Source organism: Amycolatopsis sp. NPDC058340 (genome assembly GCF_042723975.1).
Lineage (GTDB): Bacteria > Actinomycetota > Actinomycetes > Mycobacteriales > Pseudonocardiaceae > Amycolatopsis.
This window is the reverse complement of sequence record NZ_JBHXIB010000052.1, coordinates 1-52,372: the sequence shown is the minus strand read 5'-3', so window position 1 is coordinate 52,372 and position 52,372 is coordinate 1. Positions and strand designations below refer to the sequence as shown.

General features: G+C 69.6%; 45 protein-coding genes. 20 read left to right on the top strand and 25 right to left on the bottom strand.

Features of this window, described 5'->3' with window-relative positions:
• Positions 1-50: 50 nt before the first annotated feature.
• Together ACFWIW_RS35190 and ACFWIW_RS35185 are read right to left on the bottom strand one after the other, a co-directional pair.
• Positions 51-2,921, bottom strand: a complete 2,871-nt coding sequence (locus ACFWIW_RS35190) for a S8 family serine peptidase (protein ID WP_378372424.1) — start codon at positions 2,919-2,921, stop codon at positions 51-53.
• Positions 2,922-3,134: 213 nt separating this feature from the next.
• Positions 3,135-4,697, bottom strand: a complete 1,563-nt coding sequence (locus ACFWIW_RS35185) for a deoxyguanosinetriphosphate triphosphohydrolase family protein (RefSeq protein WP_378372421.1) — start codon at positions 4,695-4,697, stop codon at positions 3,135-3,137.
• Positions 4,698-4,740: 43 nt separating this feature from the next.
• Here ACFWIW_RS35185 and ACFWIW_RS35180 point away from each other — a divergent pair, with 43 nt between their 5' ends.
• Both ACFWIW_RS35180 and ACFWIW_RS35175 read left to right on the top strand, forming a co-directional pair.
• Positions 4,741-5,868 (top strand): lycopene cyclase family protein, encoded by a 1,128-nt coding sequence (locus ACFWIW_RS35180; protein ID WP_378372420.1) that lies wholly within the window; start codon positions 4,741-4,743, stop codon positions 5,866-5,868.
• A 72-nt stretch (positions 5,869-5,940) separates the two neighbouring features.
• A complete protein-coding gene (locus ACFWIW_RS35175; protein WP_378372419.1) occupies positions 5,941-7,623 on the top strand; it encodes an EAL domain-containing protein in 1,683 nt (560 codons plus the stop codon).
• A 76-nt stretch (positions 7,624-7,699) separates the two neighbouring features.
• Here the strand turns inward: ACFWIW_RS35175 and ACFWIW_RS35170 are convergent, their stop codons facing one another.
• From ACFWIW_RS35170 to ACFWIW_RS35160, 3 genes are read right to left on the bottom strand one after another with little or no spacing between them, the layout of a single operon-like run.
• The gene (locus ACFWIW_RS35170; protein WP_378372418.1) at positions 7,700-8,860 is read right to left on the bottom strand and encodes a sulfotransferase family protein; all 1,161 of its coding nucleotides are present in this window, start codon (positions 8,858-8,860) and stop codon (positions 7,700-7,702) included.
• Between the two features lie 10 nt (positions 8,861-8,870).
• Positions 8,871-9,653, bottom strand: coding sequence for an SDR family oxidoreductase (locus ACFWIW_RS35165; RefSeq protein ID WP_378372417.1), 783 nt, complete (start codon positions 9,651-9,653; stop codon positions 8,871-8,873).
• Positions 9,650-10,819 (bottom strand): hypothetical protein, encoded by a 1,170-nt coding sequence (locus ACFWIW_RS35160; protein ID WP_378372416.1) that lies wholly within the window; start codon positions 10,817-10,819, stop codon positions 9,650-9,652. Before ACFWIW_RS35160 ends, ACFWIW_RS35165 begins: the two co-directional genes overlap by 4 nt.
• A gap of 87 nt (positions 10,820-10,906) precedes the next feature.
• On the opposite strand from ACFWIW_RS35160, the gene ACFWIW_RS35155 reads away from it, so the two are divergent.
• Complete coding sequence (locus ACFWIW_RS35155; RefSeq protein ID WP_378372415.1) at positions 10,907-11,785, top strand: helix-turn-helix domain-containing protein; 879 nt, start codon at positions 10,907-10,909, stop codon at positions 11,783-11,785.
• Positions 11,786-11,842: 57 nt separating this feature from the next.
• On the opposite strand, the gene ACFWIW_RS35150 is transcribed toward ACFWIW_RS35155, so the two are convergent.
• Positions 11,843-12,310, bottom strand: a complete 468-nt coding sequence (locus ACFWIW_RS35150; RefSeq protein ID WP_240597382.1) for a nuclear transport factor 2 family protein — start codon at positions 12,308-12,310, stop codon at positions 11,843-11,845.
• A gap of 77 nt (positions 12,311-12,387) precedes the next feature.
• On the opposite strand from ACFWIW_RS35150, the gene cysD reads away from it, so the two are divergent.
• Positions 12,388-13,296: a sulfate adenylyltransferase subunit CysD gene (gene cysD / locus ACFWIW_RS35145; protein WP_378372414.1), complete on the top strand. Its 909-nt coding sequence runs from the start codon at positions 12,388-12,390 to the stop codon at positions 13,294-13,296.
• Positions 13,296-15,122, top strand: coding sequence for an adenylyl-sulfate kinase (gene cysC / locus ACFWIW_RS35140; RefSeq protein WP_378372413.1), 1,827 nt, complete (start codon positions 13,296-13,298; stop codon positions 15,120-15,122). The genes cysD and cysC overlap by 1 nt, the downstream gene beginning before the upstream one ends.
• A 73-nt stretch (positions 15,123-15,195) precedes the next feature.
• Here the strand turns inward: cysC and ACFWIW_RS35135 are convergent, their stop codons facing one another.
• Genes ACFWIW_RS35135 through ACFWIW_RS35120 form a run of 4 tightly spaced genes read right to left on the bottom strand, consistent with a single transcriptional unit; the run spans position 15,196 to position 18,710 of the window.
• A complete protein-coding gene (locus ACFWIW_RS35135; RefSeq protein WP_378372412.1) occupies positions 15,196-16,233 on the bottom strand; it encodes a serine hydrolase in 1,038 nt (345 codons plus the stop codon).
• 18 nt (positions 16,234-16,251) lie between these two features.
• A complete protein-coding gene (locus tag ACFWIW_RS35130) occupies positions 16,252-16,905 on the bottom strand; it encodes a response regulator (RefSeq protein ID WP_378372411.1) in 654 nt (217 codons plus the stop codon).
• Positions 16,902-18,131 (bottom strand): sensor histidine kinase, encoded by a 1,230-nt coding sequence (locus ACFWIW_RS35125; protein WP_378372410.1) that lies wholly within the window; start codon positions 18,129-18,131, stop codon positions 16,902-16,904. Before ACFWIW_RS35125 ends, ACFWIW_RS35130 begins: the two co-directional genes overlap by 4 nt.
• Positions 18,132-18,140: 9 nt before the next feature.
• Positions 18,141-18,710 carry a TetR/AcrR family transcriptional regulator gene (locus tag ACFWIW_RS35120; RefSeq protein ID WP_378372409.1) on the bottom strand — a complete coding sequence of 190 codons (570 nt, stop codon included), beginning with the start codon at positions 18,708-18,710 and terminating at the stop codon, positions 18,141-18,143.
• 89 nt (positions 18,711-18,799) lie between these two features.
• Here ACFWIW_RS35120 and ACFWIW_RS35115 point away from each other — a divergent pair, with 89 nt between their 5' ends.
• Both ACFWIW_RS35115 and ACFWIW_RS35110 read left to right on the top strand, forming a co-directional pair.
• The gene (locus tag ACFWIW_RS35115; protein WP_378372408.1) at positions 18,800-20,017 is read left to right on the top strand and encodes an MFS transporter; all 1,218 of its coding nucleotides are present in this window, start codon (positions 18,800-18,802) and stop codon (positions 20,015-20,017) included.
• Between the two features lie 13 nt (positions 20,018-20,030).
• Positions 20,031-21,995, top strand: a complete 1,965-nt coding sequence (locus tag ACFWIW_RS35110; RefSeq protein ID WP_378372407.1) for an ABC1 kinase family protein — start codon at positions 20,031-20,033, stop codon at positions 21,993-21,995.
• Here the strand turns inward: ACFWIW_RS35110 and lepB are convergent.
• The 9 genes from lepB to ACFWIW_RS35065 all read right to left on the bottom strand — a co-directional run bounded on the left by lepB (position 21,919) and on the right by ACFWIW_RS35065 (position 29,874).
• Positions 21,919-22,629 carry a signal peptidase I gene (gene lepB / locus ACFWIW_RS35105; RefSeq protein ID WP_378372423.1) on the bottom strand — a complete coding sequence of 237 codons (711 nt, stop codon included), beginning with the start codon at positions 22,627-22,629 and terminating at the stop codon, positions 21,919-21,921. The genes ACFWIW_RS35110 and lepB overlap by 77 nt on opposite strands.
• A 94-nt stretch (positions 22,630-22,723) precedes the next feature.
• Positions 22,724-23,053, bottom strand: a complete 330-nt coding sequence (locus ACFWIW_RS35100) for a YnfA family protein (protein ID WP_072027814.1) — start codon at positions 23,051-23,053, stop codon at positions 22,724-22,726.
• A gap of 360 nt (positions 23,054-23,413) precedes the next feature.
• Entirely contained in the window at positions 23,414-23,821 is a 408-nt protein-coding gene (locus ACFWIW_RS35095; RefSeq protein ID WP_034311811.1) for a metal-sulfur cluster assembly factor, read from the bottom strand.
• Entirely contained in the window at positions 23,818-24,267 is a 450-nt protein-coding gene (gene sufU / locus ACFWIW_RS35090) for a Fe-S cluster assembly sulfur transfer protein SufU (RefSeq protein ID WP_007029705.1), read from the bottom strand. Before sufU ends, ACFWIW_RS35095 begins: the two co-directional genes overlap by 4 nt.
• Entirely contained in the window at positions 24,264-25,607 is a 1,344-nt protein-coding gene (locus ACFWIW_RS35085; protein WP_378372406.1) for a cysteine desulfurase, read from the bottom strand. The genes sufU and ACFWIW_RS35085 overlap by 4 nt, the downstream gene beginning before the upstream one ends.
• A 39-nt stretch (positions 25,608-25,646) precedes the next feature.
• The gene (sufC, locus tag ACFWIW_RS35080) at positions 25,647-26,417 is read right to left on the bottom strand and encodes a Fe-S cluster assembly ATPase SufC (protein WP_378372405.1); all 771 of its coding nucleotides are present in this window, start codon (positions 26,415-26,417) and stop codon (positions 25,647-25,649) included.
• 36 nt (positions 26,418-26,453) lie between these two features.
• Positions 26,454-27,626, bottom strand: a complete 1,173-nt coding sequence (gene sufD, locus ACFWIW_RS35075) for a Fe-S cluster assembly protein SufD (RefSeq protein WP_378372404.1) — start codon at positions 27,624-27,626, stop codon at positions 26,454-26,456.
• A 2-nt stretch (positions 27,627-27,628) separates the two neighbouring features.
• Positions 27,629-29,077, bottom strand: a complete 1,449-nt coding sequence (gene sufB, locus ACFWIW_RS35070; protein WP_038515497.1) for a Fe-S cluster assembly protein SufB — start codon at positions 29,075-29,077, stop codon at positions 27,629-27,631.
• Complete coding sequence (locus ACFWIW_RS35065; RefSeq protein ID WP_378372403.1) at positions 29,074-29,874, bottom strand: helix-turn-helix transcriptional regulator; 801 nt, start codon at positions 29,872-29,874, stop codon at positions 29,074-29,076. Before ACFWIW_RS35065 ends, sufB begins: the two co-directional genes overlap by 4 nt.
• A gap of 280 nt (positions 29,875-30,154) precedes the next feature.
• On the opposite strand from ACFWIW_RS35065, the gene mptB reads away from it, so the two are divergent.
• The 5 genes from mptB (at position 30,155) to ACFWIW_RS35040 (ending at position 35,568) form a co-directional block, all read left to right on the top strand.
• A complete protein-coding gene (gene mptB / locus ACFWIW_RS35060; protein WP_360096328.1) occupies positions 30,155-31,741 on the top strand; it encodes a polyprenol phosphomannose-dependent alpha 1,6 mannosyltransferase MptB in 1,587 nt (528 codons plus the stop codon).
• A gap of 19 nt (positions 31,742-31,760) precedes the next feature.
• Positions 31,761-32,687: an ABC transporter ATP-binding protein gene (locus ACFWIW_RS35055; protein ID WP_378372402.1), complete on the top strand. Its 927-nt coding sequence runs from the start codon at positions 31,761-31,763 to the stop codon at positions 32,685-32,687.
• Positions 32,684-33,484 (top strand): ABC transporter permease, encoded by an 801-nt coding sequence (locus ACFWIW_RS35050; protein WP_378372401.1) that lies wholly within the window; start codon positions 32,684-32,686, stop codon positions 33,482-33,484. Before ACFWIW_RS35055 ends, ACFWIW_RS35050 begins: the two co-directional genes overlap by 4 nt.
• A gap of 64 nt (positions 33,485-33,548) precedes the next feature.
• Positions 33,549-34,517 (top strand): heme A synthase, encoded by a 969-nt coding sequence (locus ACFWIW_RS35045; RefSeq protein ID WP_378372400.1) that lies wholly within the window; start codon positions 33,549-33,551, stop codon positions 34,515-34,517.
• A 103-nt stretch (positions 34,518-34,620) separates the two neighbouring features.
• Positions 34,621-35,568 carry an acyl-CoA desaturase gene (locus ACFWIW_RS35040; RefSeq protein ID WP_378372399.1) on the top strand — a complete coding sequence of 316 codons (948 nt, stop codon included), beginning with the start codon at positions 34,621-34,623 and terminating at the stop codon, positions 35,566-35,568.
• Positions 35,569-35,644: 76 nt separating this feature from the next.
• Here the strand turns inward: ACFWIW_RS35040 and ACFWIW_RS35035 are convergent, their stop codons facing one another.
• Complete coding sequence (locus ACFWIW_RS35035) at positions 35,645-36,511, bottom strand: RimK family alpha-L-glutamate ligase (protein ID WP_378372398.1); 867 nt, start codon at positions 36,509-36,511, stop codon at positions 35,645-35,647.
• The gene (locus tag ACFWIW_RS35030) at positions 36,508-36,816 is read right to left on the bottom strand and encodes a hypothetical protein (protein WP_378372397.1); all 309 of its coding nucleotides are present in this window, start codon (positions 36,814-36,816) and stop codon (positions 36,508-36,510) included. Before ACFWIW_RS35030 ends, ACFWIW_RS35035 begins: the two co-directional genes overlap by 4 nt.
• 95 nt (positions 36,817-36,911) lie before the next feature.
• Here ACFWIW_RS35030 and ACFWIW_RS35025 point away from each other — a divergent pair, with 95 nt between their 5' ends.
• Positions 36,912-37,883: a quinone oxidoreductase family protein gene (locus tag ACFWIW_RS35025; RefSeq protein ID WP_378372396.1), complete on the top strand. Its 972-nt coding sequence runs from the start codon at positions 36,912-36,914 to the stop codon at positions 37,881-37,883.
• Positions 37,880-38,407 carry a GNAT family N-acetyltransferase gene (locus ACFWIW_RS35020; protein WP_378372395.1) on the top strand — a complete coding sequence of 176 codons (528 nt, stop codon included), beginning with the start codon at positions 37,880-37,882 and terminating at the stop codon, positions 38,405-38,407. The genes ACFWIW_RS35025 and ACFWIW_RS35020 overlap by 4 nt, the downstream gene beginning before the upstream one ends.
• Positions 38,408-38,456: 49 nt before the next feature.
• Here the strand turns inward: ACFWIW_RS35020 and ACFWIW_RS35015 are convergent, their stop codons facing one another.
• From ACFWIW_RS35015 to ACFWIW_RS35000, 4 genes are all read right to left on the bottom strand, one after another.
• On the bottom strand, positions 38,457-39,029 hold the full coding sequence (locus ACFWIW_RS35015; RefSeq protein WP_240597401.1) for an FKBP-type peptidyl-prolyl cis-trans isomerase: 573 nt from the start codon (positions 39,027-39,029) through the stop codon (positions 38,457-38,459).
• 10 nt (positions 39,030-39,039) lie between these two features.
• Positions 39,040-41,295, bottom strand: coding sequence for a HelD family protein (locus tag ACFWIW_RS35010; RefSeq protein ID WP_378372422.1), 2,256 nt, complete (start codon positions 41,293-41,295; stop codon positions 39,040-39,042).
• A 70-nt stretch (positions 41,296-41,365) separates the two neighbouring features.
• Complete coding sequence (locus ACFWIW_RS35005; protein WP_378372394.1) at positions 41,366-42,547, bottom strand: MFS transporter; 1,182 nt, start codon at positions 42,545-42,547, stop codon at positions 41,366-41,368.
• Between the two features lie 289 nt (positions 42,548-42,836).
• The gene (locus ACFWIW_RS35000; protein ID WP_378372393.1) at positions 42,837-43,817 is read right to left on the bottom strand and encodes a heme o synthase; all 981 of its coding nucleotides are present in this window, start codon (positions 43,815-43,817) and stop codon (positions 42,837-42,839) included.
• Positions 43,818-44,115: 298 nt separating this feature from the next.
• On the opposite strand from ACFWIW_RS35000, the gene tkt reads away from it, so the two are divergent.
• Genes tkt through pgl form a run of 6 tightly spaced genes read left to right on the top strand, consistent with a single transcriptional unit; the run spans position 44,116 to position 52,253 of the window.
• Positions 44,116-46,218, top strand: a complete 2,103-nt coding sequence (gene tkt, locus ACFWIW_RS34995) for a transketolase (protein WP_378372392.1) — start codon at positions 44,116-44,118, stop codon at positions 46,216-46,218.
• A gap of 18 nt (positions 46,219-46,236) precedes the next feature.
• Positions 46,237-47,349: a transaldolase gene (tal, locus tag ACFWIW_RS34990; RefSeq protein WP_378372391.1), complete on the top strand. Its 1,113-nt coding sequence runs from the start codon at positions 46,237-46,239 to the stop codon at positions 47,347-47,349.
• 8 nt (positions 47,350-47,357) lie between these two features.
• A complete protein-coding gene (locus tag ACFWIW_RS34985) occupies positions 47,358-48,977 on the top strand; it encodes a glucose-6-phosphate isomerase (RefSeq protein WP_378372390.1) in 1,620 nt (539 codons plus the stop codon).
• Positions 48,974-50,503 (top strand): glucose-6-phosphate dehydrogenase, encoded by a 1,530-nt coding sequence (gene zwf, locus ACFWIW_RS34980; RefSeq protein WP_240597406.1) that lies wholly within the window; start codon positions 48,974-48,976, stop codon positions 50,501-50,503. Before ACFWIW_RS34985 ends, zwf begins: the two co-directional genes overlap by 4 nt.
• On the top strand, positions 50,500-51,501 hold the full coding sequence (gene opcA / locus ACFWIW_RS34975) for a glucose-6-phosphate dehydrogenase assembly protein OpcA (RefSeq protein ID WP_378372389.1): 1,002 nt from the start codon (positions 50,500-50,502) through the stop codon (positions 51,499-51,501). Before zwf ends, opcA begins: the two co-directional genes overlap by 4 nt.
• Positions 51,498-52,253 carry a 6-phosphogluconolactonase gene (gene pgl, locus ACFWIW_RS34970; protein ID WP_378372388.1) on the top strand — a complete coding sequence of 252 codons (756 nt, stop codon included), beginning with the start codon at positions 51,498-51,500 and terminating at the stop codon, positions 52,251-52,253. Before opcA ends, pgl begins: the two co-directional genes overlap by 4 nt.
• Positions 52,254-52,372 lie beyond the last annotated feature (119 nt).

The following is a 52,372-nucleotide window of genomic DNA, read 5'->3' as shown; positions in this document are numbered from 1 at the left end:
TCCCTCGGCTGAGCCGAGGGAAGGGGGCCTTCACGCGCAAAACCAGAGGATTAGACCGGCTTCACCGGCCCCTTCCCCACCGACTTCCCGACGCTCGCCGGCCGCTCAGCCACACCGGGCTGCACGAAACCGTTGATGTGCAACGAGATCGAGCGGATCGACCCGGTGTCGCCACCGGCGACGTCGACCGCGGTGAACTTCCACGTGCCGTCGGCCGCCGCACCGGCCAGGCCGCCGAGCGCCTGCGCCGGCTTGTAGGTGCCGGTGAACGGGGCGTTCGCCGCGCTCACCGAGCTGAACGCGGCGGCCGCGTTGTCGGCGAAGACGACTTGGCACAGGTTGTTGCCCGAGCCGCCGCTTCGCTGGAACACGGTCGCCTTCGCACCCGAAGGCGAGGTCAGCGTGCCGACCAGGTCACCGGCGTATGAGTGGTTGATGCCCACCGTCGTCGAGGTCTGGTCGGTGCTGCAGGTCGCGCCGTCCACCGAGAACGTCAGCTTCGACGCGCGCCCGACGCCGCTCACCGTGATCGGCACGGTCACGCCGGTCGGATCGCTGTCCGGGATCGCCACCGCGTCACCGGCGTAGGCGAAGTTCTGCGTCACCGGCGACGGGGTGCCGACCGGCAGCGAGAACGTGGACGTCGTCGGCGAGTACGAACCCGCGAACGTCACGCGCGCGTTCAGCACCACCGGCACCCCGAGTTCCTGCGTGGCGGGAACGGTGATGGTGAAGTCGTTCACGCCGGTCTGCCCGGGGCTGATCGTGCCGTACGACTTCGACCGCGGCGCCACCGTGACCCCGGGGGTCGGGCTGGAGAGCACGACGCTGGTGGACGTCGCGGTGCCGTCGCCTCGGTTGGTCACCGGCAGGGTCACCTTGGCGGTGTCGCCCGGGTCGAGCGCGGAGCCGCCGTCGGCCGGGGTGACCGTCGGCTGGCCGGCGGACGCGAGCGGCTGCGGGCTGGCGCCGGTGTAGGCGAGCACCTTGTCGGCGAGGATGACGCCGGCGCCGCTGGAGTCGTCACGGCCGGGGGTCAGGATGTCGACGGCGGTGTTGATCAGCGCCTCGCGTACCTCGGCCGGGGGCAGCCCCGGGTTGCCCGAGAGCACCAGGCCCGCGATCGCGGCGGCGTGCGGCGCGGCGGCCGACGTGCCGTAGAACGTGGTGAAGCCGGTGACGCTGGTGGAGACGCCGTCGGCCGCGGTGATGTCCGGCTTGGCGCGGACCTCACCACCGGTCCCGGACACGTTGCCCGGGGTGATCGGGGTGCCGTCGGCCTGGTAGAACATCCGCCGCGGACCGTCCGAAGTGAACCGTTCGACCTTCGACGTCGCGCCGAACGCGCCCGGGAACGGGCCCGCCGGGTTGGCCGGGTCGCCCGGTTCGAGGGCACGGGGGAACGCCTTGGCGGCCGGTGCCGCCGCGACGCTGAACGCGTCCCGCGCGGCCGAGTGGCCCACGGTCACGCCGGGTTTGGTGTAGGCCTTGAGGCCGTCGGCCGAATCGGTGAACCGGCCGCGCAGCGCGGACAGCGAAAGGTAGCGGCCCTCACCGGAGAACTTGACGATCGCCAGCCGCAGTCCGGCGACACCCGTGGTGTCCACCCGTTCGTAGGCGTCCTGGGTGCCGGTCTGGACGTCCTGGCTGAAGTCGACGACGTTGCCCGCCGCGTTCAGCAGGTACAGGTCGTAGTCGTTGTTCGAGCGGCCCAGCGGGTCCGACCAGAACAGCGTGACCGGCACCCGGCCCGTCGCGCTCGAGAGCGGCTGGAAGACCTGGTTGCCCTCGGCACCGGCGAAGTTGTGCGCGGTACCGGCGTACTTGCCGATGCTCTTGCCGGAGTCGACGAAGTCGCCTTCCCAGTGGCCCGAAGTGCCGTCGGCGACGTTGCCCTCGTTACCGGCCGAGGAGAAGTACAGCGCGCCGTTCGCGGTCACGTCGTTCACGGCCTGGGCGATGATCCAGTCCTGGAACGGGGATTCCTTGAAGTACAGGACATCGTCGACGATGACGTCGCAGTGCGCGTCGAAGCGCAGCTTGCGGATGTTGTCGGCGAAACTGGCGTCGGAGTTGAACGCGCTGGCGAAACCGAGTTCCGCGTTCGGCGCGAGATCGTGGATGATCTCGAGCATCGCGGTGCCCTCGTCACCGTCGCCTTCCTGGCCGGGGATCACGTCGACGACCGCCGGGAGCTCGCCGCGCGCCTGCGAGGTCGCGAGCGAGTCGATCCCGTCGGACAGCGCGCAGATCTTCGTGCCCACGCCGGTGACACCGAACTGCTGGCGCGCGGTGTCGGCGTTGTGCGCGCGGTCGCCTTCGCTGTTGACCGGCCCGGCCGCGATACCCGCCTGCCCCTTGGCTTCGACAGCCTTCTTCAGCTCGTCCGCGATCCGGGCGGCCTTCTCTTCCTTGCTCTCCCGCTTGCCCGCGGTGGCGGGCTCGGCGAGCTGGCGGGCGGTGAACGCCTCGTTGGCTGTCTCGACCTTCTTGACGTCGGCGCGGGCCGCGATCGCCGGGACCGCGTTCAGCGGCACCTCGGCGCGGACACTGCCGTACCGCTCGGAGACCGCGCGGATCCCCGCACCGGATTCACGCAGTCCCTTGAGGAGTTCTTCCGAGACCTGGCCCCGGATGTCCACGAGTACGGTGCCGGCCGCGGAGACATTCGCCCCAGACCCCAGTGCGGGAACCGCGGAAGCCGACATCCGCTGCGCGCGGAGCTTCTGTTCGACGAGCAGTCGGCTGTCCATTTTGGACTCACCGGCGCTCTGGCTCTTCTTGATCGACTGCAGCGCTTCGATCTGCCGGACGGTGTTCGCCGAGAACGCGTCCGGGGACTGCGTGGTCTCCGCCATCGCGACGGGCGGGCTCACCAGGCCGAGCGCGGTGACGAGGGCCGCGGTGCCCGCGGTCAGGATCGTTCTTCTTCTCCTGCTAGAACGGGTTGGACGCACGTGCGCCTCCGATTCCTAGGCGCGTGCCCCGACTCACGCTGACCGACGCCGGCGATCACCGGCTGGATCAAGCTAAGTACCGGGCGTGCACCGGCGGCAGGAGCCGTTCGGGTGACGTCTGATGGAGAATTTCCGGATTCGGCCGCAGGTCGTGGGCCGTTCAGGGTAATCGCGCGATCACAGGACGAAGGAGTCCGACCAAGGCTGCGAAGCACGGCCCGACAAGCCGTCCAAAAGGGTCACCGCCTGTTTGTCCGTCAACGAGGCCACGAAGTCGACGACCGCCCGCCCTCGCGCCAGTCCTCGTACGGCGTCGGCACCGGTGACCGGTTCCCCGGTGGCGCCGACGAGCAGTTCCGGCGACGTCCGCGCCAGCGCGGAGAACTCGGACCGCGCCAGCTCCACCAGATCGTGCAGCCGTCGCGGGAGGCGGTAGAACTCGTCGCGGTCGAGCAGCCACGCGTCGAGCGCGTCGACCAAGGTGGTCACCAGGCTCGCCTGCCCGCGCTGGTGCAGCGCGAGTTCCGGGCGCAGCAGGACGAATTGCCGGTGCACGAATTTCAGCACCTGCACCTCGTGCCACTGTGCGGGACGCAGCGTGAGATGTCCCGTCCGGGTGGAGGGCGACGACACCACCTGGACACCGTCGACGAGCCGCGCGGTCCATTTCGCGGAGAAGGCGGCGGTGGCCTGTTCGGCCTCGATGGACCCGTCGAACCCGGTGGCGAGCAGACCGTCGACGAGTTCGGCGCGGACACGGACGACGGCGCTGGTGAAGGCGTCGTCGTCGACGATCCACCCGTCCTTGGCGTGCATCCGGCGGCGCAGCCGTTCCAGGGAGTGGCCGGGCAGCCGCCGTTCGGCGGTCAAGGTCGCGTCGTCCAGCGCGGCCAGTTCGGCCGCGTGGTCGACCCAGCCGGTGAACTCGGCGGCGACGGGAGCGTGCTGCAGGACACCGATCCGGTGGAAGTCCTGGAGATCGTGGATGGCGTACGCGATGTCGTCGGCGGTGTCCATCACGGACGCTTCGACGGTCTGCTGCCAGGGTTCGATCCGGCCCTCGAACGGGGCCCGCGCCTGGGTGAAGTCGTCGAGTTCGGTGCTGTAGGCGGAGAACTTGCTCGCGCCGGTGCCGGGGGCGTCGGCCGGTTCGGCCGCGCCGCGTGGCTGGACCGGCATCGACGTCGGATGCGGATCGGGCACGTGCAGCCGCGCCCACGGGTACTTCAGCACCGCGGCACGCACCGCCGTCGTGAGGTCCAGACCGGAGGCGGACGGGCCGCGGACGTCGGTGGTCGTGATGATCCGGAACGACTGCGCGTTGCCTTCGAAACCGTCGGCCAGACCGAACCGGTGCCGGGCGATCCGGTCCAGTGTCTGCTCGCCGAGGTGCCCGAACGGCGGATGCCCCAGATCGTGCGCGAGCGAGGCGGCCTCGGCGACGTCCGGGTCGCAGCCGCCCAGTTTCGCGGCGAGCTCGGCGGAATCGCTGGCGGAATTGATCCGCTCGGCGATCGCGCGGGCGACCTGCGCGACCTTGAGGCTGTGGGTGAGCCGGTTGTGCAGGAGCCCGGAACCGCCGGCGCTGACCACCTGCGTCACGCCGCCGAGCCGCGCGAAGAAGGGCGAGGCGGCAATCCGGTCGCGGTCGATCCGGAACGGGCTCGTGGCGAGGTCGGTGAACCCGGCGCTCTCGCTCGCCGGATCGCGCCGCCACGTCCTCGGGTCCGTCTGTTCCATGCGCAACACCGTATCCGTCGTGGCGGCGTGATGAGATACGAAGGTGGCGGACGTGGTGATCGCGGGCGGCGGCCCGGCGGGCCGGGCGCTCGCGCGTGCCTGCGCCCGGCGCGGACTGGCGACGGTCGTGATCGACCCGGCGCCGGGCAGACACTGGCGGGCGACCTACGGGCTCTGGGCCGACGAGCTGCCCGCGCTGCCGCGGGGCGCCGTCGCGTGCGCGCCTTCGGCCACGATCGCCTTCGGGACCCGACGGCACGTCCTTGACCGCCAGTACCTGGTGGTGGACAACGACGGCCTGCGCCGATGGCTGGACGAGGACTACGACGTCGTCGCCGGCACGGTGTCCGGCGTGGACCACGGCGGCCAAGGCTCGTCGGTACGCCTCGGCGACGGCCGTGTCCTCGCGACAGGGCTGTACGTGGACGCTTCCGGTGTCCGGCCGCGGGGGAACCGGTACGAACAGACGGCGTTCGGCGTCGTTCTCCCCGCCGAGGACGCGCTGCGGCTGGCCGACGGCCCGGACACCGCCGTGTTCATGGACTGGCGGAACACGGAGTCCGGATTCCTCTACGTGCTGCCGCTCGGCGACGGCACCGTCCTGGTCGAGGAAACCTCGCTCGCCCGCAAACCCGGACTGCCCCTCGACGTCCTGGCGGCGCGGCTGCACGCCCGGCTACGGACCGTCGGCCTGACGTCACGCGGACGCGAGGAGCGGGTGCGGATCGTGCTCGATCCGCCCGTGCCCCGGCGTGGCCGGACGGTGCCGTTCGGAGCCGCCGGAGCGCTGGTGCATCCGGCGACCGGGTACAGCGTCGCGACGTCGGTGCGGCTCGCGGAGCCGGTCGCCGACGCGGTCGTCCGGGCTTGGGATCGTGGCCCCGCCGCGGTGGCGTCGGCCGCGCACCGGGCGTTGTGGCCGTCCTCGGCACGCACCGTGCACGGATTGCGACGGCACGGATTGCGCGCGTTGTGCGGGATGCCGCCCGAACTGGCCCCGGTGTTCTTCGATCTGTTCTTCACGTTGCCCACGCCGCTCCAGCGCGCATTCACCAGTGGTCGCGAAGATGTTTCAGGTACGACCGAAGCAATGTCGGCACTTTTCCGAATGTCACCGTGGCAAGTGAGAAAACACCTGATCGGGTGGCGTGCGTTACGCCGTTCTAGGTAACCCAGGTGCCTGCACGATGAACATCAGTTGACACGTATTTCGTTTCGTGCCGCCACCGGCGAACATTCGCTTGTGACGTTGCAGATCGCTGTCCGCTTCGCTTACCAGCCGTTGTACAGCCTGCACACCGGCGGCGTCGTCGCGTTCGAAGCCTTGGCGCGGCCGGGCCGGGGTACCGCCCACGAGCTGCTCGCCGACGCCCGGCGCAACGGCAGGCTGGCCGAGGTCGACGTCGGGCTGGCCGCCGAGGCCGTCCGGCAGCTGCGCGAACCGCAGGCCGCCCTCCCCCTGCACCTGAACCTGTCCGCGCGCACGGTGGCCGCGCCGCCGTCACAGTTCGACCCGCTGACCGACGCGCTCAGCCTGATCGGCCGCCGGACCAGGGACGTGGTGCTCGAGATCGGGCCGCCGTTCACCCAGATCCCCGCCGACCTCCTGCTGACCGGAATGCGGCGGCTCACCGACCTCGGCTTCCGGCTCGCGCTCGACGGCCTCGGCCGCGGCGACCTCCCGCTGACGCTGCTCGCTTCGGCACCCGTGGACCTGGTGAAACTGGACCGCAGTGTGCTGCGGGGCCTGCCGCACGACCCGGCCGCCGTCGCGGTGGTCGAAGCGGTGCTGCACTTCGCGTCGCGCACCGACAACCGCCTGGTCGCGACCGGGCTCGAGACCACGGAGCAGCTGGAGTCCGCCCGGCGGCTCGGGGTGCGGATCGCACAGGGCAACCTGCTCGCCCCGCCGGACGGCGACCACGCGCCGCTGCCCGCGCCGGACGCGCCGGGGCCCTTCATCCCCGGCACCGCCCGCGCCCGCCGCGTCGGCGACTTCCTCCGGCCCGCGACCACGCTGCCGGAAGACGCGACCTGCGACGACGTGCGCGAGGTACTGGCCGCCGCCGACGGCCCGAGCGGCATCGTCGGCATCGACGACCGTCACCGTCCACAGTGGTCGATCGACCGGACCCGGTTCCTGGTCGCGGTCACCGGGTTGTACGGCCACGCCCTGCACGCCAAACGGCCGGCGTCGCGGCTCGCCGACCGGCCGCACACGATCCACGCCGACGCGAGCGCGCTCGAATTCCTGGAGCTGGTCACCGACGCGGACTGGGGCCGGACCGGCGACGACGTCGTCGTGGTCGACGACCGCGGCCGGTGTGTCGGCGTGGTGCTGGTGAACGAGGTCGTCCGCGGGGTCGCGGAGGCGAAGGTCGAGGAGGCGGTCTCGCTGAGCCCGCTGACCCGCCTGCCCGGCAGCGACGCGGTCGCGAGGGACGTCGACCGCCGCATCAACGCCCGGGAGCCGTTCGTCGCGGCCTGGCTGGACGTCGACTCGTTCAAGACGGTCAACGACACCGCCGGATTCGCCGCCGGCGACGACCTGATCCGCACGCTCGGCCGGACACTCACCGATCTGGAGGCCCGGCTGCGCCGGATGCGCGTCAGCCATGTGGGCGGGGACGACTTCCTGATCGCCTGCGACGTCGACGAGATCGGCACGGTCGCCGCCGCGCTGCTGGACACGCCGTGGTCGGCCGACGGGCTCCCGGTGACGGTCTCGCTGGCGACCCTGGTGTGCGGGAACGGCGCCATCCGGTCCTACAAGGACGCTTCCCGGCTCCTGGCTCCGTTGAAGAAGCAGGCCAAGGAGGTCCCCGGGTCGAGCTGGGTGCTCGGGCGGCCGGGCTCGGACCGCGTCGAGGTGCTGCGCGGGATCACGACCCGAGGCCTGCCCTCCCAACGCGTCGCCGGCTTCTGACCCCTTCCGCGTTTCGTCCTCTGAATGCGTTCCTTGCGCGTGCAACTACCGCATTCAGAGGACGAAATGCGGAAGGTCAGAGGTCGTAGGCGGCGCGGTAGGCCGAGAAGCGCTCGTCGACCTCGCCGGCGGTGAGCCCGAAGTCCGCGAGGTCGTACCGGTGCACGGGTTTCCTTTCGCCGGAACGGCTTTCGGCGTGCACCACGGTCATCGCGTCCCGCGCGGCGTCGCTCAGCGGGAGGCCGAAATGCCGGTAGACGCCTTCGACCGTGCCGATGGGGTCGGCGACGAAATCCTCGTACCGCACATCGCAGAACTGTGCCGGATCATGCCGTTTCCGCGCCTCCAGCGACTTTTCCGCACCTCGCGCCCAGAGATCCAGCTGGCTTCGGCCGATCACGTCGCCGCGGAAGACGTCGGACCAGCCCTCCGAAGCCTTCTCGTTCAGGCTGCACACCGACGCGACGATCGTGCTCGGCGCGCGATGGGTCTGGACGATCAGCGCGTCCGGATACACCTCCAGCAGCGCGTCGAGCGCGAAAAGATGGCTCGGGTTTTTGAGCACCCAGCGGCGGCCGGCGTCGGGCAGACCGATGAGCTGCAGGTTGCGCCGGTGCCTGCGATAGGCGTCGGTCCAGCTCTGCCCGTCCAGCCAGCGCGAATACGACGGCACGTGCGCGAGGCATTCGTAGGACACCGATTTCAGGGATTGCCGCAGGAGCTGCCAGCATTCCTCGACCTGGCCGGCGGACATGTGGTGCAACCCCATGAACTCGGGATGCTCGACGTGATGCTTCTCGTAACCCGCCTGGATCCCTTGGAACACCGGGTTTTCCGCCCACGTCTCGCGCGGCGGGCGCGGTTGCGGCACCTCGGTCAGCCAGACCTCCAGCCCTTGATGCGCCGGATCCTCGGTGAGCAGCCGGTGCAGCGCCGTGGTCCCGGTGCGCGGCAGACCGGTGACGAAAATGGGCCGCTCGATGGGAACCTCTGCGTACTCCGGGTTCTGCTTCCACGAGGCCTCGCTCAGCGACCGCGCCACCAGTGCCCCACGCAGGAACGCGCGATGGATCTTGTTGCCGTACGGCGTCAAACCCGCCTCGCCTGCGTACGAATCGAGCAGCACGCCGAGACCTTCGAGATGGTCTTCGCCGCCGAAGTCGTCCAACCCGGTGAGCTTCGCCGCCGACGCGTGCAGATCCTCGACCGTGCCGACGTTTTCCCGCCCAGGCAGCATGTTCTCCCCTTCAGTGGTGGTATTCGCCGGCGTTGACGTCGAGACATTGACCGGTGACGCACCGGGCGAGCGACGAGGCGAGGAACACGACGGTGTCGGCGATCTCGTCCGGCTCCGGCAGGCGGCGCAGGTCGATCGTCTCCGCCGTCTCGGCGTACACCTGCTCCGGCGGCACCCCGCGTTCTTTGGCCAGATAAGCGAAATACCATTTCAGCGAGTCCGCCCAGATGTAGCCGGGTGCGACGGAATTGACCCGGATCCCGCGCGGCCCGAGCTCCGAGGCGAGGCTCTGCGCGAGCGCGAGCAGGCTCGCCTTCGCCATCTTGTACGCGCCGAACGTCCGCCGGGAATGCCGCAGCACGGCCGAATTGATCATCACGACCGAACCGCCGCTCTCGGCTAGCGAAGCGGTGAACAGCCGTGTGAGCCGCAGGGCGGCGAGTACGTTGGTCTCGAAACCCGCGCGCACGTCGGCCAGGTCGACGTCGGCGAGATCCATGATCGGCGGGATGGCGAAAGCGTTGTTCACCAAGGCGTCCACCCGGCCGAACGCATTCAAGGCGGCCTCGGCGAGATTCGTGGCCGAAGCGTCGTCGGTGATGTCGGTGGGCACGGTGACCGCGCGGCGGCCGAGCGCGTCGACCTCCTTCGCGACCTCGGCGAGCCGCGTTTCGGTGCGGGCGGCGAGGACGACGTCGGCGCCCGCCGCGGCACAGCGCGTGGCGATGGACCGGCCGAGCCCAGGACCGACACCGGAGACCACGACCACCTTGTCCCGCAACAGATCCGTCATCCCAGCATCCTCGCCGCGACGGCGGTCTGACGGGCCGAGATCCGGGCCACCCATTCCTCCGGGGTCACCCGCGCCTCGTCGTGGAAAGGCAACCGGTCGGCGAGTTCGCCGAACTTCACCACCTCGACTTCGGGACCGTCGGCTTCACCCAGCGCACGGGAGAGGCGCTGCCAGCGGATCTGGACGTACCCGCGGTCGTGCCCGGTGCGTTCGAGCCAGTTGGCCAGCCCCGGGTCGCGTTCGCTGATCACGAAGCGGATCTTGCCGTCCGGGTCGACCCGCGCCTGGTCGGCGGTGAGGCTCGTCTGATGGTTGATGTAGTCGAGCGAGAGGTACCAGACGCTGCCGAGCTGGATGCCCTGATAGGGCGCGTCCGAACGCGGCACCGTCACGATCATGACCTCTTCGTCGCCGAGTTCGTAATGCCCGGCCGACGAATACTGCGTGGTCAGCCCGCCAGGGGTGGGGCGCGGCTCGGTCATCGTGTTCACCGGCAGGTTCAGGTAGAACCACTTCGGGAAGGCGAGGAAGGTGCGCAGCCTGCTCAGCAGGATCTTGCCGGTGACGCCGTACCGTTTGGCCAGACCGTCTCGGGTGAGCGGCGCGGGTGCGCCGCCAGCGGTGTCGGCGCACTGGATCTGGATCGTGCCGCGGCGTTCGGTGGCCCAATCGCTGTAGACCTCGCGCACCACGAGCATCGACGAACCCGGGCCGAGGACGAAATAGTTGGGGCCCGGGTCGGGTTTGGCCGGTCCGAAGCGGAGCTCGAAAGAGCCGTCTTCGGCGATCTCGATCTGACGGTCGTCGAAGGCGGCGAGGCTGTCCGGCACCTCGACGGGTGAATAGTCGCCATTGAGGACCTGGAAACTGACGTCGGCGGTGCTCCCCCGCGTCCCGGTGACGACGTACTCGCGGTCCTCGCGGATGTTCGCGTTGAAGTACAGCGTGTCCGGGTTGTCCAGGCCCATCTTCGTGTACGGCCCGGTGGATTGGGTGAAGAACGGATAGTCGCGTTCGTAGGCCCACGCCATCTGCAGGGAGGCGCGGATGCTGCCGGCGAGGTAGTCGTACCCCTCGATCAGATCCTGTTCGGTGCGGATATGCGGCGCCTCCGCGATGACCTTCTCGGCTTCGGCGATCGCGTCCGCCAACGGTTGAGTGAGCACCGGCGACTCCTCATACTGGTACAAATACGTACCGGCTTGGTACGTTCTTCGCATCATCAGACTAGAACGCGTTCTAAGGATGGGTCAATGGCCCGGCATTCCCCGCCCACCGAGCGAGTCGTGAAGCTGCTCGACTTCTTCGCCGCGCACCCCGGCCGCCGCTTCGGCCTTTCGGAGCTCGCCCGCGAGCTGGACCTGGCGAAACCGACCTGTCTCGGCATCCTGACCGAGCTGACGACGGGCGGCTACCTGGTCCGAGACCCTCAACCGGTCACCTATCGGCTGGGGCCCGCGATGGTCGCCGCCGGCCGCGTCGCGAGCGAGGGTTTCGGCGCGAGCGAGGTGGCGCGACGGCATCTGGAGGAGCTGAGCAGGCGCTACGGCGCCACCTGCACGGCGTCGGCCGTGGTCGGCGACCGGATCCTGATGCTGCAGAGCGCCGGGCCGGGCCGGGTCAAACTCGGCGAGACGTATCCGTTCGCGCCGCCGGTCGGCCTGATGTACGTGCTGTGGGATTCCGACACGGCGTTCGACGCGTGGCTCGCCAAACCCCCGGCGGTGCCGGTGCGGCTGGACGAGGCGCACCTTCGCCGCGTCGTCGCCGAATGCCGGGAGCACGGTTATCTGGTGGAGAGCCTGACTTCCGCGGGGCGGCGGCTCTACGCGCTGATGGCGGGCGTCGGCGCGGAGGAACTGCCGCCCGAAGTGCGTGGCCTGGTGGGAGAACTCGTCTCGAGCCTCGGCGAACGCGTCTACCTCGGCGCCGATCTGGAGCCGCGCCGCAAACACGCGGTGAGCCTGCTGGCCGCCCCGACGTTCGACGCTTCGGGGCGACAGGAACTGGTGCTCACGCTGTCGGTCGGCGAGCCGATCACCGGCGCCGAGATCGCGCGGCGGGGCGCCGCGCTGGTCGCCGCCGCCGACGCCGTCACGGCCGAATCCGGCGGCCGCCACCCCCGCGTTTAGTCCTCTGGATGCGGTAGTTGCGCGCGCAAGGACCGCACTCAGAGGACTAAACGCGGGTCAGGAGGACCACCGGTTCGCGGTGAGCTTCAGGCTCGGCACGTCGTCCATCGACATCATCGTTTCGTACAGCCGGTCGTACTGGGTGGACGCGGTCAGCCACACGCCGTCCACCCGCCGGTAGGTGTCCTCGTAGTACGCCGCGCCCTCGATGATCACCCGGTGCTCGGGCACGATCACCTTGTCCCGCATCAGCCAGGTGCCCGTCGCGGTGTCGCCGTCGACGTCGATCTCCGGCTGCCCGGCGAAGTGCACCGTGGTGACGCCGGGGCCGACAGCGTTCCGGAAGAACTCGACGATCGCTTCGCGGCCTTCGAAGGTCAGCGGTTTGCCGTACGACGGCGTTCCGTACCGCGCGTGCACGTCGGCGGTCAGTGTCCCGGCCATCTCGTCCCACAGCTTGAGGTCGAGGCAGCGGAGGTAGCGGGCTTTGAGGCGTCGGATGTCTTCGAGCGCGACCAGGTCCATGCCGACAGCGTCCTCCTCCCCTTGACCAAGCACAAGAACTTGTTCTACTTTTCTGGTCTCGAACGACGGAGGTCACGATGGCGTCCCCGGCATACGAGCTCACCCATCTCGAAGCACTCGAAGCCGAAGCCGTGCACATCTTCCGCGAGGTCGCGGCGACCTTCGAACGGCCCGTGCTGCTGTTCTCCGGCGGCAAGGACTCGATGGTGATGCTCCACGTGGCGGCCAAGGCCTTCTGGCCGTCGCCGCCCCCGTTCCCGGTGATGCACGTCGACACCGGGCACAACTTCGACGAGGTCATCGAATTCCGGGACCGCACGGTCCGCGCGTACGGGCTCCGGCTCGTCGTCTCCAGCGTCCAGGACGACATCGACGCGGGCCGGGTCGTCGAAGACCCGAAGGCGGGCCGCAACCGTCTCCAGACCACCGCCCTGCTGCGCGGGATCCGCGAGCATTCCTTCGACGCGGTCTTCGGCGGCGCCCGGCGCGACGAGGAGAAAGCCCGCGCGAAGGAACGAGTGTTCAGCTTCCGCGACGAGTTCGGCCAGTGGGATCCGCGCAATCAGCGGCCGGAACTGTGGGATCTGTACAACGGCAGGCATCGCAAGGGCGAGCACATCCGCGTCTTCCCGTTGTCGAACTGGACCGAGCTCGACATCTGGCAGTACATCGAAGCGGAGAACGTCGACCTGCCGTCGATCTACTACTCGCACCGGCGTCCGGTCGTCCAGCGGGACGGCATGCTGCTCGCGCACACCCGCTTCCTCACCTTGGACGAAGACGAAAGTCCTTACGAGGCAACGGTTCGCTTCCGCACCGTCGGCGACGCGACCTGCACCGGCTGCGTCGAGTCGGCGGCGGCGTCACCCGGCGAGGTGGTCGCCGAAGTGGCGGCCAGCAGGCTCACCGAACGCGGCGCCACCCGCGCCGACGACCGGATCTCCGAGGCGGGTATGGAAGACCGGAAGAAGGAAGGCTACTTCTGATGGGCGCTTCATTGGTCCGCCTCGCGACCGCGGGCAGCGTCGACGACGGGAAATCGACGCTGATCGGCCGCCTGCTGTTCGATTCGAAGACGGTGTTCACCGACCAGCTCGAAGCCATCGAACGTACCAGCCGCGACCGCGGCGAGGCTTATCCGAACCTCGCGCTGCTGACCGACGGCCTGCGCGCCGAACGCGAACAAGGCATCACGATCGACGTCGCCCATCGCTATTTCGCCACGCCACGGCGGAAGTTCATCATCGCCGACACGCCGGGGCACGTGCAGTACACCCGGAACATGGTCACCGGCGCGTCCACGGCGGATCTCGCGCTGATCCTGATCGACGCCCGCAAAGGCGTGCTCGAACAGTCGCGGCGGCACGCGTTCCTGGCCGGCTTGCTGGGAATCCCGCATCTGGTGCTGTGCGTCAACAAGATGGACCTCGTCGGCTGGTCGCAGGAACGCTTCGAGGAGATCCGTGAGGACTTCCGCCGCTTCGCCATGAAACTCCAGGTGCACGACCTCACCTTCGTGCCGATGTCGGCACTGCACGGCGACAACGTCGTGCACCGGGGCGCCAGTATGCCTTGGTACGAGGGGACTTCCCTGCTGCATCACCTCGAACAGGTGCACGTGGCCTCGGATCGCAACCTCATCGACGCGCGATTCCCCGTGCAGTACGTGATCCGCGAGCACAGCCGCGACTTCCGCGGTTACGCGGGCACGGTCGCCGGCGGGGTGTTCAAACCCGGCGACGAGGTCACCGTCCTGCCGTCCGGCTTCACCACCACGGTGCGTGCGATCTGGGGCCCGGGCGGCACCACGATCGCCGAGGCCTTCGCCTCGCAGGCCGTCACGATCGAACTCGAAGACGACCTGGACCTCGGCCGCGGCGACCTGATCTGCCGCCCCGGCAACCGTCCCCACACGAGCCGGGACGTCGATGCGATGGTGTGCTGGTTCTCCGAACAGGGAGCGTTGAAAGCAGGGAACACCTTCCTCGTGCGGCACACCACCCGCGAGACCAAGGCCGAGATCCGCGACCTGGACTACCGGCTCGACGTCACCACCCTGCACCGCGACGAGACGGCGAAGTCGTTGTCGCTCAACGAAATCGGCCGGATCCGGCTGCACGCGAGGCAGCCGCTGCTGTTCGATTCCTACCGCCGCAACCGCTCCACCGGAGGTTTCCTGCTCGTCGACGAGCATTCCGGGGCGACGGTCGCCGCGGGCATGATCACCGGGCCGAGCGTGACGGCGTCGAACGTCGTCTGGCACACCGCCGCGGTCACCAGGGCGGAACGGGCGACGCGCGGGCTCACCGTCTGGCTCACCGGGCTTTCCGCGTCCGGGAAGTCGAGTGTGGCCGTGGAACTGGAGCGGCGGCTGGTGGCGTCGGGCAGGCCCGCGTACCTGCTGGACGGTGACAACCTGCGTCACGGGCTGAACGGGAACCTCGGCTTCAGCCCCGCCGATCGCGCCGAGAACGTGCGCCGGGTCGCCGAGGTCGCGAAGCTGTTCGCCGACGCCGGTGTGGTGTCGGTGGTCTCCCTGATCAGCCCGTACCGGGCCGACCGCGAACTCGCCCGCGCCACGCACGAGGCCGCCGGGCTGCCGTTCCTCGAGATCTTCGTCGACACCCCGCTGGAGGTCTGCGAAGACCGCGACCCCAAGGGGATGTACGCGAAGGCGAGAGCGGGCGAGATCAGCGGGTTCACCGGGGTGGACGCCCCGTACGAGCAGCCCGAGAGCCCGGATCTGGTGCTGCGCCCGGAAAACGGGGACCCCGCCGCGATGGCCGCGCTGATCCTCGCCGCCCTGGAGTAGCCGAAGGACGCTTTCGTCGCATCAGATGCGACGAAAGCGTCCTTCGCCGCGTCCTATGCGGCGAAAGCGTCCTTCAGCCGCCGTTGGCCGCCCGGTACGGAGCGGTCGCGTAGGTGCGGGCAGTGGTGGCCGTCAGCTTCTCGACCGAACGGAACATCGTCTTCCCGAGCTTCGCCCGCGCACGCAACGCGGGATGCGTCGCGGCGTAGTCGTCCTTGTTCACCGCCGGATCGCCGGCGAAGGCACCGGACGCGAACAGCGAATAGGTGAGGATCGGCTTGCCGTCCGCGCTGAACATCACGCCGGCCTCGTTGCGGCCGTCGTTGAACCAGCCCGCCTTCGTCGCGACCCGCAGCCGCTCGGCCGAGGTCAGGCCCAGCCGCACGCCGTCGGTGAACGCGCTCAGCGACCGCAGGATGTTCAGCAGGTACTCGGTGGACTTCGCCGAAAGCAGTGTCCCGCCGACCAGTTTCCGCAGCAGTGTATGCGTCTCGGCCGGGGTCGTCTTGCCGAGGAAGAAGCGGTTCGGGTTCGCCACCGGCACCACCTGGGTGTGCACGAAACCCTTGCCGCGCAGAATCTCGTTGAGTTCCGCGGCGGGACAGACCAGGCCGCACAGGCGGACGGCGGTGTTGTCGGACAGCGTCAGCAGCGCGGCCATCGCGTGCCCGAGCGTCACCGAACTCGGGTACGCGCCGTCGAGGGCGAAGATGCCGTCGGTGTCCTTGATGACGATGTCGGCGGTGACGTCGACACGCTGGTCCAAAGTGAGCAGTCCGCGGTCGATCTTGTCGAGTACCGCGGTCGCGACGGCGATCTTGTTGACGCTGTAGGCCTCGACCACCTCGTCGGCCCGCTCGGAGACGGCGGGCACCAGGTTCCCGGCGGAATCCGCGACACTGACGTAGGACGACCAGGTGCCGCCCGCGTTCGCGGTTTCCCGGGCGTAGACCTGGGAAATCCGGCGCGCGGCGGCCGAAGCGTCGGCGGCGGGAGTGTCTGATTCGGACTCTTCGGCGGCCTGGGCGACCTGCGCCGTCCCGAGCACCGCGCCCGCGGCGGCGACCGTGCCCAGCCCCAGCAGGCGACGACGATTGACGTTGGTATCCACGCCGGAACCCTACCGCGTTCAGCCGGCCGGCGTGACGAATCCGGTGTCGTAGGCCTTGATCACCGCTTGCGTCCGGTCCCGCGCGCCGAGTTTCGCGAGCACGTTCCCGACGTGCGTCTTGACCGTCTGCACGCCGAGGTACAGTTCGCCCGCGATCTCCACATTGGACAGTCCGCCCGCCATCAGCCGCAGCACCTCGCTTTCGCGTTCGGTGAGCCCGGCACCGGCGAGACCGTCCAGCGGCCCCCGGTTCGCCTGCTGCGCGGCCAGCCGCCGGATCGCCGCCGGGAACAACAGCGACTCCCCCGCCGCCACGGTGCGGATCGCCGCGACGATCTCCTCGGGGCGGGCCCGTTTCAGCAGGAAGCCGCTCGCCCCGGCGAGCAAGGCGTCGTAGACGTAGTCGTCGTTCTCGAAGGTGGTCACCACGATCACCTTCGGCGGACTGTCCATGGTGGACATGAGATGCGTGGTCGCGCGGATCCCGTCGACCGAAGGCATCCGGACGTCCATCAGCACGACGTCGGGCCGGAACCGCGACACCAGCCCGGGCACCTCGGCGCCGTCGGACGCTTCGCCAACGACCTCCAGGTCGGGTTCGGTGGCGACGATCGCCCGCAGCCCCGCCCGGATGAGCTGTTCGTCGTCGACCAGCAGCACCCTGATGCTCATCGCCGCTTCCCCCATGGCACCGCCACCTCGACCTTCCAGCATCCGTCCGCCCGGCCCGCGGTGATCGTGCCCCCGAGCACTTCCACCCGTTCCGTCATTCCCCGCAGCCCCCGGCCGCCCCCGTCGCGTGACGGCTCCGCGGCGCCGAGCGGATTGGCCACCCGCAGGCGCAGCAGCTCCGTTCCGGCGTCGACGAGGACCGTCACCGGAACCTTACCGGCGTGCCGCAGCGCGTTCGTCAGGCATTCCTGCAAGATCCGGTACGCCTCGCGGGAGACGACCGGCGGCACCGACGACGGCTCACCTCGTACCTCGGCCGAAACCTCGGCACCCGCCAGCCGCGTCGCCTCGACCAAGGCGGGCAGCTCCGCCAGCCCCGATTGCGGCGTCCGCGAAGACGCCTCGTCGCGCAGCAGGCCGAGCACGTGGTCGAGATCGTCCAGCGCGGCGCGGGCCGAGTCCTCGATCGCGGTGAGCGCCTGCTCGGTGAAGTCCGGGTCGGATCTGAGAGTGCGCCGCGCCGCGCCGGCCTGGATGGTCACGACACTGAGCGCGTGCCCGACCGAGTCGTGCAGTTCACGCGCGAGCCGGTTGCGTTCGGCGAGCTGTTCGGTGCGCTTCTCCAGCTGGGCGATCCGTTCCGCGACCGAGATCCCCAGCAGGCTCTTGGCGCAGCGCGTCAGCACCGCGCCGGCGCCCCACACGACGTAGGCCAGCACGACGACGCCGAGCAGGCACGCCACCGGGATCCACGCGCTCGCCCAGCCCTTCGGCACGTCGATCGCGCTCTCGGCGGTCAGCGCGATCCGGCCGCTGAACGGGGCCGCGATCGTGAAACCGAACGCGACCGGGACGAACAGGCTCACCAGGCTGACGACGCAACCGGTGATCACGTGCAGCAGGAACATCGCGCTCGAGCGCAGCCGGACGGGCCAGTTCCCCGCGGGCCCGAACACGACGCCGGGCACGGGATCGTCCAGTAGTTCGCGTACGGCCGCGCCTTCCAGCACGCGGACGGCGGGGATGAACGACGACGCGACCATCACCAGGACGACGGTGATCAGCCCGATGACCGCCCCGCGTTCCATCGTCACGACGAGGGGCAGCAGCGACGGCACCATGATGGCGGCGAAGAGCACATACGGCACGCTCAGTGCGCCACCGAGGATGAAGTAGACCCATCGGCGATAGGTCGCCCGATCCAGGAGCGGGCCGAAAAGTCGCATGCGCTCTTTCTAGCGTGCGCCGGCGCCGCGCGTATCCCTCACGAGTATCTCCGCGATCTCCCTCGCGAGCGTGACCCGGTGCGCGTCCCCGTCGATGCCCGTATGCGCGACGGCGCCTTCGAGCAGGAGGAAGAGCTGCTCCGCGAGCCGCTCCGGGTCGGCGGCGCCCGGGGCGTCCTCACGGAGGAGTTCGGCGAACTTCGCCCGCACCGCCGCCTTGTGCCGCCGGATCACGTCGAGCCCGGGATGGCCCGCGGGCAGTTCGGCGGCCGCGTTGAGGAACGCGCACCCCCGGTCGCTCCCGAGCTTGGGGTGATCGACGTAGGCGTCGAAGACCGTCAGCGCCCGGGGCGCTTCGGCCTCCGCCAACCGCTCTTCGAGGTACGCCCACCAGACGTCGTGACGGCTTCGCAGGTACGCGATCGTGAGCTCCGTCTTCGATCCGAAGGACGCGTACAGCGTCTTCTTCGTGACGCCCGCGGCCTCGGCGATGGCCGCGACGCCCACGGCGTTCAGGCCCTCCCGGTAGAAGAGCTCGCTCGCGGCGCTCAGGACGCGCTCGCCGGCCGGTGTCAGCATGCTTCGACTATACCGACCGGTTGACCCGAGCGCCAAATGCGGGAACACTCCACAAGTATACCGCTCGGTATACCTCTGAAGGAGATCTGATGGTTTCTTCGTACAAACGCGAGCTGACGCTCACCGCGGCCGGGTTGTCACTGATCGCGGTCTCCTACGGACTCGCGAGGTACGCGTACGGCCTCTTCGCGCCGACGCTCCGTACGGAGTTCGACCTCGATGGCGGCACGCTCGGCGCCATCGCGGCGGGCAGCTACGTCGCGTACTGCCTCGCGGTCGTCGCGTCGACCGCCGTGACGGCCCGCTGGGGCGCGCGGGCGGGTGCGCTCGCCGCCGGAACGACCGCCACCGCGGGGACCGCCCTGATCGCGGCCGCGCCGAACACGGGCGTCCTCGCGCTCGGCGTCGTCCTCGCCGGAGCCAGTACAGGCCTGGCTTCCCCCTCACTCGCCGACGCGGTCTCCCGCGTCGTCCGCGCGACCCGCCGGGACCGTGCCCAGTCCGTGGTGAACGCCGGGACCGGACTCGGCGTGCTGATCTCTGGCCCGGTCTCGTTGCTCGCGGTCGGCGACTGGCGAATGGCGTGGTGGGCCTTCGCCGGGGCCTCGGCCTTGGTGACCCTCTGGATCGCCCGTGTCGTGCCGCCGGTGAAGGACGACCGCGCGCGGGGGCTGCCGTCGCCGCTGTTCCCGCCCGCCACCGGACGGCTGCTGCCCGCCGCCGCGGCACTCGGCCTGGCCAGCGCGGCGATCTGGACGTTCGGCCGGGACATCGCCGTGAGCGTCGGCGGGCTCGACGAGACCGCCTCGACGGCGGTGTGGATCGTACTCGGCGCGGTCGGCCTGGCTGGCGCGTTCACCGCCGAACTGACCTCCCGGGCCGGACTGCGCCGCGCCTGGTCGGCGGGAATGGTCCTGTTCGCCGCCGCCACGGCCCTCTTCGCCCTCGCCACCCGCTCGCTCCCGGCGCTCGTCGTCGCGGCGGCGCTCTTCGGGGCCGTCTACATCGGACTGACCGGTGTGCTGATCCTCTGGGGTACCAGGGCTTACCCGGCGGCGCCCGCGTTCGGTGTCGGTGTGGCCTTCCTGATGCTGGCACTCGGACAGGCCGCCGGAGCTCCGCTCATCGGTCTCCTCGGCGATCTCCTCGGTCTTCGCGCCGGCTTCCTCGCGGCGGCGGCGATCGCCGTCCTCGGTGTCCTGTTCGCGCCCAGGGAGGCGGCCACCACCTACAACTTCGGGGTCCGCTCCCTCTCAGGGGTGAGCACCGTCCCGCCGGAGCGGGAATCCCGCGCGGGCCGCGCGTGATGTCCTCTTCCGCATGAACCTGCTGCTCGGCCTGCTCACCTTGCCCGTTTACGCGCTCATGCTGTGGCCGCTCGTGGTCGGCGCCCGCCGCGTACTCGGGGTGCGGATCGGACTGGTCCGCGCAGGCTGCGCCGCCGGTTTCGGCTGGCTCGTCGCGGGCGGCATCCTCAGTGCGTTCCCACGGGCGATGTACGCGGGCAACGCCTTCGCCGGGCTGGTCATCCCGGTGGCGGGCGGCGCCTTCCTGGCGACGCTGATCTTCCTGTTCGTCGCGGAACTCGCGCTGCCCTCCGGCTCGGGTCTCGGGCTGATCGGCAGGATCCGGTCGATGCGCCGCCGCGCGGCCCGCACCCGGCGTTACTCGCAGATCACCCGGATCGCGATCAAGCACGGCCTCGGCCGCTACCTCACCGGCCGCCGCGAACCCGGCCTCGCCCAGGTCCGGCACGCCAAACTGGCGCGCTCGCTGCGGCGCGCGCTGGAGGAGGGCGGCGTGACGTTCGTGAAACTCGGCCAGCTGCTCTCGACCCGGTCCGATCTCCTCCCCCCGGTTTTCGTCGACGAACTCAGCAAGCTCCAGGACCAGGTCGCCTTCGCCGACGCCGACGAGGTCGCGACGGTGCTGCGCGAGGAACTGGGCGGGGACCCGGACGAGATCTTCGCCGAATTCGACCCGGCGCCGATCGCGGCCGCGTCGATCGCGCAGGTCTACCGGGCGAAGCTGCGGGGCGGGCAGGACGTGGTCGTCAAGGTGCAGCGGCCCGGCGTGCAGGCCTTGGTCGAGCGGGATCTCGACATCGTCCGCCGGGTGGCGGCCGCGCTGGACCTGCGCGCGGGCTGGGCACGCTCGCTCGGCGTCGTCGACCTCGCCGAAGGCTTCGCCGACGCGCTGGTCGAGGAGCTCGATTTCCGCACCGAGGCCAGGAACATCGAGGCGGTCACCGCCGCCTCCCCCGGCACCGAGGTCGCGCTTCCGACCGTCCACAAAGAACTGTCCACCGAACGTGTCCTGGTGATGCGGCGCCTCGACGGCAAACCGCTAGCCGCTGCCAAGGAACAGGTGCCGGTCGCGGAACGGGCGAAGCTCGCGCGGTCGATGCTGAGGTGTGTACTCGGGCAGGTGATGGGCAGCGGCGTCTTCCACGCCGACCCGCATCCCGGCAACGTCCTGCTGCTCGCCGACGGCAGGCTGGGCCTGCTCGACTTCGGCTCCGTCGGCCGCCTCGACGCGGGTCTGCGCGGCGGGCTGCAGAACCTGATCCTCGCACTGGACCGCGGCGACCCGGCCGCGTTGCGCGACGGCCTGCTGGAGATCGTCGACCGGCCGGACGAGATCGAGGAACGGCGGCTGGAGCGGGCGCTGGGTGCCTTGGTGGCCAAGCATTTCAACCACGGCCAGGCCCCGGATCTGGACATGTTCACCGACCTGTTCCGGGTGATCGCCGACTTCCGGCTCAGCGTGCCCCCGCCGATCGCCGCGGTGTTCCGCGCCTTGGCCACCTTGGAGGGAACACTGGCCGCGCTGGCGCCGGGATTCAACATCGTCGTCGAATCCCGCGCCTACGCCGCCGAGCAGGTCGGCGCCGGATTGCGCCCGGAATCGCTGCGGGCCACGGCGACCAACGAGCTGATGGCGCTCCTGCCGGTACTGCGACGGCTGCCCCGCCGCGTCGACCGGATCGGCGACGCGCTGGAGCAGGGCAGGCTTTCGGTCAACGTCCGGCTGTTCTCCGACGAACGCGACCGCGACGTGGTCACCGGGCTGGTGCACGAGATCCTGCTGGCGTTCGTCGGTGTGGCGACCGGCCTGATGGCCGTGCTGCTGCTGGGCAGCGCAACCGGCCCGGAGGTGCTGACCGGGGTCACACTGCACCAGATGTTCGGCTACAACCTGCTGGTGGTCAGCGCGCTGGTGGGATTGCGGCTGCTCTTCGTCGTTTTCCGGCGGAGCGGACAACGCTCACGACCGCCCCGATGACACCGATCGCAACGAGGCCGATCCCGGCGAGCATGAAGTAGCGCGCGGCGAGAAATCCGGTGTCGGACACCGGCTCCCCTGGCAGACCTGCGTCGACGAAAGCCGTTGTCTGCGGAAAGGGTTCCGCGTTGATACTCCTGCCGATGCCGACGATGACCCCGTGCACCTTGTCCAGCGGAACGGCGCCGTCACCCGGTGTCCCCGCGTAAATCTGCGAGTCGCGGGAATTGTTCCGCTGGTCGCCCGCGAGGAACACGGTGCCCGGTGGGACCTTGACGTCGAAGCTCCTCCCGCCGGCGCCCTCGTAATCGACGTAGGTCTCCTTGACGGCTTTCCCGTTGACAGTGATCAGGCCGTCCTTCGTGCAGCAGACGACCTGATCATCACCGACGGCGATCACCCGCTGGATGGCAAGGCCCTCGCTGGGACTCGCGTCCGGATACGCGCTGAGATCCATGAGAACCACAGCGCCACGCGGAATGTCGCCGACACCGGACCACCGGTAGGTCACGATGGTGCCGGGTTTCAGCGTGGGACTCATCGCCGGGCTGGCTACGGTCTTCATCCCGTAGTCCGACAAGCTCCAGAAGCCGTAGCCGCCGGCGCCCACGCCGACGACCGCCAGCAGGATCATCACGAACAGGAGCGGGGAGAATCTTCGCTTCGGCCCGGCCTTTTCGGGCGGCGGGGCGGGAAAGTCCATTTCGGTCACAGCGCAGATTAGCGTCTCAACCTCGGGGCGCGTACATGATTACCCCGACCCCCGCCAGGCAGATCAGCGCGCCGATGACGTCGTAGCGATCCGGCCGGTAGCCGTCGGCGACCATGCCCCACGCCAGCGATCCCGCGACGAACACTCCCCCGTACGCGGCGAGGATACGGCCGAAGTTCGCGTCGGGCTGCAAGGTCGCGACGAAGCCGTAGAGGCCGAGCGCGACGACGCCCGCGCCGATCCAGAGGTAACCGCGGTGCTCCCGGACGCCTTGCCAGATCAGCCAGGCGCCGCCGATCTCCAGCAGGGCGGCGAGCGCGAAGAGCGCGATGGACCGGATGATCATCGGTGCAGCCTATTGCGGCCGGGCCGTGAAGGCCTCCTTGAGGGACCCCGAGTCCCTCAAGGAGGCCTTCACGGACTTCGCCGTTATACGCCCAGATTTCCCGCCGCGTCGAGGTGGTCGTGAGTGTTTGGGTCGTTCCGACGGACCGGTATTTGCTTACGTGCCGGGCCTGCTTTTGCTTTCACAATGTCGGCGAGGGGGAGGATTTCGGACGTTCAGCGTCCGGAATCCTCCCCACTCGGGCATGTCCTTGGTCAGGTTGCCTCGCGTCCGGCATCCGACGATGTAGGAATCGGGACACTCAACGCCCCAATTCCCACATCGTCGGCGACAGTGACCTTCACGCCCCAAAAGCAGGAATCAGACGGTGAAGCCGAGCGCCCGCAGCTGTTCGCGGCCGTCGTCGGTGATCTTCTCCGGGCCCCACGGCGGCATCCAGACCCAGTTGATCCGGAAGTCCTTGACCAGTCCCGTTCCCCCGCCGACGAGCGCGGCACCGGTCTGGTCCTCGATGACGTCGGTCAGCGGGCAGGCCGCCGAGGTCAGGGTCATGTCGATGGTGGCGGTGTTGTCCGCCTCGACGCGGATGTCGTAGACCAGCCCGAGGTCGACGACGTTGATGCCGAGTTCGGGGTCGACGACGTCGCGCATCGCCTCTTCGACGTCCTCGACCTTCGCCACGTCGGCGGCGTCCGGGGCGGCGGCGGTCTCGGCGTCGAGGTCGGCGGCCGTGCGCCCCTCGCGGGTTTCGGTCTGCTGTTCGGTCATGCCGTCTCAACTCCGTTGGTCGTGCGGGCGACGGCGTCCTTGAACGCCATCCACCCGAGCAGGGCGCATTTCACGCGGGCCGGGTACTTGGCCACGCCGGCGAAGGCGATGCCGTCCTCCAGCACGTCCTCGTCGGGTTCGATCTGCCCTTTGCCCTGCATCAGCTCGACGAAGGCGTCCATGGTGGTGAACGCCTCCTCCACGGTGTGCCCGACGACGAGATCCGTCAAGACCGACGTGGAGGCCTGGCTGATCGAACAGCCCTGTCCCTCGTAGGAGACGTCGGCGACCTTCCCGTCGTCGACCTTCACCCGCAACGTCACCTCGTCGCCGCAGGTCGGGTTGACCTGGAACGACTCGGCGTCGAACGGCTCGCGCAGGCCGCGGCCGTGCGGGTTCTTGTAGTGATCCAGGATGATCTCCTGGTACATGCTCTCCAGGTTCACAGCGTAGAACCCCCTGGGGCCACCCCGAAGAACTTCTGCGCCTCACGCACCCCGTTCACCAGCGCGTCCACTTCGGACAGGGTGTTGTAGACGTAGAACGACGCGCGCACGGTCGCGGGCACCGAGCAGGCCCGGTGCAGCGGCCACGCGCAGTGGTGCCCGACGCGGACGGCGACGCCGAGGCTGTCCAGCACCTGGCCGGAGTCGTGCGGGTGGACGCCGTCGATGACGAACGACACCAGTCCGCCGCGGTCGGTCATGTCGGTGGGACCGATGATCCGCACACCCGGGATCTCGCCGAGCCCGGCGAGCGCCGCCTCGGTGAGGAGGTGCTCGTGCGCGGCGACGCGGTCCATGCCGATCGCCGACAGGTAGTCGGCGGCCGCGCCGAGACCGACGGCCTGCGACGTCATCGGGGTGCCCGCCTCGAACCGCTGCGGCGGCGCGGCGAAGGTGGTCTGCTCCATGCGGACCAGCTCGATCATCGAGCCACCGGTCAGGAACGGCGGCATCGCTTCGAGCAGCTCACGGCGGCCGTAAAGGACACCGATACCGTACGGGCCGACCATCTTGTGCCCGGCGAAGGCGGCGAAGTCGACGTCCAGCGCGTGCAGGTCCACCGGGAAGTGGGGCACCGACTGGCAGGCGTCCAGCACGACCAGCGCGCCGGCCTTGCGGGCCTTCTTCACCAGGAACTCGACCGGGTTGATCGTGCCGAGCACGTTGGACTGGTGCGTGAACGCGAGCACCTTGGTCCGCTCGGTGATCAGCTCGTCCACATTGGACAGATCGAGACGCCCGTCCGCGGTGACGGAGAACCACTTCAGCGTGGCGCCGGTGCGCTGGCAGAGCTGCTGCCACGGCACCAGGTTCGCGTGGTGCTCCATCTCGGTGATGACGATCTCGTCGCCGGGACCGATCTTGAACCGCTCGGCTTCGGGACCGGCCGTGGCGGCGTTGCTCATCGCGTAGGCGACGAGGTTGATGCCCTCGGTGGCGTTCTTGGTGAACACCAGCTCGTGCGGGGAGGCGCCGACGAACTCCGCGATCCGCACGCGGGCGGATTCGTAGGCGTCGGTCGCCTCCTCGGCGAGCTGGTGCGCGCCGCGGTGCACCGCGGCGTTCGAGGTCTCCAGGAACCGGCGCTCGGCTTCGAGCACTTGCGCCGGTTTCTGGGACGTCGCACCGGAATCCAGATACACCAAGGGTTTCCCGTCCCGCACCGTGCGGGTCAGGATCGGGAAGTCGGCCCTGATGGCCGCTACGTCCAGCGGTACACGACCCGACGTACTCGTCCCAGCGGAGGGTCCATCAGGAGAGTTAGCCGTGGTGGTGGTCATCGGGCCAACTCCTCTCGGTGTAGTCGTGAAGTTCAGTGATCAGACGGCGGCGGTCTCGGCGGAGCCGGTGTACTTGACGTACCCGTTCTCCTCCAGCTCGTCCGCGAGTTCACGGCCGCCGGACTCGACGATCCTGCCGCCGGCGAAGACGTGCACGAAGTCGGGCGTGATGTGCCGCAGGATCCGCGTGTAGTGCGTGATCAGCATGACGCCGGCGTCGTTGTTGGCCTTGAACTCGTTGACGCCCTCGGACACGACGCGCAGCGCGTCGACGTCGAGGCCGGAGTCGGTCTCGTCGAGGATGGCGATCTTCGGCTTGAGCAGCGCCAGCTGCAGGATCTCGTGGCGCTTCTTCTCACCGCCGGAGAAGCCCTCGTTCACCGAACGCTCGGCGAACTCGGACGAGATCTCCAGCTTGCCCATCTCGTCCTTGACCTCCTTGACCCAGTGGCGCAGCTTGGGGGCCTCGCCACGGACCGCGGTGGCCGCGGTGCGGAGGAAGTTGGACATGGACACGCCCGGCACCTCGACCGGGTACTGCATGGCGAGGAACAGGCCCGCGCGGGCGCGCTCGTCGACGCTCATCTCGAGCACGTCCTCACCGTCGAGCAGGACCTGCCCGGAGGTGACTTCGTACTTGGGGTGACCGGCGATGGCGTAGGACAGCGTGGACTTGCCCGAACCGTTGGGGCCCATGATCGCGTGGGTCTCGCCCGACTTGATGGTCAGGTTGACGCCCTTGAGGATCTCCTTGGGGCCCTCCTCGGTCGTGACCGAGGCGTGCAGATCCTTGATTTCCAGCGTAGGCATTTCTTTCCTAAAAGTCTGATGTGGACGGACGAGGGCTCAGGCGCCCACGGCTTCGAGTTCGGCTTCGATCGCGGCCTCGAGACGCTCGCGCACCTCGGGAACGCCGATCTTGACCAGGATCTCGTGGAAGAACCCGCGTACGACCAGGCGGCGCGCGGCGTCTTCGCCGATTCCGCGCGACTGGAGGTAGAACAACTGCTCGTCGTCGAACCTTCCCGTCGCGCTCGCGTGGCCGGCGCCTTCGATCTCGCCGGTCTCGATCTCCAGGTTCGGGATCGAGTCCGCCCGCGCGCCCGGCGTCAGCACCAGGTTCCGGTTGAGCTCGTAGGTGTCGGTGGCCTCGGCGGCGGCCCGGATCAGCACGTCGCCGACCCATACGGTGTGCGCGTCGTCGCCCTGCAGCGCGCCCTTGTACATCACCCGCGACTTGCAGTTCGGCACCGCGTGGTCGACGAAGAGACGGTGCTCCTGGTGCTGGCCCGCGTCCGCGAAGTACAGGCCGAGCATCTCGACGTCGCCGCCCTTGTCGGCGAAGGTCGCCGTCGGCGAGACGCGAACCAGGTCACCGCCCAGGGTGATGACGATGTGCTTGAGCGTGGCGTCGCGGCCGAGCTTGAGGTGCTGCTCGGAGACGTGCACCGCGTCGTCGGCCCAGTCCTGGACGCTGACCACGGTGACGTTCGCCGAATCGCCGATCACGAACTCGACGTTGTCGGCGTAGGTACCCGAACCTGCGTGGTCGAGGACGATGACGGCCTCGGAGAACTGCTCGGCGCGCACCTGCACGTGCCCGTAGGCGACCTTGCCCTCGCCGGGGCCGGTGATCTTCACCGTCGACGGCTTGGACGTCTTCGTCTCCTTGGGCACCGTGATGACGGTGGCCTCGGTGAACGAGGAGTACGCCTGCGCGGCGATCCGGTCGCTCGGGACACCCGCGGCGCCGAGGCGCTCGTCGTCCCGGCCGACCGTCTCGATCTTCAGTTCGGGCGCGGCGTCGGCGTCCACTGTGGCCGAACCCGAAGCGGTGGCGGACCCGTCGTGCAGACCGCGCAGCCGCTTCATCGGAGTGAAACGCCAGTTCTCCTCACGACCGCCCGGGACCTCGAAGGCCTGGACGTCGTAGGAGGTGAAGCGCTCCGCGCGAGAGGTCGCCGGGATGACGACCCCTTCGCGCATCGCTTCGGAAACGTTGTTCTCGGTAACCGACATGACTAGCCGACGGACCCTTCCATCTGAAGCTCGATCAGGCGGTTCAGCTCGAGCGCGTACTCCATCGGCAGCTCACGCGCGATGGGCTCGACGAACCCGCGCACGATCATCGCCATGGCCTCGGCCTCGTCGAGACCGCGCGACATGAGGTAGAACATCTGGTCTTCGCTGACCTTCGAGACGGTCGCCTCGTGGCCCATGGAGACCTCGTCGTTGCGGATGTCGACGTACGGGTACGTGTCCGACCGCGAGATCGTGTCCACCAGCAGCGCGTCACAGACGACGCTGGAGCGCGAGTGGTGCGCCCGCTTCGCGACCTTCACCAGGCCGCGGTACGAGGTGCGGCCACCGCCGCGCGCCACCGACTTCGACACGATGGTCGAGGAGGTGTGCGGCGCCAGGTGCTCCATCTTCGCGCCGGCGTCCTGGTGCTGGCCCTCGCCCGCGAACGCGACCGAGAGGACCTCGCCCTTGGCGTGCTCGCCCATGAGGAACACGGACGGGTACTTCATCGTGACCTTGGAGCCGATGTTGCCGTCGATCCACTCCATGGTCGCGCCCTCTTCGCACTTGGCGCGCTTGGTGACCAGGTTGTAGACGTTGTTCGACCAGTTCTGGATGGTCGTGTAGCGGCAGCGGGCGCCCTTCTTCACGATGATCTCCACGACCGCCGAGTGCAGCGAGTCGGACTGGTAGATCGGCGCGGTGCAACCCTCGACGTAGTGCACGTAGGCGTCTTCGTCGACGATGATCAGGGTCCGCTCGAACTGACCCATGTTCTCGGTGTTGATGCGGAAGTACGCCTGCAGCGGGATGTCCACCTTGACGCCCTTGGGCACGTAGATGAACGAGCCACCGGACCACACCGCGGTGTTCAGCGCGGAGAACTTGTTGTCCCCGGCCGGGATCACGGAGCCGAAGTACTCCTTGAAGATCTCCGGGTGCTCCTTGAGCGCGGTGTCGGTGTCCAGGAACAGGACGCCCTGTGCCTCCAGGTCCTCGCGGATCTGGTGGTAGACGACCTCGGACTCGTACTGCGCGGCGACACCGGCGACGAGGCGCTGCTTCTCCGCCTCGGGGATGCCCAGCTTGTCGTACGTGTTCTTGATGTCCTCGGGCAGGTCTTCCCAGGAAGTGGCCTGCTTCTCCGTGGACCGCACGAAGTACTTGATGTTGTCGAAGTCGATCCCGGAGAGGTCCGCACCCCAGTTGGGCATCGGCTTCAAGTCGAAGAGCTTGAGCGCCTTCAGTCGCGCTTCGCGCATCCACTCCGGCTCGGACTTCTTCGAGGAGATGTCGGTGACGACGTCCTCGTTCAGTCCGCGACGGGCCGTTGAGCCCGCCTCGTCGGAGTCCGCCCAGCCGAACGCGTACTTGCCAAGGGACTCGATGGTCTCTTCCTGGCTCATGGGCGCGGTGGTGGGAGTGCGCTGCTCGGCAGCGGCAGTCATGCGGGTTTCCCTCCATTCGGGATCCGTGCTGTGCGCCCTGGGGAGGGCGCCGTGCTTCCCGGCCCGGGTGTGGCCGGGTGACCCGCCGGAACGACGGGTACGTGTGTGGTGCACGCGTTGTCACCGCGCGCGATGGTCGCCAGCCGCTGGACGTGAGTACCCAGCAGTTCCGCGAAAGCCTCTGTCTCGGCTTCGCACAACTGAGGGAACTCGGCGGCGACGTGGGCGACCGGGCAATGGTGCTGGCAGAGCTGTTCGCCGACACCGACCTGACGGGTCGACGCAGCGTAGCCCTCCCTGGTCAGCGCCGCAGCGAGAGCCTCGGCACGGGCGGCCGGGTCCGTGTGCTTGGTGATCGCGTCCTGGTGCGGGCCGACCAGCGAAGCGACGCGAGCCTCCGCGAAGGCCTTCACGGCGTCCTCACCGGCGTGTTCGGCGAGGAAGCGGATGGCCGAGGACGCGAGGTCGTCGTAGGCGTGCCCGAACCGGGCGCGACCCGCCTCGGTGAGCAGGAAGTTCTTGGCGGGACGGCCTCGTCCGCGGGGGCCGCGGCGGGGCGCGTCCCGGGTTTCGGCCTCGCCGTCGGCGAGCAGCGCGTCGAGATGACGACGGACGGCGGCGGCGCTGATCCCCAGCTGCTCGGCCACCACGACGGCGGTCATCGGACCCTGTTCCAGCAGCAAACGGGCCACTTCGTGCCTGGTCCGCCCCTCGGGGCCGACCTGCGCGGGGACAGGCTGGACCTCGGCGCGGGGCATGTCGCCACCGGCCTCGTCCTGCGTCCCCGTCTTTTTCACAACACAAGTGTGACGTATTTCCGGGGAGACGGCAAAGAGGGGTGCCTCACGGAGTGGCGTGGGTCACTTCACGGGGCTGAAGGACGCTTTCCCCGCATGCGATGAGACGAAAGCGTCCTTCACCGCGTCGCATGCGGGGAAAGTCCCCTTCAGCCCCCGGTAACCACGTACCCGCCCGGTCTGTTCCCGGCATCGCTACCCTTCGTGCGTGGCAGTGGGCGATCACCCGGCACAGCGGGACACGGACGGGGCAGAGCCGGAAGACCAGGCGTCAGGGTCGGTGGCGACGCTCGTCCCGGGGCGTCCGCACGATCCGGAGCCGCTGGACGACAAGGAACTGCGCGGGCTGAACGTGGTCCGCCGGTTCGGCGCGGTCGGTTCCCTGTTCCTCGCGCTGGGCTCGCTCGGCGCGGGCGCCGCCCCGGTGATCAACCCGGTGCAGGAGATCCCGGTCCTGCGGCTGTTCACCCGGATCCCGATGGTCTCGCTCGCGATGGGCCTGGCCGGGATGGCGATCATCGTGCTCAGCTGGCTGCTGCTCGGCCGGTTCGCGCAGCCCGCGCGCCGCCGCCTCGCCACCCAGGGCCAGCTCGCCCGCACCATCGCGCTCTGGTGCGCGCCACTGCTGTTCATCCCCCCGCTGTTCTCCCGCGACGTCTACAGCTATCTCGCGCAGAGCGAGATCGTGGCCCGCGGGATGGACCCGTACTCGCTCGGCCCGGCCGAAGCGCTCGGCGTCTCCGACCCGCTGACCTCGGGCGTCTCCAACATGTGGCGCGAGACCCCGGCGCCGTACGGCCCGCTGCTGCTGCGGCTCGGCGGCTGGCTCGCCCCGCTCAGCAGCGGCAACATCGTCACCGGCGTGCTGCTGCAGCGCGGGCTCGCGCTGATCGGCGTCATCCTGATCATCTGGGCGCTGCCCCGGCTGGCCCGGCGCTTCGGCGTGCAGCCCGCCACCGCGCTGTGGCTCGGCGCGGCGAACCCGCTGCTGATCTTCCACTTCGTCGCGGGCGCCCACAACGACGCGCTCGCCATCGGGCTCATGGTGGCCGGGCTGGAGGTCGGCCTCCAGCGGATGCCGGTGCGGTTCAAGAACGACGAGCCGCCCCCGCTGGCCAAGGGCGAACTCCTCTACATCGGGCTCGGGGTGGTGCTCATCACCCTCGGCGTCGCGGTGAAGATCAACGCGATCCTGGCGCTGCCGTTCTTCACCGTCATGGTGGCCAGACGCTGGCACGGCCGGATCAAGGACCTCCTCACCGCCGCGGTGCCGATGGCGTTGCTGTTCGGCGTGACGCTGGTGGCGGTCTGTTACGGCACCGGTCTCGGTTTCGGCTGGGTGGGCGCGCTCGGGACGCCCGGGCTGGTCCGCTCGTGGATTTCGCCGACGTCGGAGCTCGCCGCGCTCGGCGGTGTCCTCGGCATCGCGCTCGGCCTCGGCAACCACACCAACGCGATGGTGCCGATCCTGGGTGCGCTCGGCTATCTCGTCGCGGGCGCCGTGACGGTCAAGTTCCTTTGGGACAGCTTCAAATGGCGCTACCGGCCGATCATCGGCCTCGGTGTCTCCCTCGGCGCGGTGATGGTGCTGCACGTCGCGCTGCAGCCCTGGTACCTGCTGTGGGCGATCATCCCGCTCGCCGCGGCGGCGGGGACCTCGCGGTTCCGCATCGCCGCGACGATCGTCACCGCCGTCCTGCCGTTCCTGTTGCCGACGACGGGAAGCACCTTCGAGGGCCGCGGTTTCGTCCTGCCGTTCGCGTGGGCGGCGGCCGGGGTCGTCACGCTGCTGGGGCTGTTCATCGTCCACCGCCTCTCACCACTGCTGCTGTCCAGACCGTCCCCGGAGCATTCGGTCCCGGCGTGAGGCCGTATCGTGACCTGTCGTGAACGCCCCCGCCGTCGAGATCACCGGGCTGGTGAAACGCTACGGATCCACCACCGCCGTCGATGGACTCGACCTGCGGATGGAACGTGGCACCCTGCTCGCTCTGCTCGGCCCGAACGGGGCCGGCAAGACCACCACCGTCGAGATCTGCGAAGGCTTCCTGCGGCCTGACGACGGCGAAGTGCGGGTGCTGGGCCTGAACCCGGCGCGCGACGGCGCGGCGCTGCGGCCGCGGATCGGCGTGATGCCCCAGGGCGGCGGCGCGTATCCCGGCGTCCGCGCCGACGAGATGCTCGGCCTGGTCGCCGCGTGCGCCGCGAATCCGCTCGACCCGGCCTGGCTGCTGGACGTCCTCGGCCTTTCCGGAGCGAGGAAGACGCCGTTCAAACGGCTTTCCGGCGGGCAGCAGCAACGGCTCTCGCTCGCCTGCGCGCTCGTCGGACGGCCGGAGCTGCTCTTCCTCGACGAGCCGACGGCGGGGATGGATCCGCAGGCCCGCCGCCTGGTCTGGGATCTGCTCGGAGCGCTGCGCGCCGACGGGGTCAGTGTGCTGCTCACCACGCATCTGATGGAGGAAGCCGAAACGCTGGCCGACACCGTGGTGATCGTGGACCACGGCAAGGTCGTCGTCGAAGGCTCTCCGCAGTCGCTCACCGTCGAGGCCGGGGAGACCGCGCAGCTGCGGTTCAAGGCGCGTACGAAGCTCGACACCGCGTTGCTGACCGCGGCGCTGCCCGAGGGGCACCTCGTCCACGAGTCGGCGCCGGGGACGTATCTCGTCGAGGGCGCGATCGACCCGCAGGTGGTGTCGACGGTGACGGCGTGGTGCGCGCAGCAGGGTGTCATGCCCGAGGAACTGCAGGTCGGCAGGCGCACGCTGGAAGAGGTCTTCCTGGAGCTGACCGGACGGGAACTGCGCGCATGACCACCACGCCCACGCCACGGTTCGCCGCGGGCACGTTCACCCCGGCCCCCGGTCGCGGTTCGCTCGGCAAGATGCTCCGCACGCACGCGAAGGTCGAGGCCAGCCTGACGCTGCGCCACGGCGAGCAGATCCTGCTGACCCTGCTCATCCCGCTCGCGCTGCTGATCGGCCTGTCGCTGCTGGACATCCTGCCGTCGTCGCAGCTCGGCGACGCGTCCAAAGTGGACTGGATCACGCCGAGGATCCTGGCGCTGGCGGTGATGTCGTCCGCGTTCACCGGGCAGGCCATCGCGCTGGGCTTCGACCGCCGTTATGGCGTCCTCAAACGGCTTTCGGCCACCGCGCTGCCCCGCTGGCTGCTCGTCGCGGGCCGGGTGGCCGCCGCGCTCGTGGTGGTGGCGCTGCAGGCGGTGATCCTCGGTGTCGTCGCCGCGCTGCTGGGCTGGTCGCCGTCGCTCGGCGGGATCCTCGGCGCGATCCCGTTCCTGCTCGTCGGCACGCTCGCGTTCGGCGCGCTGGGCCTGCTGCTCGGCGGGGCGCTGCGCGCGGAGGCCGTGCTGGCGCTGGCGAATATCGTCTGGTTCGTGCTGCTGCTCGCCGGCGGCATCCTGCTGGCGCCGTCGACGATGCCGTCCGGCGTCGCGTGGATCGTCGAACTGCTGCCCTCGGGCGCGCTCGCCGAAGGCCTGCGGTCGGTGCTGCTGGACGGTTCGTTCGGCTGGGGCCCGTTCGCGGTGCTCGTCGGCTGGGGCGTCGTCGCGGGCGCGGTGGCGAGCAAGACCACGAAGCTCACCTGAGGCGGCCGACACAGCCGGTGCGGCCGGTGCAACGCTCTCAGGAAGGGCGTTCTAGCATCGGACGGTGCCGTTCCAGAGCCTTGTAGCGCGTCTGCCGTATCCCTCGTTCGCGGTCCAGCGGGCGGTCGCGATAGCGGCGGTGATCGCCCAGGCCGGAATCGGCGTCACCGGATCGGTCGTCCGGGTCACGGGTTCGGGTCTCGGCTGCCCGACCTGGCCGCAGTGCGTCGAAGGCAGCATCGTGCCGGTCGCGCACCCCGAGTTCGACGCGCTCACCCAGTGGATCGAGTTCAGCAACCGGATGCTGACCGGGGTGGTCATCCTGGTCGCCGCGCTGTGCGTGATCACCGCGTGGCGCGTGCAGATCGAGCACCCGAGCCGCCGTCGCCTGGTGAAGCTGGCCTGGACGATGCCCGCGGGCGTGATGCTGCAGGCGGTCGTCGGCGGGATCACCGTGCTCGCGAAGCTCGAATGGTGGACCGTCGCGCTCCACTTCCTGGCCTCCACTCCCCTGGTCTGGCTCGCGGTGCTGCTGCTGCGGGCGTTCAAGGAGGGCGACGAGCCCGCTCGCTGGCTCATCCCGGACGCGGGCCGCAAGACCCTCGTCGTGCTCGCCGCGGCCATGTGGGCCGTCCTCGTCGCGGGCACCGTGGTGACCGGCGCGGGCCCGCACGGCGGCGACCCAGGCACCCACCGGCTCCAGGCCCCGATCGAGACGCTCACCCAGATCCACGGCGGTCTGCTGGTGGTCTACCTGATCGTGCTGGCCGTCTTCGGGCTCCAGCTGATGCGGGGCGAGACGCCGAAGCAGCTGTGGCAGCGCTACGCCATCGTGTGGGTCGTGGCGGTCCTCCAGGGCGTCGTGGGCTCGGTGCAATACGGCCTCGGTGTCCCGGAGGCGCTGGTCTCGTTCCACGTCCTCGGCTCCGCGCTGGTGATCATCTCGACGGCGGCGCTGTGGTGCAGCTCGCGAGACCGTGGTCCCGTGCCTTCGGCCACCGCCCCGGAACGCGAACTCGCCACCTCGAACTGAACCGGACGTAACCCCCAGGCGGCGTGTTCGCCAGACGGTGCCCTTACGCTGCGCTCGGTGCCCCACACGGGGGTCACCACCGAGTCGAGGCACGAGGTGTCGCATGACCGCCAGCACGGAGCCGGACGCACCGGCCAGTCCGTCCAAACCCCTGATCTCCCACCGCCGAGGCTCCGGGGAGATGCTGATACTCAAGACCTTCCTGCTGGTCCCGTTCGTCGCGCTGCTCGCCGCCGTGCCGATCGTGTGGGGCTGGGGCATGACCTGGGTCGACCTCGCGCTGGCCGCGGTGTTCTACACCCTCGGGACGCTGGGGGTGACCGTCGGCTACCACCGGTACTTCACCCACGGCGCTTTCAAGGCCCGGCGCCCGCTGCGGGTCGCGCTCGCCATCGCGGGGAGTTTCGCGGTCCAGGGGTCGGTGATCTTCTGGGTGGCCAGCCACCGTCGCCACCACGCCTTCGCCGACCGTGAGGGCGACCCGCACTCCCCTTGGTTGTTCGGGACGTCGCCCGGGGCGCTGCTACGCGGCTTCTGGCACGCGCATATGGGCTGGATGTTCAGCCGCGAGGTGACCAACTACGACCGTTTCGCGCCGGATCTGGTGGCGGACAAGGATCTTCGCGTGGTGAACCGCTACTTCTGGCTGTGGATCACGCTGAGCCTCGCGCTGCCCGCGGTGCTCGGCGGGCTGATCAGCTGGTCGTGGTGGGGGGTGGTGACCGGGTTCTTCTGGGCCGGGCTGGTGCGGATCGCGTTCCTGCACCATGTGACCTGGTCGGTGAACTCGATCTGTCACCTGGTCGGCGAGCGCCCGTTCGCGAGCCGGGACAAGGCGGCGAACTTCTGGCCGCTGGCGATCCTGTCCATGGGCGAATCGTGGCACAACTCCCACCACGCCGACCCGACCTGCGCGCGGCACGGTGTCCTGCGCGGACAGGTCGACGTGTCGGCGCGGGTGATCTGGCTGTTCGAGAAGTTCGGCTGGGCGCGGGACGTGCGGTGGCCGAAGCCGGAGCGGTTGGCCGCGAAGCTCGCGAAACCCGCCTGACCCCCGTCGCATTCAGTCCTCTGAATGCGGTACTTGCACACGCAAGGATCGCATCCAGAGGACTAAATGCGGGGCGTCAGGCGAGTTGCTGCCGGACGGCGGAGGCGAATCGCCAGGCCGCGGCGGCATCCGTCTGCCGGAACCCGAGCGAAGGCTCGACAAGCTCCAGTTCCAGCAGCAGCGGCCTGCCGTCCGGGCCGGCGACGAGATCCACGCGGGCGTAGAGCAGCTCCGCGCGCAGGATGCCCAGCAGCGCCGCCGTCGCGTCCAAAGCGTCTTCGGCCAGCGCACGGAATCCCGCGGCCGGCTGCACGGGCGCGAGCTTTTCCGTCACATACAGCCCGGATTCGTCGAGTTCCCGGCCCAGCATCGCGGCCTTCGAGAACGCGTGCGAGTACACGCCGCCGAAGTACACCAGCGCGATCTCGCCTTCACTGTCCACACTGGACTGATACGGCTGGAGCAGCACGGTGTTCCCGTCCGCCTGCAACCCGGACAGGTGCGCGGCGGCCGCGTCGCCCGCGGTGAACCGGCCGGCTCCCCGCGAGCCGGCGCCGATGGCGGGCTTCAGCACGAACTCGCCCTTGGGCCAGCGCGGGGCCTTGTCGTCCGGCGCGATCAGGGTCGTCGGCACGACCGCGACCCCGGCGTCGCCGAGTTCGGCCAGATAGGACTTGTCGGTGTTCCAGCGGACGACTTCGGCCGAATTCGACAATGACGGCACGGATTCGGTCCAGGACAGGAACTCGTCGCGGCGCTCGGCGTAGTCCCAGGTGGCGCGCAGCACGACGATGTCCGCGGCACCGAAGTCGACCGTCGTGTCGTCCCAGGCGGCCCAGCGGGTCTTGAAGCCGAGGTCGGCCAGCGCCTCGGGAACGGCGTGCTCGTCGCCGTCGCCTTCCGGCAGCGCGGAGCAGGCTACGAAGATCGCGGAGCCGCTCACTTCCCCGCCATCCGGCGGCGGTGCTCGGCGCCGATCTTGGTGGCCTTCACGGTCTCGCTGTCCCACTCGGCGGGTTCGAGGTCTTCGACGGCCTCGACCAGCGCCTCGCCCGCCCCCACGGAGGCCACGACGACGTCGCCGAGCGCGCCGTCGGCGCCCACGAGCACGACCCGCGCGCCGACCCTGCCGATGTTCTCCACCACCGCGCGCGACGGCTTCCCGTGCCGCTTCACGAAGTCGCGGGCCGCCGCGACCTGGCGCGACGTGGGGGCGGCGGTCTCGGTCTTCTCTTCGGTCTCAGCCACGCGCCGAGCTTAACCGCGAAAGGCCCGGGACGCGGAATAACCGTGGCGTCGGCCATAGTTGTCCCGGTCGGAAAGACCTTGAACGAGGAGGATGTATGCCCGCGGCAGTGCAGATCCGGCGAACCGGTGGCCCCGAAGTCCTTGAACTGTCCGAAGTCGAGGTCGGCGAGCCCGGTTCCGGTGAACTGCTCGTGGACGTCGCGGCGGCGGGCGTCAACTACATCGACACCTATCACCGCGAGGGCATCTACCCGGTCGACACTCCGTTCGTCCTGGGCATGGAGGGCGCCGGCACGGTGGCCGCCATCGGCGAGGACGTGACCGGTTTCGCCGTCGGCGACCGGGTCGCCTGGCAGGGTTCGCTGGGCAGCTACGTCCAGCGCCGTCTGCTCCCCGCCACCATCGCGGTGAAGATCCCGGACGGCGTGTCCGAGGAGACCGCCGCCGCCACGATGCTCCAGGGTGTCACCGCGCACGCGCTGATCGCCTCGACCTACGAGGTCAAGGCCGGTGACGACGTGCTGATCCACGCCGCGGCGGGCGGGATGGGCCTGCTGCTGGTCCAGCTGGCCAAGGCGCGCGGCGCCCGGGTGATCGGCACCGTCTCCACCGACGAGAAGGCCGAACTCGCCAAGCAGGCCGGCGCGGACGACGTCATCCGCTACGACCAGGTCGACTTCGCCAAGGCCACCCGCGACCTCACCGGCGGCAAGGGTGTCGAGGTGGTCTACGACGGCGTCGGCAAGTCCACTGTGGACGGCAGCCTGGCGAGCCTGAAGATCCGCGGCCTGCTGGCCCTCTACGGCGCGGCCAGCGGTCCGGTGCCGCCGATCGACCCGCAGCTGCTCAACCGCAGCGGCTCGGTGTACCTCACCCGCCCGACCTCCGCGCATTACGTGCTCACCCGCGAGGAACTGGAGTGGCGGGTGAACGAGCTGTTCGCCGCCGTTCAGGACGGCTCGCTGAACATCCGGATCGGCGGCCGCTACCCGCTGGCCGACGCGCGCCAGGCACACGAAGACCTCCAGGGGCGCCGCACCACCGGCAAGCTCCTGCTGATCCCGTGACGACGCTCTGGCCGGAAGACGTCCGGCTCGCCGGCGAGGGGCTAGTCCTGCGGGAGTGGGTCGAAGACGACATCGCGTTCATGCCGGGGCTGTTCGACAACCCGGCCGTCGCGCGGTTCACGCCGCTGCCTTCCCCGTTCGACGAGGTGGCGGCGAAGGCCCACTACGCGAAGTACGTCGCCCGCCGCACCGAGGGCACCGGCCTGCGGCTGGCGATCACGGCCGACGGAGGCGAGCCACTCGGCGAAGCCGTGCTGTTCCTGCAGGAGGATGCGGCGGAACTCGGGTACGCCGTCGGTCCCGCTCACCGCGGGCAGGACCTGGCGGCGCGGTCGCTGCGGGTCCTCACCGCGCACGCACTGGACCTCGGGCTCGGACCGCTGCAGCTGAAGATCGACGCCGAGAACGCGGCCAGCCAGGCCGTCGCCCGCCGGGTCGGCTACGCCCTCACCGACGCTCCGCCCGAGACAAAGGTCGAGAAGGGACTGGAGATCACGCTGCTCACCTGGGAGTACGCCGGCTGACTCGTGAGTGGTAAGGACGGTTCTAACCGTCCTTACCACTCACGAGGACTCAGCCCTTGTCGGTCGGGACACTCACCGCGTCGGTCACGAACACCAGGGTCTCGTTCGGCGCGATGCCGTTCCCGCCCTGGCCGTAGCCGAGGTCCGGCGGGATGATCAGCAGCCGCCGCGCGCCCTGCTTGATCCCTTCGAGGCCCTTGTCCCAGCCCTGGATGACCATGCCGGCGCCGAGCGTCAGCTCGAACGGTTCACCGCGGTCGAACGAGCTGTCCAGCTTCTGCTTGTTGGACCAGGTGACCAGCGAATAGTTCATCTTCAGGTTCGCGCCGGCCTTGGCGCCCTCGCCGGTGCCCGGCTCGAGGTCCTTGGTGATGAGCTTCTTCGGCGGATCGCAGTCGTCCGGGATGGTGATGGTCGGCGCCTCGCCGAACTTCCCGGTGGTCTTCACGTCCTCCGCCGTGCATTCCTTGCCCTTGGGGGCGGCCGGAGCCGACGACGCCGCCGACGCGGGGGCCGCGCCGGAGGACGACTGGACGGAACCTGCGGTGTTCTGCTTTTCGCCACAGGCCGCCAGGGCGAGGACGCCCGCGCCGATGACCACGATCTTGCCGAATGTGCGCATGCGGCCGACCTTAGCCAAGACCCTCCAGCGCGGGAACAAGGTCACCGGTCTGCACTACGCCCATCCGACGGGTCGCCCTGGTCAGGGCCACATAGAGATCGTTGAGCCCGCGCGGTGACTCGGCGACGACCTCGTCGGGGGCGACCAGCAGCACCGAATCGAACTCCAGGCCCTTCGCCCGCTCGACCGGCATCACCGACACCCGGTCCCCCGCCTCGCCGAGTGTCTCCGAAAGAGCCGAGACCAACCCCGACGGGCACAGCACGGCGACCGTCCCACCGTCCACAGCGGACAGTTCGGCGTCGACGAGGCCGGGCAGTTCCGCGGTGAGATCCGCCGCGTCCACCGCGCGCAGCCAAGGCTCGAAACCCGTCTCCCGCACCGAAACCGGCGCCTCCAGCTCCGGGTTGACGTCGGCGAGCACCCGGGACGCGACGGCCATGATCTCCGCCGGGGTCCGGTAGTTCACGGTCAGTTCTTCGAGGCGCCAGCGGTCGGCGACGTACGGCGAAAGCGCCTCTCCCCACGACTTCGCCCCACCGGCCGCGCCGGTCTGGGCGACATCGCCGACCAGGGTCATCGACCGGTTCGGCGACCGGCGCATCAGCAGCCGCCAGTCCATCGCGGTCAGCTCCTGCGCCTCGTCGACGATCACGTGCCCGAAGGTCCAGGTCCGGTCCTGGGCGGCGCGCTGCGCCGCGGTCATCTCGCTGCGGCGCTGCTGACGTTCGGCGAACAGTTCGGCGTCGAGGACGTCGCCCACCCGCAGCAGTTCCTCGTCGACGATCTCCTCGTCCTGTTCGAGGATGTCGAGCACGCCTTCCGCGTAGGCGCGGTCCTCCCGCTCGCGGCGGGCGGCCTCGGCGCGGGCTTCGGTGTCGTCCTCGCCGAGCAGTTCGGCGAGTTCGTCGAGCAGCGGGACGTCCGACGGGCTCCATTTCGCGTCCGTCGGGCTGTAGAGATGCTCACGATCGGTGTCCGACAAGGCTTTCCCGGCCGCGCTGCGTAGCCGTTCGCGGTCGGCGAACAGCTCGTCGAGCACGATCTCGGGGGTGAGCTTCGGCCACAGCCCGTTGATCGCGGCGGCCACGTTCTTGTCCGCCGCCACCTCCGCCCGGATGTCCTGGACATCGCGCGCGTCGAGCAGGTCCTCCCCCAGTTTGCGGGCGGCCTGCCTGGTCAGCGCGTCGAGGAGGTCCGAGACGAAGATCCGCCGCGCGAGGTTGTGCGGACGGCGCGACCGGCGGGCCCGTGTCCGCGCCTCGGTGCAGGTCTTGCGGTCGAGCATGAGGATCTCGCGCTCGAACTCGATCTCCAGCACCGGTTCCGGCACCCGCTGCCGATCGCGGACCGCGTTGGCGAGCACGTCGGCCATCACCGGGCGCCCCTTGATCTCGGCCGCCTCGCGGGTGACCGGCCCGTCGGCGTCCAGCCCCGGGTACAGCTGCCCGATCGTGGCCAGCAGCACCCCGGTCTCGCCCAGCGACGGCAGGACCTGCCCGATGTAGCGGAGGAACGTGCTGTTCGGCCCGACCACCAGCACGCCGCGCGTGGTGAGCTGCTGGCGATGCGTGTAGAGCAGGTACGCGGCGCGGTGCAGCGCGACGGCGGTCTTTCCGGTCCCCGGCCCGCCCTGCACCACGAGGACGCCGTTCGGCGACGCGCGGATGATGCGGTCCTGCTCGGCCTGGATGGTGGCGACGATGTCGCTCATCTCGCCGGTGCGACGGCGTTCCAGCGCGGCCAGTAGCGCCGCCTCGCCCGCGAGCCCGAGGTCCTGGCCCTGGTCGGCGGCGGAAAGGTCGAGGATCTCGTCGTCGACGCCGACGACCTTCCGGCTCAGCGACCGGATGTGGCGGCGCCGCCGCACACCTTCGGGCGAGGCGGCGGTGGCGAGGTAGAAGGGCCGCGCGACCGGCGCGCGCCAGTCGACGAGCAGGGGGCGGTAGTCGTCGTCCTCGTCGAACAGCCCGAGCCGTCCGATGTAGGTGGTCTCCTCGGCGTGGTCCGGCAGGAAGTCGAGGCGGCCGAAGCACAGGCCCTGCTCGACGGAGCTCAGCTGGGACAGCCTGTCGGTGTACAGCGTCGTGGCGACGTCGCGTTCGGTGCGCGCCTGCGGGGTGCCGCCGGTCTGGCGCAGCGTCTCGTCGAGCCTGCGCTGCGCGTCGACGCGTTCGGCGTCGAGCTTGCGGTAGAGGGTGGTGACGTACTGCTGCTCGAGCGCGACGTCCTGCTCGAGCGCGTCGAGTTCCCGGTCCGGGGACACGGACAAAAGCAGCCTGCTTTCGAGAGGTGGGACAGGGGCCGAACGAAGTACAACGGCGCCCGCCATCATCTCATTCCCGCACGCGCACCCGGACCAGGAGGAAGGCAGACAGGGACAGGACGGTCGCCACACTCGCCCACACGACGTTCTCGTGCAGCAGGACGGCGAAGGTGGCCGCGACACCCGCGATGGACTGCGCGACGAACCCGCACAGCGCGACGGCGTAGGCGCCGTGCCCGGGCACTTCGCTCACCGCGACGGCCATGCTGCTCGGGAAGAGCGCGGCCTGACCGAACGTGGTCCCGCAGTAGAGCGCGACGAACGTCACGAAAGCGGCCGCGAGCGGGATCGCGGGCACGAGCCACAGGACGATCGTCAGCAGGCCGGCGCCCGTCATGACCAGCGCGCCCGCGCGCATCAGCCACGGCGATCCCTTGCGCCCGGCCAGCCGGTTCACCAGCAGCGCGCCGACGAAGTAGGCGAGCCCGAACAGGAGGCCGAGGCCGCCGTACTGGTCCGCGCTCAGCCGGAAGTGCCGCTGGAAGACGAACGGCGCGACCTCCTGGAGGAGCACGATCGTCGCGAAGCCGAGTCCGGCCGCGATCGTCGGCCGCAGGAACGCCGGAACGGCGAGGATCCGGAGGTAGATCCGGACCATCCCGGTCTTCTCCGCGCGGCCCTTGGCGAGCGGGATCGTCAGCGTGCCCAGGACGCAGAGCACGCCCGCCGCCGTCAGCACCGCGAAGCCGCCCTGCCATCCGCCGATCAGCCCGCCGATGAACTGCCCGCCGCCGAGCGCGGTGACGAACGCGATGGACAGCACCGAAAGCCGTTGGGCGAGGGCGTCGCCGTCGCCGAGGTCCCGTACGACGATGCGGGCGATGATCGCCGCTCCTCCGGCACCGATCCCTTGCAGGGAACGGAGAACGAGGAGCCACGTCGGCGAGGTGTTGGCGATCAGGACCGCGCTGGACAGGACGAACAGGCCCAGCGCCGCCAGCATCGCCGCGCGCCGCCCGAGCCGGTCGGCGGCCCGGCCCCACAGCACCACCGGCGCCGCCGCGCCGACGACGAACAGCGACACCGAGAGCGCCGCGAAGCTGCGCGACACCGCGAAGTCGCGCTCGACCATCGGGAGGGAAGGGAGATAGATCGTCGTCGCCATCTGGGCGGTGAAGACGACCAGGCTGGCGACCGCCATGGTCGCGCGCCCGGCTCGGACGGTGGCCGGGCGCTCGGTTGTGCACGTCACTCCGCCGGACGGTACCGACGGGTAACCGCGCTGGGCAACGCGCGCCAGCAAGTGGGAAGGGCCTGGGTCCGAACGTCCCGAAGGGCACCTTCGAGACGTTCGTCCTGAAGGTGCCCATCGGGAGGTTCGGGCAGCGCAGCGCGGATCCGCGCGTTCCCAATGTCGCATTCGAGACGCTGAGCGTCTCGAATGCGACATTGGGAACCCTCTCGCCACCAGACTCCGACACGCGTGAAGGCCCCCTTCCCGCGGCTGAGCCGAGGGAAGGAGGCCTTCACGCGCTACAAGATCAGAAAGGCAGCCCGATGGCGGGAAGCCCGATCGCCGAGTCCACCGCCAGCGCGACGAACACGATCATCAGGTACGTGTTCGACCGGTGGAACAGCGACATCGGCTTGGTCTCCTCGCCGCGCCGCACCGCCGCGTTCAGGCTGTGCGCGTAGAAGAGGAACCAGCCGCCCGCCAGGAGCGCGAACGTCGTGTAGATCCAGCTCGTCACCGGGACCAGCAGCAGCGTCCACGCGACCATCACCCACGAGTAGATGACGATCTGCCGCGCCACGTGCTGCGGGGTGGCGACCACCGGCAGCATCGGCACACCGGCGCGCTCGTAGTCCTCGCGGTACTTCATGCCCAGCGCCCAGGTGTGCGGCGGGGTCCAGAAGAAGATGACGCCGAACATCACGAACGCGGGCCACTCGACGGTGCCGGTGACCGCGGCCCAGCCGATGACGACCGGCATGCAGCCCGCCGCGCCGCCCCAGACCACGTTCTGTGACGTACGCCGCTTCAACACCAGCGTGTAGACGAAGATGTAGAAGAGGATCGTCACGATCGCGAGGATCGCCGAAAGCAAATTCACCGTGAAATAGAGCACTACGAACGACAGGACGCCGAGCACGAGACCGAAGATCAGCGCGCCGCGCCGGGGCACCGATTCCTTCACCAGCGGACGGCGCTTCGTGCGGTTCATCACCTTGTCGATGTCCGCGTCGATGACGCAGTTCAAGGCGTTGGCGCTGCCGGCGGCCATCGTGCCGCCCACGAGCGTCGCGAGCACCAGCCACGGCGACGGGATTTCCCGGCCTGCCAGGAACATCGCGGGAATCGTGGTGACCAGGAGGAGCTCGATCACCCTGGGCTTCGCGAGGGCGGCGTACGCGCCGACGACCTGGCGGATTGTTCGCCGGCCACCGTGCGGCAGTTCACCGGTCGGATGTACGGCGCTGGTGCTGTCACTGCGTCCGTGCGCAGCGTTCACCAACGACATTTCACTCCCTGCGTCAGTTTTCGGGGCGGGGCCCACCAGGCTTCCGGGTGATGTGGCGGCCCCGGATCCCGTGTTCTGAACCCTTCCCCGATGTTAGACGTGCTGTTTCCAGAGGGTGATCGCGGGTCCTCGACCGGCCGAACCATTAGGCTGGCCGCGGTAGCTCGCGGCGTGCCCCTGCGAACGGCCCGGACCAGGAATATCGTCCCTTCCGGATCGATTGAGATTAGTAGCGGTACACGTGGGCTATCCACGAGGGAAGAGAAGCCACAACCTGATGACGGGGAGTTCGAGTTCAGTGTCCGAAACCGCCTCTACCAGCGAGAAGAACCCACTCCTCCGGCGCAACGTGCCCGCCGACTGGACCGAGAACGACACGCGGGCCGTCGACACCGTGCGGGTGCTCGCCGCGGACGCGGTCGAGAACTGCGGCAGCGGTCACCCAGGCACCGCGATGAGCCTGGCGCCGCTCGCGTACACGCTCTTCCAGCGGACGCTGCGTCATGACCCGGCCGACCCGGAGTGGCCCGCCCGTGACCGCTTCGTCCTCTCCGCCGGTCACTCGAGCCTCACCCTCTACATCCAGCTGTACCTCGCCGGGTTCGGCCTGGAGCTGGAAGACCTGAAGCAGCTGCGCAAGTGGGACTCGAAGACCCCGGGTCACCCGGAGTACCGCCACACCAAGGGCGTCGAGACCACCACCGGCCCGCTCGGCCAGGGCCTCGCCAACGCGGTCGGCATGGCGATGGCGGCCCGCCGCGAGCGCGGCCTGCTGGACCCGGACGCCCCGCAGGGCGAGAGCATCTTCGACCACCACATCTACGTGATCGCCTCCGACGGTGACATCGAAGAGGGCGTCACCGCCGAGGCCTCCTCGATCGCCGGCCGCCAGGAGCTGGGCAACCTGATCGTCTTCTGGGACGACAACGAGATCTCGATCGAAGACGACACCAAGATCGCCCTCTCCGAGGACGTCGTGAAGCGCTACGAGGCCTACGGGTGGCACACCCAGGTCGTCGAGGGTGGCGAAGACGTCGTCGCGATCGAAGAGGCCATCAAGGCCGCGAAGGCCGAGACCGAGCGCCCGTCGTTCATCGCGCTGAAGACCGTCATCGGGTACCCGGCGCCGAAGAAGATGGGCACCGGCAAGGCCCACGGCGCCGCGCTCGGCGCCGAAGAGGTCGCCGCGGTCAAGGAGATCCTCGGTTTCGACCCGGAGCGGAGCTTCCAGGTCGACGACGAGGTCATCGCGCACACCCGCCAGGCCGTCGACCGCGGCAAGACCGCCCGCGCCGAATGGCAGGAGAAGTTCGAGGCGTGGGGCGCCGCGAACCCGGAGCGCAAGAAGATCGCGGACCGGATGGCCACCCGCTCGCTGCCCGAGGGTTTCGCGGACAACCTGCCGACGTGGGAGCCGGACGCCAAGGGCATCGCGACCCGCAAGGCCTCCGGTGAGGTGCTCAACGCGCTCGCCGACCCGCTTCCCGAGCTGTGGGGCGGTTCCGCGGACCTCGCGGAGAGCAACAACACCACCATGAAGGGGGCCGACTCGTTCGGCCCGGAGAAGGCTTCCACCGACATGTGGAAGACCAGCCCGTACGGCCGGACGCTGCACTTCGGCATCCGCGAGCACGCGATGGGCTCGATCCTCAACGGCATCGCGCTGCACGGCGGCACCCGCCCCTACGGCGCGACGTTCCTGATCTTCTCCGACTACATGCGCCCGCCCGTGCGGCTGGCCGCGCTGATGAAGGCGCCGGTCACCTACGTGTGGACGCACGACTCGATCGGCCTGGGCGAGGACGGCCCCACCCACCAGCCGATCGAGCAGCTCTCCTCGCTGCGCGCGATCCCCGGCCTCAACGTCGTCCGCCCGGCGGACGCCAACGAGACCGCGTACGCGTGGAAGGCCGTCCTGGAGGACGTCCACCACCCGTCGGGTCTCGCGCTCACCCGGCAGAACGTGCCGGTCCTGGAGGGCACCAGCGCCGAGGGCGTCAAGCGGGGCGGTTACGTCCTCGCCGAGGCGTCCAACGGCAACCCCGAGGTCGTGCTGATCGCGACCGGCTCCGAGGTCCAGCTGGCCGTCGAGGCCCGCAAGACCCTCGAAGCCGACGGCATCCCGGCGAGCGTCGTCTCGATGCCGTGTGTCGAGTGGTTCGACGCGCAGGACCAGTCCTACAAGGACGCGGTGCTCCCGCCGTCGGTCAAGGCACGTGTCTCCGTCGAAGCCGGTGTCGCCCAGTCGTGGCACCGCTTCACCGGTGACGCCGGGGTGAACGTTTCGATCGAGCACTTCGGTGCGTCGGCCGACGCCGCCACACTGTTCCGTGAGTTCGGTTTCACCGCGGAGGCAGTCGTCGAGGCCGCCCGTCGCTCGATCGCCAACACCAAGAACTGAAGGGGAAAGAGGAACAGCATGAGCAACGACAAGCTCGCGCAGCTGTCCGAGGCCGGGGTGTCGATCTGGCTCGACGACCTGTCCCGTGAGCGCCTGAACACCGGCAACCTCGCCGACCTGATCCGCGACAAGCACGTCGTGGGCGTGACGACCAACCCGACGATCTTCGCCAACGCGATGTCGAAGGGCGAGGCGTACGACGAGCAGACCAAGGAGCTCGCCGCCCGCGGCGCCGACGTCGAGGCCACCATCCGGGAGCTCACCACCACCGACGTGCGCAACGCCGCGGACCTGTTCCGCGACGTGTACACCGCCACGAACGGGGTCGACGGCCGGGTGTCCATCGAGGTGGACCCGCGGCTGGCCAAGGACTCCGACAAGACGGTGGCCGAGGCGCAGGACCTGTGGAAGACCGTGGACCGGCCGAACGTGCTGATCAAGATCCCGGCCACCGAAGAGGGTCTCCCGGCGATCACCAAGACCCTGGCGGAGGGCATCAGCGTCAACGTCACGCTGATCTTCTCGGTCGAGCGGTACCGGGCGGTCATCGAGGCCTACTTCGCCGGGCTGGAGCAGGCGAAGGCCAACGGCCACGACCTCAAGGGCATCCACTCGGTCGCGTCGTTCTTCGTGTCCCGTGTGGACACCGAGATCGACAAGCGGCTCGACGCCATCGGCACCGACTCCGCCACCGCGCTGCGCGGTGAGGCCGCGATCGCCAACGCGCGGCTCGCGTACGCGGCGTTCGAGGAGCTCTTCGCTTCGGACCGCTGGAAGGCGCTCGCCGAGGCCGGCGCGAACCCGCAGCGTCCGCTGTGGGCCTCCACCGGCGTGAAGGACCCGCAGTACTCCGACACCCGCTACGTGGACCAGCTCGTCGTCAAGGACACGGTCAACACGATGCCGGAGAAGACCCTCGACGCCGCGGGCGACCACGCCGAGATCACCGGTGACACGGTGACCGGCAAGGGCCCCGACGCGCAGGTCGTCTTCGACAAGCTGCGTGTGGTCGGCATCGACATCGAAGACGTGTTCAAGGTCCTCGAAGACGAGGGCGTCGAGAAGTTCGAGAAGTCGTGGACCGAGCTTCTCGAGACCGTCACCGGGCAGCTGCAAAAGGCGAAGGACTGATCTGGACCATGGCAGGGGAAACGACCGGCGTCGAAATCGTCGACGCCGCCCTGGCCGGCGAAGCCGCGCCGTTCGCGGAGCGGCTCGTCGCCGACCAGGTCGCATCGAAACTGGCGTCCCAGGACGCCACACTGTGGGGTCCCGAAGCCGAGTCCGAAGCGTCGATCCGTCTCTCGTGGACGACGCTGCACAAGTCCTCGCGGCCGTTGATCGGCGAGATCGAGGCACTGCGGACCGACCTGCGTTCCGAGGGCGTCGACCGCGTCGTCCTCGCGGGCATGGGCGGTTCGTCGCTGGCCCCCGAGGTCATCACCGCGACCGACGGCGTCCCGCTGACGGTCCTCGACACCACCGATCCCGGTCAGGTCGCCGACGCGCTCGCCGGTGACCTGGAGCGGACGGTCATCGTCGTGTCGTCGAAATCCGGCGGCACCGTCGAGACCGACAGCCACCGCCGGATCTTCGCGAAGGCCTTCGCCGACGCGGGTATCGACGCGGCCCGGCGGATCGTGGTCGTCACCGACCCCGGCTCGCCGTTCGCGGAACTGTCCGAAAAGGAGGGTTACCGCAAGGTCTTCCTCGCCGACCCGAACGTCGGCGGCCGCTACTCGGCGCTGACCGCGTTCGGGCTCGTCCCGGCCGGGCTCGCCGGCGCGGACGTCGCCCGCCTGCTCGACCAGGCCGCTTCGGTGGCCGACGAGCTGGCCACAGATTCCGTCGACAACCCCGCGGTCAAGCTCGCGGCGGCGTGGGCCGCGGCGCACGAAAAGGGCGCCGAGAAGGTCGTCATCGGCGACACGGGTTCCGGCATCAAGGGCTTCGCCGACTGGGCGGAGCAGCTGATCGCCGAGTCCACCGGCAAGCAGGGCACCGGTCTCCTGCCGGTCGCCGTCGAGGGCCCGGACTCCCCCGGTTTCGCCGACGCCAAGGGCGACGCCACCCCCGTGGCCGTCGGCGCGGCGGAAGGCGCGGCGAAGATCTCCGTGACCGGCTCGCTCGGCGCGCAGTTCCTGCTGTGGGAGTTCGCCACCGCGCTCGCCGGACGGCTGCTCGGGATCAACCCGTTCGACCAGCCCGACGTCGAGGCCGCCAAGAAGGCCGCGCGTTCGCTGCTCGACAACCCGGACAAGCTCAAGGGCGGCGAGAAGCCGTCCACTGTGGACGGCGCGGTCGAGGTGTTCGGCTCGGAAGGCGTTGTCACGGAAGGGAAGCTCGCGGACATCCTGCGGGCTTTCTTCGATTCCGCACCGGAAACCGGCTACATCGCGGTGCAGGCGTACCTCGACCGGCTCGACGACGCGTCGACGGCGGTCCTGCGCGGCGAGATCGCCAAGCGGACCGGCCGCCAGACCACCTTCGGGTGGGGGCCGCGGTTCCTGCACTCGACCGGGCAGTACCACAAGGGCGGGCACCAGAACGGTGTCTTCCTGCAGATCACCGGCGCCGTCGAGGACGATCTCGACGTTCCGGACCGGCCGTACACGCTCGGTGTCCTGCAGCACGCGCAGGCGCTGGGCGACGGCCAGGTGCTCGCCGAGCACGGCCGTCCGGTGCTGCGCCTGCACCTCACCGACCGGGCCGCCGGCCTGGCCGGACTGGTCCGCGCGGTACAGGAGGCCGGCGAGTGACACGAGCCTGGAACAACCCGCTGCGCGACCCGCGCGACAAGCGGCTGCCGCGGATCGCCGGGCCGTCCAGCCTGGTGATCTTCGGCGTCACCGGTGACCTCGCCCGCAAGAAGCTGATGCCGGCGATCTACGACCTCGCCCACCGCGGGCTGCTGCCCGCCGGGTTCTCGCTCGTCGGGTTCGCCCGCCGGGACTGGGAGCACCAGGACTTCGGCGAGCTCGTGCACGACTCGGTCAAGGAGCACGCGCGGACGCCGTTCAAGGAGTCGGTGTGGAACCGGCTCGCCGAAGGCATCCGGTTCGTCCAGGGCACCTTCGACGACGACGACGCCTTCGACCGGCTCGCGCAGACGGTCAAGGACCTCGACGCCGAACGTGGCACCGGTGGCAACACCGCGTTCTACCTGTCGATCCCGCCGAGCGCGTTCCCGGTGGTGACCAAGCAGCTCGCCCGCTCCGGCCTCGCCGAGGCGAGCGAGGACACCTGGCGCCGCGTCGTCATCGAGAAGCCGTTCGGCCGCGATCTGAAGAGCGCCAAGGAGCTCAACGAGATCGTGAACGACGTCTTCCCCGAGGAGTCGGTGTTCCGCATCGACCACTACCTCGGCAAGGAGACGGTGCAGAACCTGCTCGCGCTGCGCTTCGCGAACCAGCTGTTCGAGCCGATCTGGAACGCCAACTACGTCGACCACGTGCAGATCACCATGGCCGAGGACATCGGCCTCGGCGGCCGCGCGGGGTACTACGACGGCATCGGCGCCGCCCGCGACGTCATCCAGAACCACCTGTTGCAGCTCCTCGCGCTGACCGCGATGGAGGAGCCGGTCTCGTTCGCCCCGCGCGCTCTCCGCGCGGAGAAGGTCAAGGTGCTCTCGGCGACGAAGCCCCTGGGCCCGCTCGACGAGACCACCGCGCGCGGGCAGTACGCGGGCGGCTGGCAGGGCGGCATGAAGGTGCCGGGCCTGCTGCAGGAAGGCGGTTTCGCGAAGGACTCGACCACCGAGACCTACGCCGCGGTGACGCTGGAGGTGCAGAACCGCCGCTGGGCGGGCGTGCCGTTCTACCTGCGAACCGGCAAGCGGCTGGGCCGCCGGGTCACCGAGATCGCGGTGGTGTTCAAGCGGGCGCCGCATCTGCCGTTCGACTCGACCTCGACCGAGGAGCTGGGCCAGAACGCGCTGGTGATCCGGGTGCAGCCCGACGAGGGCATCACGCTGCGGTTCGGTTCGAAGGTGCCGGGGACCACGATGGAGGTCCGTGACGTCACGATGGACTTCGGTTACGGGCACGCGTTCACCGAGTCGTCCCCGGAGGCCTACGAGCGGCTCATCCTGGACGTGCTGCTCGGCGAACCGTCGCTGTTCCCGGTGAACGAAGAGGTCGAGCTGTCCTGGGAGATCCTGGACCCGATCCTCGACCACTGGGCCAAGAAGGGCGCGCCCGAGGCGTACCCGCCCGGTTCGTGGGGACCGCCGTCCGCCGATGAGATGCTGGAACGTACCGGCCGGAACTGGAGGCGTCCGTGATCATCGACCTGCCGTCGACCACGACGTCGCAGCTGAACAAGAAACTCGTCGAGATCCGTGAACAGGGCGGGCAGGTGGCGCTCGGCCGCGTGCTGACGCTGGTCATAGTGGCCGACGACGACGACCGGCTCGAAGAGGCGATCGAAGCCGCCAACGAGGCCAGCCGCGAACACCCCTCGCGGGTGATCGTGGTGGCCAAGGGCGCGCGGACCGCCGCACCGCGGATCGACGGCCAGATCCGGGTCGGCGGCGACGCCGGCGCGAGCGAGGTCATCGTCCTGCGGCTCTACGGTCCGCTGGCCACGCAGGGACAGAGCGCGGTCGTGCCGCTGCTGCTGCCGGACGCGCCGATCGTCACCTGGTGGCCCGGCACCGGTCCGAAGGCTCCGGCGAAGGACCCGCTCGGTGAGCTGGCGCAACGCCGGATCACCGACTCGGCGGCGGAAAAGGCGCCCATAAGGGCACTCACCACGCGGGCGAAGTCCTATGTGGAGGGTGACACCGACCTGGCGTGGACCCGGCTGACCCGGTGGCGCGCGCAGCTGGTGTCCGCTTTGGACCTTCCGCCGTATGAGAAGGTCACCGGCGCGACCGTGACCGGCGAGGCCGACTCGCCGTCGACCGAACTGCTCGCCGGCTGGCTGGCCGAGTACCTCAAGGTGCCGGTGAAGCGGGTCAAGAGCAGCGGCGCCGCGGGCATCATCTCGGTGACGCTGGACCGGCGGTCCGGCCCGGTGGAACTGCACCGGCCGGACGGACGGGTCGGCATGCTGACCCAGCCTGGCCAGCCGACGCGCCGGATCGCCCTGCAGCGGCGGGACAACAAGGACTGCCTGATCGAGGAACTGCGGCGGCTCGACCCGGACGAGGTCTACGAGGCTTCGCTGAACGGGCTCGGCAAGATCTCGACAGGCACCGCGAAGCCCGCTCCGGCGAAGAAGGCGGCTCCGGCGGCGAAGAAGGCTCCGACCGCCAAGACCGCGAAGAGCGCCTCATGAGCAAGACCGAGGTCGTCGTCTACGAGAACCCGGACCTCCTGGCCGCCGCCGCGGCGGCCAGGCTGGTCACCCGGATCGTGGACGTCCAGGCCGCCAAGGGTTCCGCTTCGGTGGTGCTCACCGGCGGTGGCACCGGGATCGCGATCCTGCGGGAACTGCGCGACTCCAGTGCCCGCGACGCCATCGACTGGTCGAGGCTGGACGTCTACTGGGGCGACGAGCGCTTCGTCCCGGCGGACTCGGACGACCGCAACGAGAAGCAGGCCCGCGAGGCGCTGCTCGACCACGTCCCGCTCGACCCGAAGCGGGTGCATGCCATGGCACCTTCGGACGGCGAATTCGGCGACGACGTGGACGCGGCGGCCGCGGCCTACGCGGAGATCCTGGCGGCCAACGACGCGGCGTTCGACATCATGCTGCTGGGGCTCGGCGGGGAGGGACACACCGCCTCGATCTTCCCCGACAGCCCGGCGGTGCACGAGAAGGAGCGTTCGGTCGTCGCGGTGCGGGACTGCCCCAAACCGCCGCCGACCCGGATCTCGCTGACCCTGCCCGCGATCCGCCGCGCGCAGGACATCTGGCTGGTCACCGGCGGCGACGCCAAGGCGGACGCCGTCGCGCAGGCCCTGGCCGGCGCCGGCGAGGTCGAGATCCCGGTCGCCGGGGCACGCGGCTCGCGCCGCACGCTCTGGCTGCTGGACCGAGGCTCCGCCTCGAAACTGACGAAGGTCTACCAGCCACCTACAGCCTGACCTTTCGCGCGTGAAGGCCCCCTTCCCTCGGCTGAGGCGGGGGGAGGGGGGCGCGAAGACCACGCCGGGGATGGAACCACCAGGGCGGTGAGACGGTGGGGGTCGAAGCCGACCACCAA

Excerpts from the sequence above, each read along its gene's own strand:
- lepB (WP_378372423.1), bottom strand. The coding sequence starts at position 22,629 with ATGATCCTGCTGGCGGTCGTCGGCGTGGGCGCCGGCGGCTACGGCTTC.
- ACFWIW_RS35165 (WP_378372417.1), bottom strand. The coding sequence starts at position 9,653 with ATGACGGATCTGTTGCGGGACAAGGTGGTCGTGGTCTCCGGTGTCGGT.
- ACFWIW_RS35120 (WP_378372409.1), bottom strand. The coding sequence starts at position 18,710 with ATGCTGACACCGGCCGGCGAGCGCGTCCTGAGCGCCGCGAGCGAGCTC.
- pgl (WP_378372388.1), top strand. The coding sequence starts at position 51,498 with ATGAGCAAGACCGAGGTCGTCGTCTACGAGAACCCGGACCTCCTGGCC.
- ACFWIW_RS35170 (WP_378372418.1), bottom strand. The coding sequence starts at position 8,860 with ATGCTGCCTGGGCGGGAAAACGTCGGCACGGTCGAGGATCTGCACGCG.
- ACFWIW_RS35155 (WP_378372415.1), top strand. The coding sequence starts at position 10,907 with ATGGCCCGGCATTCCCCGCCCACCGAGCGAGTCGTGAAGCTGCTCGAC.
- ACFWIW_RS35100 (WP_072027814.1), bottom strand. The coding sequence starts at position 23,053 with ATGATCATCCGGTCCATCGCGCTCTTCGCGCTCGCCGCCCTGCTGGAG.
- ACFWIW_RS35130 (WP_378372411.1), bottom strand. The coding sequence starts at position 16,905 with ATGAGCATCAGGGTGCTGCTGGTCGACGACGAACAGCTCATCCGGGCG.
- ACFWIW_RS35110 (WP_378372407.1), top strand. The coding sequence starts at position 20,031 with ATGAACCTGCTGCTCGGCCTGCTCACCTTGCCCGTTTACGCGCTCATG.
- sufB (WP_038515497.1), bottom strand. The coding sequence starts at position 29,077 with ATGACTGCCGCTGCCGAGCAGCGCACTCCCACCACCGCGCCCATGAGC.
- ACFWIW_RS35015 (WP_240597401.1), bottom strand. The coding sequence starts at position 39,029 with ATGCGCACATTCGGCAAGATCGTGGTCATCGGCGCGGGCGTCCTCGCC.
- ACFWIW_RS35125 (WP_378372410.1), bottom strand. The coding sequence starts at position 18,131 with ATGCGACTTTTCGGCCCGCTCCTGGATCGGGCGACCTATCGCCGATGG.
- ACFWIW_RS35085 (WP_378372406.1), bottom strand. The coding sequence starts at position 25,607 with ATGACCACCACCACGGCTAACTCTCCTGATGGACCCTCCGCTGGGACG.
- ACFWIW_RS35095 (WP_034311811.1), bottom strand. The coding sequence starts at position 23,821 with ATGACCGAACAGCAGACCGAAACCCGCGAGGGGCGCACGGCCGCCGAC.
- cysC (WP_378372413.1), top strand. The coding sequence starts at position 13,296 with ATGGGCGCTTCATTGGTCCGCCTCGCGACCGCGGGCAGCGTCGACGAC.
- ACFWIW_RS35025 (WP_378372396.1), top strand. The coding sequence starts at position 36,912 with ATGCCCGCGGCAGTGCAGATCCGGCGAACCGGTGGCCCCGAAGTCCTT.
- ACFWIW_RS35050 (WP_378372401.1), top strand. The coding sequence starts at position 32,684 with ATGACCACCACGCCCACGCCACGGTTCGCCGCGGGCACGTTCACCCCG.
- ACFWIW_RS35115 (WP_378372408.1), top strand. The coding sequence starts at position 18,800 with ATGGTTTCTTCGTACAAACGCGAGCTGACGCTCACCGCGGCCGGGTTG.
- tal (WP_378372391.1), top strand. The coding sequence starts at position 46,237 with ATGAGCAACGACAAGCTCGCGCAGCTGTCCGAGGCCGGGGTGTCGATC.
- sufC (WP_378372405.1), bottom strand. The coding sequence starts at position 26,417 with ATGCCTACGCTGGAAATCAAGGATCTGCACGCCTCGGTCACGACCGAG.
- cysD (WP_378372414.1), top strand. The coding sequence starts at position 12,388 with ATGGCGTCCCCGGCATACGAGCTCACCCATCTCGAAGCACTCGAAGCC.
- ACFWIW_RS35040 (WP_378372399.1), top strand. The coding sequence starts at position 34,621 with ATGACCGCCAGCACGGAGCCGGACGCACCGGCCAGTCCGTCCAAACCC.
- ACFWIW_RS35000 (WP_378372393.1), bottom strand. The coding sequence starts at position 43,817 with ATGTCGTTGGTGAACGCTGCGCACGGACGCAGTGACAGCACCAGCGCC.
- ACFWIW_RS35185 (WP_378372421.1), bottom strand. The coding sequence starts at position 4,697 with ATGGAACAGACGGACCCGAGGACGTGGCGGCGCGATCCGGCGAGCGAG.
- ACFWIW_RS34985 (WP_378372390.1), top strand. The coding sequence starts at position 47,358 with ATGGCAGGGGAAACGACCGGCGTCGAAATCGTCGACGCCGCCCTGGCC.
- sufD (WP_378372404.1), bottom strand. The coding sequence starts at position 27,626 with ATGTCGGTTACCGAGAACAACGTTTCCGAAGCGATGCGCGAAGGGGTC.
- ACFWIW_RS35150 (WP_240597382.1), bottom strand. The coding sequence starts at position 12,310 with ATGGACCTGGTCGCGCTCGAAGACATCCGACGCCTCAAAGCCCGCTAC.